This is a genomic window from Streptococcus mitis, assembly GCF_000722765.2.
In the GTDB taxonomy this organism is placed as follows: domain Bacteria; phylum Bacillota; class Bacilli; order Lactobacillales; family Streptococcaceae; genus Streptococcus; species Streptococcus mitis_AQ.
The window spans coordinates 192,501-250,171 of record NZ_CP028415.1; the positions used below are offsets into that span (position 1 = coordinate 192,501).

The window sequence follows — 57,671 nt, forward strand, 5'->3', positions numbered from 1 at the left end:
AAGGCGTATTTATTTGCCAATTCTGAGTTTTCAGGTGAGGATTGGGATACGAAAATTGCAAGGGATATTTTCTGGGAAGAATCGATGCATGGTATCTATCCAGAAAATGTCGGGGTCAATGCTAGACTCTTTAAAGATGAGGATGATTTTTTTGATTATCTAGATCATTCTGCAATTTTTACTGCAGAACGTGATGGACAAACCTATTATTTTTATCCGATTCAGGCTAGGGACTATTTGGCTACATCTGAAATCCAAGCATATGCTCTTAATGGGGATGAGATTCTTATTTACGTTCAAGAGAAGGATTTTGAAACTCATCGTAGTTATCAGTACCAAGACTTAACGACTCGCGGAACAGTTGAGTTTCGTAGTGTGTGTACTCAGCCTCTAGATAGAACCTTCGTTTCAGCAGCTTTTCACTTAGGATTGTTGGTTAATTTAGATAAGTTAGAAGCTTATTTAGAAACAGCACCTTTCTTTAAGGAATTTGGTCGTGATTACAAGTTTTTAAGACGACAATTTTCTAAGAAAAAGCTTACAGATGAGGAAGAAACTACGATTATTGAATTTTCCAAAGACTTACTCCTGCTAGCTGAGGAAGGACTAGTGATGAGAAATAAGCAAGAAATGAGCTATTTACAGCCTTTGAGAGACAAATTGGGGTTATAATTTTTGTTATAAAGCGAGAATTTTCTGAAAAATCATGATATAATGGAAGAGACTATAGATAAAGGATAGAGAGTAATGACATTAGTTTATCAATCAACGCGTGATGCCAACAATACGGTAACTGCCAGCCAAGCTATTTTGCAAGGTTTGGCGACGGACGGTGGTTTGTTTACACCGCTTACTTATCCAAAGATAGATTTGGACTTTGACAAATTGAAAGATGCTTCTTATCAGGAAGTTGCTAAGTTAGTTTTGTCAGCATTTTTAGATGACTTTACAGCTGAAGAGTTGGACTACTGTATCAACAATGCCTACGATAGCAAATTTGATATTCCATCTATTGCGCCTTTGGTGAAATTAGACGGCCAATACAACCTGGAACTGTTCCATGGTTCAACGATTGCTTTTAAGGATATGGCCTTGTCTATCTTGCCATACTTTATGACGACTGCTGCTAAGAAACATGGTTTAGAGAACAAGATTGTCATCTTAACAGCGACATCTGGTGATACTGGGAAAGCTGCTATGGCAGGGTTTGCGGATGTTCCTGGTACTGAGATTATCGTCTTTTATCCAAAGGATGGTGTCAGTAAGGTACAAGAGTTGCAAATGACCACTCAGACTGGCGACAATACTCATGTTATCGCTATTGATGGTAACTTTGATGATGCCCAAACTAATGTGAAGCATATGTTTAACGATGTGGCTCTTCGTGAGAAGTTGGCAGCCAACAAGTTGCAATTTTCATCGGCTAACTCTATGAATATTGGCCGTTTGGTGCCACAAATTGTCTACTATGTTTATGCCTACGCTCAGCTTGTTAAAACTGGTGAGATTGTAGCTGGTGAAAAGGTTAACTTCACGGTACCGACAGGAAACTTTGGAAATATCTTGGCTGCCTTTTATGCCAAACAAATCGGCTTACCAGTTGGTAAATTGATCTGTGCTTCAAATGACAACAATGTTTTGACAGACTTCTTCAAGACACGTGTTTACGACAAGAAGCGTGAGTTTAAGGTAACAACTAGTCCATCTATGGATATTTTGGTATCTTCAAACTTGGAGCGTTTGATTTTCCATCTTTTGGATAATAATGCGGTTAAAACAGCTGAACTCATGAATGCCTTGAACGAGCAAGGACAATATGAGTTGACAGACTTTGATGCAGAGATTCTTAATCTCTTTGCAGCAGAGTATGCGACTGAGGAAGAAACAGCGGCAGAAATCAAGCGTGTTTATGAGTCAGATTCTTATATCGAGGATCCACATACGGCGGTTGCCTCAGCAGTTTATAAGAAATACCAATCTGCTACTGGCGATGCGACTAAGACAGTGATTGCATCGACAGCTAGTCCATACAAGTTCCCAGTAGTTGCAGTAGAAGCTGTAACAGGGAAAGTTGGTTTGTCTGACTTTGAAGCCTTGGCTCAATTACATGATATTTCAGGAGTGGCAGTGCCACCAGCAGTTGATGGGCTTGAAACAGCTCCTGTTCGTCACAAGACAACAGTGGCAGCTGCTGACATGCAAGCAGCGGTTGAGGCTTATCTAGGACTTTAAGACAGGGGGATTAAACTCGGTTGGGAAACCAACTGAGTTTCTTTTCATCAGGAGGAAGGATTGTTTAAGAAAAATAAAGACATTCTTAATATTGCCTTGCCAGCTATGGGCGAAAACTTTTTGCAGATGCTCATGGGGATGGTGGATAGTTACTTGGTAGCCCACTTGGGCTTGATAGCTATTTCAGGTGTATCAGTAGCTGGCAATATTATCACGATTTACCAGGCGATTTTCATCGCTCTGGGAGCTGCTATTTCCAGTGTTATTTCAAAAAGTTTGGGGCAGAAAGACCAGTCGAAGTTAGCCTATCATGTGACTGAAGCCTTGAAGATTACTTTACTATTAAGTTTCCTTTTAGGAGCTTTGTCCATCTTCGCTGGGCAAGAGATAATAGGACTTTTGGGGACGGAGAGAGATGTAGCTGAGAGTGGAGGACTCTACCTATCCTTGGTGGGCGGATCGATTGTTCTCTTAGGTTTAATGACTAGTCTGGGAGCTTTGATTCGTGCAACGCATAATCCACGTTTGCCCCTCTATGTGAGTCTTTTATCCAATGCCTTGAATATTCTTTTTTCAAGTCTAGCTATTTTTGTTCTGGATATGGGGATAGCTGGTGTTGCTTGGGGGACAATTCTGTCTCGCTTGGTAGGTCTTGTGATTTTATGGTCGCAATTAAAGTTGCCTTTTGAGAAACCGACTTTTGGTTTAGATAAGGAACTATTGACCTTAGCTTTGCCAGCAGCTGGAGAGCGGCTTATGATGCGGGCTGGTGATGTCGTGATCATTGCCTTGGTCGTTTCTTTTGGAACGGAGGCAGTTGCTGGGAATGCAGTTGGAGAAGTCTTGACCCAGTTTAACTACATGCCTGCCTTTGGCGTAGCTACGGCAACGGTCATGCTGGTGGCCCGAGCAGTTGGAGAGGATAATTGGGAAAGAGTAGCTAGTTTGAGCAAGCAAACCTTTTGGCTTTCTCTGCTTCTCATGTTGCCCTTGACGCTTAGTGTCTATGCCTTGGGCATACCACTGACTCATCTCTATACGAATGATTCTCTAGCGGTGGAGGCTAGTGTGCTAGTGACACTGTTTTCACTACTTGGTACTCCTATGACGATAGGAACAGTCATCTATACAGCAGTCTGGCAGGGTTTGGGCAATGCTCGGCTTCCCTTTTATGCGACAAGTATAGGAATGTGGTGTATCCGCATTGGAACAGGATATCTGATGGGGATTGTGCTTGGTTGGGGCTTGCCTGGTATTTGGGCCGGAACCCTTTTGGATAATGGTTTTCGTTGGTTATTTCTACGTTACCGTTACCAGCGTTATATGAGCTTGAAAGGATAGGAAATGCAAAAAACAGCTTTTATTTGGGATTTAGATGGGACTTTATTGGACTCTTATGAAGCGATTTTGTCAGGGATTGAGGAAACTTTTGGTCAGTTTTCTATTCCTTATGATAAGGAGCAGGTGAGAGAGTTTATCCTCAAGTTTTCTGTGCAGGATTTACTTATGCAGGTGGCAGAAGAGCGAAAGATAGATGTGGAAGTGCTAAATCAAGTGCGTGCCCAGAGTCTGGCTGAAAAAAATGCCCAGGTAGTTTTGATGCCAGGTGCGCGTGAAGTGTTAGCTTGGGCGAAAGAAACGGGGATTCAGCAATTTGTTTACACTCATAAGGGAGACAATGCTTTTACCATTTTCAGAGACTTGGGTTTGGAATCTCATTTTACAGAGATTTTAACCAGTCAGAGTGGCTTTGCGCGGAAGCCAAGTCCAGAAGCGGCTAACTATCTGATAGACAAGTATCAGTTGAATCATGATAATACTTATTATATAGGGGATCGGACTCTGGATGTGGAATTTGCCCAGAATAGTGGGATTCAAAGTATCAACTTTTTAGAGTCGACTTATGAAGGAAATCACAGGATTCAAGCGTTAGCAGACATTTCCCGTTTTTTTAAGGCTGAGCGATAAAAAGATTGTGTCAGTTTTGTGACAGAGACCTAACAAACTATTTCAAGTAACCGAGTTTGTTACAAGGAATAGACAGTTCTGTTAAATAGGCCCAAGAGGGCTTTTTTTCTGCATTTTTTGTGTTATGATAGACAGGTACTCATTTGAAAGGAATTTGAAAGAATGAAGAAAAGAATATTATTAGCCTCAACAGTAGCCTTGTCTTTTGCCCCAGTATTGGCAACTCAAGCAGAAGAAGTTCTTTGGACTGCACGTAGTGTTGAGCAAATCCAAAACGATTTGACTAAAACGGACAACAAAACAAGTTATACCGTTCAGTATGGTGATACCTTGAGCACTATTGCAGAAGCCTTGGGTGTAGATGTCACAGTTCTTGCGAATTTGAATAAAATCACGAATATGGACTTGATTTTCCCAGAAACTGTTTTGACAACGACCGTCAATGAAGCAGAAGAGGTAACGGAAGTTGAAATCCAAACTCCTCAAGCAGACTCTAGTGAAGAAGTGACAACTGCGACAGCAGATTTGACAACCAATCAAGTGACCGTAGATGATCAAACTGTTCAAGTTGCAGATCTTTCTCAACCAATTGCAGAAGCTCCAAAAGCAGTAGAAACTACAAGTACAAAAGAAGTAGCAACAAGTTCAGAAGTTACAGAGACAGTGACTGCTTCAGAAGAAGTCGCGCCTTCTACAGGAACTTCTGTTTCAGAGGGGCAAACAACCGAAACAAGCAATGCAGTTGCAGAAGCAGCTCCTCAGGCAACGACTCCAGCTGAGAAGCAGGAAACACAAGAAAGCCCTCAAATCGAGTTAGCAGTGGAAGCAACTACAACACCAGTAGAAGAAAAAGCGCCTGAAACAACTGCAACAAGTTCAGAAGAAGCAAAAGAAGCCTCATCAAATGAAGCTACACCAGCAGTTTCTACTTATCAACCAGAAGAGAAGAAAACAGTTTCAACAACTTACGCAGCTCCAGCTGCGCCCGATTATGCTGGACTTGCGGTAGCAAAATCTGAAAATGCAGGCCTTCAACCACAAACAGCTGCCTTTAAAGAAGAAATTGCCAACTTGTTTGGCATCACATCCTTTAGTGGTTACCGTCCAGGAGACAGCGGTGATCACGGAAAAGGTTTGGCTATCGACTTTATGGTACCAGAAGGTTCAGAACTAGGGGATAAGATTGCGGAATACGCTATTCAAAATATGGCCAGCCGTGGAATTAGTTATATTGTCTGGAAACAGCGTTTTTATGCTCCATTCGATAGCAAATATGGACCAGCTAATACTTGGAACCCAATGCCAGACCGTGGTAGCGTGACAGAAAACCACTATGACCACGTTCACGTTTCAATGAATGGATAAACCAGACTTGGTAATATCATTTTGACGAATGAGATCTAGCTTTCGTGATAGGAAGCGAGTCTCGTTCGTTTTTTTCTTTGTCATACTCTTCGAAAATCTCTTCAAACCACGTCAGTTTTATCTGCAACCTCAAAGCTGTGCTTTGAGCAACCTACGGCTAGCTTCCTAGTTTGCTCTTTGATTTTCATTGAGTATCAATATGAATGGAAAATGGGAAGTTTCCATCTTGTAATAATCCAAGCATAATTCTTGTAATCTATTTTACTTTATATCATACTTGATTAGTCAACTATTGATGAATCAAGGGAAAGAAAAAGAGAAAAGAAATGATAGAGATTCAAGATCTGCTCTATCAACTCCGTTTGTCTGAGCAAGCGAGTACGCAATTGTTTGAAAAAAGACTTGGGATTAGTTTGACACGGTATCAGATTTTATTATTTTTGTTGAAGCATTCCCCTTGTAATCAAATAGCAGTTCAGGAGCGTTTGAAGATTGATCAGGCCGCTTTAACCCGACATTTCAAGATTTTAGAAAAGGAAGGTTTGGTGGATCGTCATCGTAATCCTAAAAATCAGCGGGAAGTGTTGGTAGAGGCTACAAAGTATGCCAAGGAGCAGTTAGTGGTGAATCCCCCTCTGCAACATATCAAGGTTGAGGAAGAGATGGAAAGTATCTTAAAAGAGTCTGAAAGAACAGAACTCAGCCGTTTAGTAAACAAATTAGTTTTGGGGATTGAAAATATAGAAATTTAAGGAGAAATAGCTGTCAATTATGACAATCATTTTAGCAACGATTGTTGCTTTGGAACATTTTTACATTTTTTATTTGGAAAGTATTGCAACGCAATCAGATGTGACTAGTCGTGTCTTTAACATGGAAAAGGAAGAACTGGCTCGTCCGTCTGTAAGTTCATTGTTTAAAAATCAAGGGATTTATAATGCTCTGCTAGGAGTCTTTCTCTTGTATGGGATTTATTTCTCACAGAATTTAGAAATTGTGACTATTTTTGTTTTATTTGTGATTGGTGCTGCGGCTTATGGCTCTCTCACAGCAGATAAAAAAATTATTTTAAAGCAAGGCGGACCAGCTATTTTGACCTTGATCAGTATTTTACTCTTTAAATAAACTTTAATGCCAGTCTTATCCTCTCTAGTCCTTTTCACTCCAGAATAAGGGAAATATGTTATACTTGTTTTTAAGAAAAAAGTCTCATTGAATTAGTTTTGAGGAGTTAGAAATGAAAGTATTAGTAACAGGCTTTGAGCCCTTTGGAGGTGAGAAGGTTAATCCAGCTTTGGAGGCTGTTAAAGGTTTACCAGCTAAAATCCATGGTGCTGAGGTCCGTTGGTTAGAAGTGCCAACAGTTTTTCACAAATCGGCCCATGTATTGGAGGAAGAGATGAACCGTTATCAACCTGACTTTGTCCTTTGTATCGGGCAAGCGGGTGGAAGAACTAGCTTGACGCCTGAACGAGTGGCCATTAACCAAGACGATGCACGCATTCCTGATAATGAAGGAAATCAACCGATTGACCTTCCCATTCGAGCAGATGGTGCTTCGGCCTACTTTAGTAGTTTGCCGATTAAAGCGATGGTCCAAGCTATAAAAAAAGAGGGATTGCCGGCCTCTGTTTCCAATACGGCAGGGACTTTTGTCTGCAATCATTTGATGTATCAGGCTCTCTATTTGGTAGAAAAGAAATTTCCACATGTTAGGGCAGGGTTTATGCATATTCCTTATATGATGGAACAGGTGGTGAATAGACCGACTACTCCAGCTATGAGTTTAGTGGATATTAGGCGAGGGATAGAAGCGGCAATCGGCGCCATGATAGAATATGGAGATGAGGACCTCAAGTTGGTAGGCGGAGAAACTCATTGATAGAAAAAAGCTTGAGGGAAAACCTTCAAGCTTTTGGACGTTTTCGAGCCAATACTGCTCGGTAGAAAATTATTTTATTGATTTGAATGTAGGGTAGGAGTGAGAAACTAGCAATTCCAAAGGTAATCCAATTGAGGAAGTACCAAGGAAGGAGTTGTAAGTCTAGGACGAAACGCTGGAACTTGTAGCCTTTCATCAGGAAACGGCTGGTTTTTAGGATTTGTCCGGGTTTGGCTTGTCCCAAGTCTAGGGTGTCACAGAGGAGAAATTCTACCTGCGAATAGGCATAGTATTGTGGGATATAGAGACTATTTCCGACAATCATCAAGAGGATACTTGCTAGAAAGTAAAGACCAAAGGTCATGAGGAAACGCTCAGTTTCAACTGACGAGAGATCCAGATTGGGAAATTCAGGATGAAGGACAACGAATTTCTTTGCTAGAAAGCTACTGTAAAAAAGAAAGTAAATTCCAAGCAAACTAGGAATGCTCCATAAGAAGAGATAGAAACGTTTGAGGAGAAGAGTCAAAAAGGTTTGTGAAAAGTGCTCTTCTTTAAATAGAGTGAGACTATTTTTGACGGATAGTTCTGTATCGGGATTCTTGATGAGTTTCAGCGTTGCATAAATTGAACTGGTTAGAATAATAGCTCCGATAAAGGAGACCAATAGTGGAAAAAGGTAGGCTTGGAATACATGACCAAGAACGCTTAAAAAGGAATGCTCTAAAATAGACTCGTTGATACGCTCTAAGGGATTGAGGAAGCCAGACAAGATGATCAGTATACTAGGTAAGAGATAGACGAGAAAGAGGCGGGGATTTTCAGCTTGAAATTGTCTAGCCTGTAGACGAATGGTTTTTAAATCAATTTTTGGGTATTTCATTCTTTCATTATACCATAGTCCTTATACATAGTTCGTGACAGTTCCTACTTTTTTTGATAAAATCATACAGTATGCCCTTGGGCACAAAGTATGAACTGGGACTGTCTTTCCCAGCTTCGGAGGTAAAAAATGTCAGATTCACCAATCAAATATCGTTTGATTAAGAAAGAAAAACACACAGGAGCTCGTCTGGGAGAAATCATCACACCCCATGGTACCTTCCCAACACCTATGTTTATGCCAGTTGGGACACAAGCCACTGTCAAAACTCAGTCGCCAGAGGAGTTGAAGGAGATGGGTTCGGGAATTATCCTGTCAAACACCTATCATCTCTGGCTTCGTCCTGGAGATGAACTCATCGCACGCGCTGGTGGTCTCCACAAGTTCATGAATTGGGACCAGCCTATCTTGACAGATAGTGGTGGTTTCCAGGTCTATTCTCTAGCAGATAGCCGCAATATCACAGAAGAAGGAGTAACCTTTAAAAACCATCTCAATGGTTCCAAGATGTTCTTATCCCCAGAGAAGGCCATCTCCATTCAGAACAATCTGGGCTCAGACATCATGATGTCTTTTGACGAATGTCCTCAGTTTTACCAACCTTACGACTACGTTAAGAAATCAATCGAGCGTACCAGCCGTTGGGCTGAGCGTGGTTTAAAGGCTCACCGTCGTCCACATGACCAAGGGTTATTTGGGATTGTGCAGGGGGCTGGATTTGAAGACTTGCGTCGCCAATCAGCTCACGACCTTGTCAGCATGGATTTCCCAGGCTACTCTATCGGTGGCTTAGCAGTGGGAGAAACCCACGAAGAGATGAATGCGGTCTTGGACTTCACAACTCAACTGCTGCCTGAAAATAAACCTCGTTATCTGATGGGGGTGGGAGCGCCAGATAGCTTGATTGATGGGGTGATTCGTGGGGTGGATATGTTTGACTGTGTCTTGCCGACTCGAATCGCTCGTAATGGGACTTGTATGACCAGTCAAGGACGTTTGGTTGTCAAGAATGCCCAGTTTGCTGAGGACTTTACGCCACTGGATCCTGAGTGTGATTGCTACACATGTAAGAACTATACACGCGCTTATCTTCGTCACCTGCTCAAGGCCGATGAAACCTTTGGTATCCGCTTGACTAGCTACCACAATCTTTACTTCTTGCTTAACCTGATGAAGCAAGTGCGACAAGCCATCATGGATGACAATCTCTTGGAATTCCGTGAGTATTTTGTTGAAAAATATGGCTATAATAAATCAGGGCGTAATTTCTAAAATGGAATAGATATAAGCTAAAAATCCTAAGTTTTCTCTTAGGATTTTTCTTCTTTTTTTGATAGAATAAAGTGTACAATGAAAGGAAGAATAAACTCGTATGCGCATTAAATGGTTTTCCTTGATTAGGATTACAGGTTTACTACTGGTACTCTTGTATCATTTCTTTCAGACCATCTTTCCTGGAGGATTTTTCGGGGTAGATGTCTTTTTCACATTTTCAGGTTTCCTGATTACGGCTCTACTTATCGAAGAATTTTCTAAAAACCATGAGATTGATTTGATTGGATTTTTTAAGAGACGCTTTTATCGGATTGTGCCACCTGTGGTTTTGATGGTCTTGGTGACCATGCCTTTTACTTTCTTGGTTCGACAAGATTATGTAGCTGGAATTGGGGGTCAGATTGCGGGTGTCTTAGGCTTTATGACCAACTTCTATGAACTTCTAACAGGTGGGAGTTATGAATCTCAGTTCATTCCCCATTTGTTTGTTCATAATTGGAGCTTGGCTGTTGAGGTGCACTACTATATTCTTTGGGGATTGGCAGTTTGGTTCTTATCCAAACAGGCTAAATCAAATGGTCAGTTGAGAGGAATGGTCTTTCTCTTATCTGCTGCTGCCTTCTTGATCAGCTTCTTCTCCATGTTTATTGGTAGTTTTCTAGTAACCTCTTATTCCTCTGTTTACTTCTCCAGTTTAACTCATGTCTATCCATTCTTTTTGGGAAGTGTCCTAGCAACGATTGTAGGTGTTCGTCAGACAACTTCTTTAGTTAAGCAGTTGGATAAAATCTGGGATTTACGAAAGACCCTGTTGATTTTTGCAGGAGGTTTTGCCTTCTTACTCATTTTGACCTTCTTTGTCAAATTTACCTATCTCTTTGCCTATCTTATTGGCTTCTTACTTGCCAGCCTTGCAGCCCTTGCTATGATTCTGGCGGCGCGTGTCTTACATGAAAAGACTCCTAACGTGCAGGAGCCAAAGATGATCAGCTTTTTAGCGGATACTAGCTATGCGGTTTATCTTTTCCATTGGCCTTTCTACATTATTTTCTCACAGTTGACCTCAAATCTTCTTGCTGTGTTACTGACTTTGATTTTTTCTTATGGATTTGCCAGCCTATCATTTTATGTGTTGGAACCTTGGATTGCAGGAAAGGACACACCTATTATACAAACCCTCCGTCCCCTACCTCATATTCATATAATCCTTGCAGCAAGTACTGGAATTTTGGCCTTCATTGTCTTCTTAGTAACTCTGTTGGCACCACAAGTAGGAGCTTTTGAGACAGACTTAACTGTCAATGGCTTGAAGCAAGCTGCAACAAATATTAGCCAGACAAAGGTGATGACAGAACGAGCAGAAGCTGATAGTTTAGGAATTGCTGATGGCACTATGTTAATTGGTGATTCGGTAGCATTAAGAGCTAATACAGCCTTGCAGACAGCCCTTCCAGGGGCACAGATTAATGCACAAGTCAGCAGAACAACCAAGACCGCCAACGAAATCATGCTAAATAATAGCCAGAATAAATTTCTACCAAAGATGGTGGTTATTGCAACTGGGGTAAATAATCCTGAAAATTACAAGGAAGACTGGGATAGTATCGTGAAAAATCTTCCTAAGGGCCACCATATGGTTTTGGTGACTCCTTATGAGGGGGATAAGACAAAAGAGACTTACGCGATCGTTGAGAAGGCTGCTGCCTATATGAGAGAATTGGCAGAGAAGACACCTTATATCACAGTTGCTGATTGGAATCAAGTTGCTAAGGAACACCCAGAGATCTGGACAGGAACAGACCAAGTCCATTTCGGAAGTGACACTAGCAAAATTGAAGCCGGAGCTAAATTGTATGCAGATACCATTGTTACAGCCTTGCAAACAGCTCAAGACAAGCCAGTCAAATCAAAATAACGTGTATTTAAAAGAGAAGAGTTGGAGACATCCAGCTCTTTTAAAATATCTCTAGAAAATAGGTCTATACCATTTACAAATGAATCAGAAAAGTTTATAATGTAATTGACATAATAAATATCAAAAGTAATCTTTTAAGGAGGTCATTATTATGCTTAATTACGTTAAAGCAGATCAGTTTTTCTATCCATTTGGCATTCGTCGCGGTGGGTACTTAGAACTTGTTGATGGCAAATTTGGGAAACATGTGGATCAAATTCCTGAAGGAGCAGAGGTTCTTGACTATACTGGTTATAGCATTGCACCAGGTCTTGTGGATACTCATATTCATGGATATGCAGGTGTAGATGTGATGGACAACAACATTGAAGGTACATTGCATACTATGAGTGAAGGACTTCTTAGTACCGGTGTTACCAGTTTCTTGCCCACAACTTTAACAGCCACTTATGAGCAATTGCTTGCAGTCACTGAAAATCTTGGAAACCATTATAAAGAAGCAACAGGCGCTAAGATTCGTGGGATTTATTATGAAGGTCCATATTTCACAGAAACTTTTAAGGGGGCACAAAATCCAACTTATATGAGAGACCCGGGTGTTGAGGAGTTTCATTCTTGGCAGGATGCTGCAAAAGGGATGCTAAATAAAATCGCTATTGCACCAGAACGTGAAGGTGTAGAAGACTTTGTACGTACTATTACAGGTGAAGGTGTGACAGTTGCACTTGGACACTCAGATGCGACATTTGAACAAGCTAAGAAGGCAGTTGATGCTGGAGCTAGTGTATGGGTACATGCCTATAATGGGATGCGTGGTTTAACACACCGCGAACTGGGGATGGTTGGTGCTATGTATGAGCTCCCACATACTTACGCAGAATTGATTTGTGATGGTTATCACGTAGATCCAAAAGCTTGTGAGATTTTACTTAAGCAAAAGGGGACAGAAAACATCGCTCTTATTACGGACTGTATGACAGCTGGTGGGCTTGAAGACGGTGACTATATGTTGGGAGAATTCCCTGTTGTAGTAGCAAATGGAACTGCACGTCTCAAATCTACTGGTAATTTGGCAGGTTCTATCCTCAAACTCAAAGATGGTTTGAAGAATGTGGTCGAATGGGGCATTGCGAATCCACATGAAGCAGTCATGATGGCCAGCCTTAACCCAGCAAAATCTGTTCACATTGATGATGTTTGTGGCCAAATCCGTGAAGGCTATGATGCGGATTTTATCGTATTAGATAAAGATTTGGAATTGGTAGCAACCTATCTAGACGGTGTGAAACGTTATCAAGCATAAGAGAGAAAGCAGAAGTTAGGGATTAGCTTCTGCTTTTTTATCTATATTGCTTTACCGGTAAATAAAAAAGTTAAAAAAATCACAAAAAAACTTGAACAAACAATTGAAAAGGCTTACAATTATATTATAAATAGTACAAATAAAAAAACGGAGGAGTGCTTTATGAAAGCCTATACTTATGTTAAACCAGGACTTGCTTCTTTTGTTGATGTTGACAAACCAGTTATTCGCAAGCCAACAGACGCTATTGTGCGTATCGTAAAAACTACTATTTGTGGAACAGACCTCCATATTATCAAAGGGGATGTTCCCGCTTGCCAAAGTGGTACCATTCTTGGTCACGAAGGGATTGGGATTGTTGAAGAAGTTGGGGAAGGAGTTTCTAACTTCAAAAAAGGCGACAAGGTCTTGATTTCTTGTGTCTGTGCCTGTGGTAAATGCTACTACTGTAAAAAAGGAATTTATGCCCACTGTGAAGATGAAGGTGGCTGGATTTTCGGTCACCTGATTGATGGTATGCAGGCTGAATATCTACGTGTCCCTCATGCAGATAACACTCTTTACCACACTCCAGAAGATTTATCAGATGAAGCTTTGGTTATGCTATCAGACATTCTACCTACTGGATATGAAATTGGTGTCTTAAAAGGGAAAGTAGAACCTGGTTGTAGCGTAGCCATTATTGGTTCAGGACCAGTAGGATTGGCTGCACTTTTGACAGCTCAGTTCTACTCACCAGCCAAATTGATTATGGTGGACTTAGACGATAACCGCTTGGAAACTGCCCTATCATTTGGTGCGACTCACAAGGTTAATTCTTCAGACCCTGAAAAAGCGATTAAAGAAATTTATGATTTGACAGATGGTCGTGGTGTAGATGTTGCGATCGAAGCTGTTGGTATTCCTGCAACATTTGATTTTTGTCAAAAGATTATCGGTGTAGACGGAACAGTTGCCAACTGTGGTGTGCATGGTAAACCAGTTGAATTCGATTTAGACAAACTTTGGATTCGCAACATCAATGTAACAACTGGTTTGGTATCTACAAATACAACTCCACAATTGTTAAAAGCTCTTGAAAGTCATAAGATTGAACCAGAAAAATTGGTAACTCACTATTTCAAACTCAGTGAAATTGAAAAAGCCTATGAAGTCTTCAGTAAGGCAGCAGACCACCATGCAATCAAAGTCATTATTGAAAACGATATCTCAGAAGTCTAGGTAGTAACAAGATTTTGGAACAGAATAGAAATTCAGTCATCCATCAGATGGCTGGATTTTTTATCAAAAAATTAAGAGATGAGCATATTTCTTTCCTTGTTTATCGGAATTGGTTATAATATACGGTACAAAGGAATGAATGAATATGTATCGTGTTATAGAAATGTATGGAGATTTTGAACCCTGGTGGTTCTTAGAAGGTTGGGAAGAAGATATTATAGCAAGTAGAAAATTTGACCAGTATTATGATGCTCTCAAATACTACAAAACTTGCTGGTTCAGATTGGAACAAGAATCCCCTCTTTATAAAAGTAGAAGTGACTTGATGACCATTTTTTGGGATCCAGAAGACCAACGCTGGTGTGATGAATGTGATGAGTATTTACAACAATACCATTCTTTGGCTCTTTTGCAGGATGAGCAGGTTATTCCAGACGAAAAGCTACGCCCAGGCTATGAAAAACAAACAGGTCAGGAAAGGCACCGTTCTTGTCGTATGAAATTAAAATAGAGAAAAAGTAACTTTTTGGAGTTGCTTTTTTTATTTTTCCAAATCTTTGCGAATAGTATAGGTGAGGAGGTAAGTATGGTTCAAGAAATTGCACAAGAAATCATTCGTTCGGCCCGGAAAAAAGGGGCGCAAGACATTTATTTTGTCCCTAAGTTAGACGCCTATGAACTTCATATGAGGGTAGGAGACAAGCGCTGTAAAATCGGTTGTTATGATTTCGAAAAATTTGCGGCCGTCATCAGTCACTTTAAGTTTGTGGCGGGTATGAATGTTGGAGAAAAGCGACGTAGTCAACTTGGTTCCTGTGATTATGCCTATGACCAGAAGATGGCGTCCCTACGTCTATCTACTGTAGGCGATTATCGAGGGCAGGAGAGTTTGGTGATTCGCTTGTTGCATGATGAGGAGCAGGATTTGCATTTTTGGTTTCAGGATATTGAAGAACTTGGCAAGCAGTATAGGCAACGTGGTCTCTATCTCTTTGCTGGTCCAGTCGGAAGTGGCAAGACAACCCTGATGCATGAATTGGCTAAATCTCTCTTTAAAGGACAGCAAGTCATGTCCATCGAAGATCCTGTCGAAATCAAGCAGGATGACATGCTCCAGTTGCAGTTGAATGAGGCAATCGGACTAACCTATGAAAATCTGATTAAGCTTTCCCTACGGCATCGTCCTGATCTCTTGATTATCGGAGAAATTCGGGACAGCGAGACGGCGCGTGCAGTGGTCAGAGCTAGTTTGACAGGTGCGACAGTCTTTTCAACCATTCATGCCAAGAGTATCCGAGGTGTTTATGAGCGCCTGCTGGAGTTGGGTGTGAGTGAGGAGGAATTAGCAGTTGTTCTGCAAGGAGTTTGCTACCAGAGATTAATCGGGGGAGGAGGAATCGTTGACTTTACAAACAAAGACTATCAAGAACACAAGCCAACTAGCTGGAATGAACAGATTGACCAGCTTCTTAAAGATGGACATATCACAAGTTTTCAGGCTGAAACGGAAAAAATTAGCTACAGCTAAGCAAAAAAATATCATCACCTTGTTTAACAATCTCTTTTCCAGTGGTTTTCATCTGGTGGAGACTATCTCCTTTTTAGATAGGAGTTCCTTGTTGGACAAACAGTGTGTGACCCAGATGCGCACAGGCTTGTCTCAGGGAAAATCATTCTCAGAAATGATGGAAAGTTTGGGATTTTCAAGTACCATTGTCACTCAGTTATCCCTAGCGGAAGTCCATGGAAATCTCCACCTGAGTTTGGGAAAGATAGAAGAATATCTAGACAATCTTGCCAAGGTCAAGAAAAAATTAATTGAAGTAGCGACCTATCCCTTGATTTTACTGGGATTTCTTCTCTTAATCATGCTGGGACTACGGAACTACCTACTACCACAACTGGATAGTAGCAATATTGCCACCCAAATCATTGGCAATCTGCCACAAATCTTTCTAGGCATGATAGTTTTTGTTTCAGTAGGTGTCCTTTTAGCACTCACTTTTTATAAAAGAAGTTCTAAGATGCGCATCTTTTCTATCCTAGCACGCTTTCCCTTTTTTGGAATCTTTGTGCAGACCTATTTGACAGCCTATTACGCGCGTGAATGGGGGAATATGATTTCGCAGGGGATGGAACTGACGCAGATTTTTCAAATGATGCAGGAACAAGGTTCCCAGCTCTTTAAAGAAATCGGTCAAGATTTGGCGCAAGCCCTACAAAATGGCCGCGAATTTTCTCAAACCATAGCAACTTATCCTTTCTTTAAGAAGGAGTTGAGTCTCATCATCGAGTATGGGGAAGTTAAGTCCAAGCTGGGTAGTGAGTTGGAAATCTATGCTGAAAAAACTTGGGAGGCCTTTTTTACCCGAGTCAATCGCACCATGAATCTGGTGCAGCCACTGGTTTTTATCTTTGTGGCTCTGATTATCGTTTTACTTTATGCGGCAATGCTCATGCCCATGTATCAAAATATGGAGGTAAATTTTTAAAATGAAAAAAATGATGACATTCTTGAAAAAAGCGAAAGTGAAGGCTTTCACACTTGTGGAAATGTTGGTGGTCTTGCTCATCATCAGCGTGCTTCTATTACTTTTTGTACCTAATCTGACCAAGCAAAAAGAAGCAGTCAACGACAAAGGAAAAGCTGCTGTTGTTAAGGTGGTGGAAAGCCAGGCAGAACTTTATAGCTTAGATAAAAATGAAGATGCTAGCCTAAGCAAGTTACAAGCAGATGGGCGAATCACAAAAGAACAGGCTAAAGCCTATAATGAATACTATACAAAAAATGGAGGGGCAAATCGTAAAGTCAATGATTAAGGCCTTTACCATGCTTGAAAGTCTCTTGGTTTTGGGTCTTGTGAGTATCCTTGCCTTGGGCTTATCCGGCTCTGTCCAGTCCACTTTTGCGGCGGTGGAGGAGCAGATTTTCTTTATGGAGTTTGAAGAACTCTATCGGGAAACTCAAAAACGCAGTGTAGCCAGTCAGCAAAAGGCTAGTCTGAACTTAGATGGGCAGACCATTAGCAATGGCAGTCAAAAGTTGACAGTTCCTAAAGGAATTCAAGCACCATCGGGACAAAGTATTACATTTGATCGAGCTGGGGGCAATTCGTCCCTGGCTAAGGTTGAATTTCAGACTAGCAAAGGAGCGATTCGTTATCAATTATATCTAGGAAATGGAAAAATTAAACGCATTAAGGAAACAAAAAATTAGGGCAGTGATTTTACTGGAAGCATTAGTCGCTCTAGCTATCTTTGCCAGCATTGCAACCCTCCTTTTGGGACAAATTCAGAAAAATAGGCAAGAAGAAGCAAAAATATTGCAAAAGGAAGAAGTATTGCGGGTAGCTAAGATTGCCTTGCAGACAGGTCAAAATCAGGTAAAGATAAACGGAGTGGAGATTCAGGTGTTTTCTAGTGAAAAAGGATTGGAGGTCTACCATGGTTCAGAACAGTTGTTGGCAATCAAAGAGCCATAAGGTCAAGGCTTTTACCTTGTTAGAATCCCTGATTGCCCTCATTGTCATCAGTGGAAGCTTACTCCTCTTTCAAGCCATGAGTCAGCTCCTCATTTCAGAAGTTCGATACCAGCAGCAAAGTGAGCAAAAAGAGTGGCTCTTGTTTGTGGACCAGTTGGAGGCAGAATTAGATCGTTCGCAGTTCGAAAAAGTGGAGGGCAATCGTCTCTATATGAAGCAGGATGGCAAGGAAATTGCGATAGGTAAGTCAAAATCGGATGATTTTCGAAAAACTGATGTCAGTGGACGAGGTTATCAGCCTATGGTTTATGGCCTCAAATCTGCGCAGATTACAGAGGAGAATCAACTGGTTCGCTTTCGTTTTCAATTCCAAAAAGGCTTAGAAAGGGAGTTCATCTATCGTGTGGAAAAAGCAAAAAGTTAAGGCGGGTGTTCTCATCTATGCAGTCACTATGGCAGCCATCTTTAGTCTTTTGTTACAATTTTACTTGAACAGACAAGCTGCCCACTATCGAGACTATGCTTTAAATAAAGAAAAATTGCTTGCTTTTGCTATGGCCAAGCGAACCAAGGATAAGGTTGAGCAAGAAAGTGGGGAACAGACCTTTAATCTGGGTCAGGTGAGTTATCAAAACAAGAAAACAAGCTTGGTGACAAGAATTCGTACGCCTAAGAGCCAATATGAGTTCATCTTTCCTTCCGTCAAAATAAAAGAAGAGAAAACAGAGAAAAAGGAAAAGGTAGCGACCGATTCAAGCGAAAAAGTGGAGAAAAAATCAGAAGAGAAGCCTGAAAAGAAAGAGAATTCCTAGCCAATCAAGCTACTTTGTGCTAAACTAAAAATATGAAACATGATTTTAACCACAAAGCAGAAACTTTTGATTCACCTAAAAATATCTTCCTTGCAAACTTGGTTTGTCAAGCAGTCGAGGAACAGATTGATCTTCTATCAGACAAAGAAATTTTGGATTTCGGTGGAGGGACGGGTCTATTAACCTTGCCACTAGCCAAACAAGCCAAGTTTGTAACATTGGTAGATATTTCGGAGAAAATGCTGGAGCAAGCTCGTTTGAAAGCGGAGCAGCAAGAAATCAAGAATATCCACTTTCTGGAGCAAGATTTACTGGCAAATCCCTTGGAGCAAGAGATTGATCTCATTGTTGTTTGTCGGGTTCTTCACCATATGCCTGATTTGGATGCGGCTCTCTCACTGTTTTATCAACATTTGAGTGAAGATGGACAACTCCTGCTTGCTGATTTTACCAAGACAGAGGCTAACCATCATGGATTTGAATTGGTTGAACTGGAAAACAAGCTAGCCCAGCATGGTTTTTCATCTGTACATAGTCAGATCCTCTATAGCGCTGAAGACCTGTTTCAAGGAAATTACTCAGAACTCTTTTTAACAGTAGCCCAAAAATCACTCGCCTAGTCAGGGAGTGATTTTTCTATAAGGATGGAAAAAAGAAGGGAAATTTGATAAGATAGGAATATGGATTTTGAAAAAATTGAACAAGCTTATACCTATTTACTAGAGAATGTCCAAGTCATTCAAAGTGATTTGGCGACCAATTTTTATGACGCCTTGGTGGAGCAAAACAGCATCTATCTGGATGGTGAGACTGAGCTAAATCAGATCAAAGAGAACAATCAGGCCCTTAAACGCTTAGCGCTTCGCAAAGAAGAATGGCTCAAGACCTACCAGTTTCTCTTGATGAAGGCCGGGCAAACAGAACCCTTGCAGGCCAATCACCAGTTTACACCAGATGCCATTGCTTTACTTTTGGTGTTTATTGTGGAGGAGTTGTTTAAAGAGGAGGAAATCACTATCCTCGAAATGGGGTCTGGAATGGGGATTCTGGGCGCAACTTTCTTGACCTCGCTTGATAAAAAGGTGGATTATTTGGGAATGGAAGTGGATGATTTGCTGATTGATTTGGCAGCTAGCATGGCAGATGTAATTGGTTTGCAGGCTGGCTTTGTCCAAGGAGATGCCGTTCGTCCACAAATGCTCAAAGAAAGCGATGTGGTCATCAGCGACTTGCCTGTCGGCTATTATCCTGATGATGCCGTTGCGTCGCGCCATCAAGTTGCTTCTAGTCAAGAGCATACTTACGCCCATCACTTGCTCATGGAACAAGGCCTTAAGTATCTCAAGTCAGATGGATACGCTATTTTTCTCGCTCCAAGTGATTTGTTGACCAGTCCTCAAAGTGACTTGTTGAAAGGTTGGTTGAAAGAAGAAGCAAGTCTGGTTTCTATGATTAGTTTACCTGAAAATCTCTTTGCTAATGCCAAACAATCTAAGACTATTTTTATCCTACAGAAGAAAAGTGAAATAGCAGTGGAGCCTTTTATTTATCCACTTGCTAGCTTGCAAGATGCAAGTGTTTTAATGAAATTTAAAGAAAATTTTCAAAAATGGACTCAAGGTACTGAAATATAAAATAGATTTTGTTATAATAGTTGAAAACGCTTAAAAGGGGTATCATGTTATGACAAAAACAATCGCAATAAATGCAGGAAGTTCAAGTTTGAAATGGCAATTATACTTAATGCCAGAAGAAAGAGTATTGGCGAAAGGTTTGATTGAACGTATCGGTTTGAAAGATTCAATTTCAACTGTAAAATTTGATGGCCGTTCTGAACAACAAATTTTGGATATTGAAAATCACACACAAGCTGTTAAAATTTTATTGGATGACTTGATTCGTTTCGATATTATCAAGGCTTATGACGAGATTACAGGTGTTGGACATCGTGTTGTTGCAGGTGGAGAATATTTCAAAGAATCAACAGTTGTTGAAGGAGATGTTTTAGAAAAAGTTGAAGAGTTGAGTTTGTTGGCTCCTCTCCACAATCCAGCCAATGCAGCAGGTGTTCGTGCCTTCAAGGAATTGTTGCCAGACATTACCAGTGTAGTTGTTTTTGATACTTCATTCCACACAACTATGCCAGAGAAAGCTTATCGCTACCCTCTACCAACAAAATATTACACAGAAAACAAGGTTCGTAAATATGGGGCCCACGGTACAAGTCACCAGTTTGTAGCAGGAGAAGCCGCAAAACTCTTGGGCCGTCCATTAGAGGACTTGAAATTGATTACTTGCCACATCGGTAATGGTGCTTCTATTACAGCTGTTAAGGGTGGTCAATCTGTCGATACTTCAATGGGATTCACTCCACTTGGTGGTGTGATGATGGGAACTCGTACAGGAGATATTGACCCAGCTATCATTCCTTACTTAATGCAATATACAGAGGACTTTAATACTCCTGAAGACATTAGTCACGTCCTTAATCGTGAATCGGGACTAATGGGGGTTTCAGGTAAATCTAGTGATATGCGTGATGTGATTGCTGCTATGAAAGAAGGGGATCACGATGCCACTTTGGCTTATGAAATGTATGTTGACCGCATTCAAAAACATATCGGTCAATACCTTGCGGTCCTAAATGGAGCAGATGCTATTATCTTCACAGCAGGTATTGGTGAAAATGCTGCAAATGTACGTGAAGATGTTATCTCAGGTATCTCTTGGTTTGGCTGTGATGTTGATCCAGAAAAGAACGTCTTTGGTGTGACAGGAGACATCTCAACAGAGGCAGCGAAGATTCGTGTCTTGGTTATTCCAACAGATGAAGAGCTAGTTATTGCCCGTGACGTTGAACGCTTGAAAAAATAACTAAAATTAGAAAAAATATTCCGTACAAGGAGTTGGGAAAGTGATTTTTCCAGCTTCTTTTTCTGATGAAATTGTGCAAAACCTTGCTATGATTGGCTTTTTTGAAAAATATGGTATAATAGTAGTAATTTAATAGATGGAGTTGAGTTTTGAAGAAAAACTTTCGTGTAAAAAGAGAGAAAGATTTTAAGGCGATTTTCAAGGAGGGAACAAGTTTTGCTAACCGCAAATTTGTTGTCTACCAACTAGAAAACCAGAAAAACCATTTTCGAGTAGGTCTATCAGTTAGCAAAAAACTTGGGAATGCCGTCACTAGAAATCAAATTAAGCGACGGATTAGACATATTATCCAGAATGCAAAAGGGGGTCTGGTAGAAGATGTCGACTTTGTTGTCATTGCTCGAAAAGGAGTCGAAACCTTGGGATACGCAGAGATGGAGAAAAATCTACTCCACGTATTAAAATTATCAAAGATTTACCAGGAAGGAAATGGGAGTGAAAAAGAAACTACAGTTGACTAGTCTGCTAGGACTGTCCCTATTGATCATGACAGGCTGTGCGACTAATGGGACAACTAGCGATATTACAGCCAATTCGGCTGATTTTTGGAGTAAATTTGTTTACTTCTTTGCGGAAATCATTCGCTTTTTATCATTTGATATCAGTATCGGAGTGGGGATTATTCTCTTTACGGTCTTGATTCGTACACTGCTTTTGCCAGTCTTTCAAGTGCAAATGGTGGCGTCCAGAAAAATGCAGGAAGCTCAACCACGTATTAAGGCGCTTCGAGAACAATATCCAGGTCGAGATATGGAAAGCAGAACCAAGCTAGAGCAAGAAATGCGTAAAGTCTTTAAAGAAATGGGTGTCAGACAGTCAGATTCTCTTTGGCCGATTTTGATTCAGATGCCGGTTATCTTGGCCTTGTTCCAAGCTCTATCAAGAGTTGACTTTTTAAAGACAGGTCATTTCTTATGGATTAACCTTGGTGGTGTGGATACAACCCTTGTTCTTCCGATTTTAGCGGCAGTATTTACCTTTTTAAGTACTTGGTTGTCCAACAAAGCCTTGTCTGAGCGTAATGGCGCTACGACTGCGATGATGTATGGTATTCCGGTCTTGATTTTTATCTTTGGGGTTTATGCTCCGAGCGGAGTTGCTCTCTACTGGGCAGTGTCCAATGCTTATCAAGTCCTGCAAACCTATTTCTTGAACAATCCATTCAAGATTATTGCAGAGCGTGAGGCCGTAGTACAGGCACAAAAAGATTTGGAAAATAGAAAAAGAAAAGCCAAGAAAAAGGCTCAGAAAACGAAATAATAAGGAGGAATCTGGTAATGGTAGTATTTACAGGTTCAACTGTTGAAGAAGCAATCCAGAAAGGATTGAAAGAATTAGATATTCCAAGAATGAAGGCTCATATCAAAGTCATTTCTCGTGAGAAAAAAGGGTTTCTTGGCTTATTTGGTAAAAAACCAGCCCAAGTGGATATCGATGCTATTAGTGAAACGACAGTTGTAAAAGCAAACCAACAAGCTGTAAAGGGAGTTCCAAAGCAAATTAATGATTTGAATGAGCCTGTTAAAACAGTCAGTGAAGCAACTGTTGATTTAGGTCATGTTGTAGAAGCAATTAAAAAGATTGAGGAAGAAGGCCAAGGTATTTCTGATGAAGTCAAGGCTGAAATCTTAAAACATGAAAGACATGCCAGCACTATCTTAGAAGAAACTGGTCACATTGAGATTTTAAATGAGTTACAACTTGAAGAAACTGCTCTCGAAGAAGTAGAAACTCCTATTATTGAAAGCCAAACTGAGCAAACTGAAAGTCAAGAACTAGAAGACTTGGGCTTGAAAGTTGAACCGAGCTTTGATATTGAACAAGTAGCTACGGAAGTAACGACTTATGTTCAAACAATTATTGATGACATGGATGTTGAAGCTACACTTTCAAATGACTATAACCGTCGTAGTATCAATTTGCAAATTGATACTAACGAACCAGGTCGTATTATCGGCTACCATGGTAAAGTCTTGAAGGCCTTGCAATTGTTGGCTCAAAATTATCTTTACAACCGCTATTCAAGAACCTTCTATATCACTATTAATGTCAATGATTATGTTGAACACCGTGCAGAAGTCTTGCAGACCTATGCTCAAAAATTGGCGACTCGTGTTTTAGAAGAAGGACGCAGTCATCAGACAGATCCAATGTCGAATAGCGAACGCAAGATTATCCATCGTATTATTTCACGTATGGATGGCGTGACTAGTTACTCTGAAGGTGACGAGCCAAATCGCTATGTTGTCGTAGATACAGAATAAGTAAAATCAGGGTTCTCCTGGTTTTTTGCTAGTTATACTCAATGAAAATCAAAAAGCAAACTAGGAAGCTAGCCGCAAGCTGTACTTGAGTACGGTAAGGCGACGCTAACGTGGTTTGAATTTGATTTTCGAAGAGTATTAGAGGAGATTAAACTGATGTTGAATAAAATAAGAAACTATCTGGACTTTGCTGGTTTGCAGTACCGTAATCCTGATAAAGCAGGAGAAGAGCGAGAGAAAATGCTGGAATTGCGCCACAAAGGCCAAGAGGCACGGAAGGCTTTTACAGAACTGGCTAAAGCCTTTCAAGCAAGCCATGCAGAATGGCAACTCCATCAGACTAGCCAGTGGATGAATCAGGCTCAGCGTTTGCGACCACATTTCTGGGTCTATCTACAGAGAGATGGACAAGTGACAGAGCCTATGCTAGCCTTACGTTTGTACGGGAATCCTTCTGATTTTGGTGTCTCACTAGAAGTTAGTTTTATCGAGCGCAAGAAAGATGAGAAAACTTTAGGCAAGCAGGCCAAAGTCCTAGAAGTTCCAGTGGTAGAAGGAATTTATTATTTAGTATACTCAGATGGAGAAAGTCAAAGATGGGAGGCGAATGAAGTAAATCGTCGTACTTTGCGTGAGAAGGTAAGCAGTCAAGAAATCCGAAAAGTTTTAGTGAAGGCAGATGTTTCTGTGACTGCAAATTCATCTGAAGAAGAAATCGTAGAAGGTCTATTGAAATCTTATGCTAAAATTCTTCCCTATTATTTAGCTACGAGAAAATTAGATAATCCGTAAAATATCGTAAATCATACAGTCCAAGAGTGAACAGTCCGCTGTGTAATTCTTGGTCTTTTTGTTTCCGTTTTCACATTATATAATATAGGAGAACAATTAAAGACGAAATCCGTCGAATTTGGGGGTAGGCTATGACACGTCCGATTGGAATTTACGAAAAGGCGACGCCCAAGCACTTCACTTGGAAAGAACGCTTGGAGTTTGCCAAGGAGCTGGGCTTTGACTTTGTTGAAATGTCGGTTGATGAAAGCGATGTTCGCTTAGCGCGCTTGGAATGGAGTAAGGAAGAACGCTTTGAAGTGGTCAAGGCTGTTTATGAAACGGGTGTCCGCATTCCGACTATCTGCTTTTCTGGGCACCGCCGCTATCCGCTAGGGTCAAACGATCCAGTCCTAGAAGCCAAGTCGCTGGAAACCATGAAGCAATGTATCGAGTTGGCGCAGGATTTGGGTGTGCGGGTCATTCAGCTGGCGGGCTATGATGTCTACTATGAGGAAAAATCGCCAGAAACACGAGCTCGCTTCCTCAAAAATCTACGTAAGGCTTGTAATTGGGCGGAGCAAGCGCAGGTTATTCTTGCGATTGAGATTATGGATGACCCATTTATCAATAGTATTGAAAAATACCTGGCTGTTGAAAAGGCTATCAACTCGCCTTATCTCTTTGTCTATCCAGACACAGGTAATCTCTCAGCTTGGCACAATGACCTCTATAGTGAGTTTGTTATCGGGCACCAGGCTCTGGCAGCTCTGCATCTCAAGGATACCTATCCTGTGACTGAGCAGTCCAAGGGGCAATTCCGCGATGTGCCTTTTGGTCAAGGTTGTGTCAACTGGGAAGATACTTTCAGAATTTTAAAAGAAACCAATTATCAAGGACCGTTTTTGATTGAAATGTGGTCTGAAAATTGTCCAACAGTAGAGGAAACCAAGGCGGCTATCAAAGAAGCTCAAGATTTCCTTTATCCACTCATTGAGAAAGCGGGGTTAAACTAATGCTGTTACCAGAATTAAGAGAGCGCGTTTACAAGGCTAATTGTGACCTGCCAAAACATGGCTTGGTTAAGTTTACTTGGGGAAATGTCTCTGCGGTGGACCGCGAAGCGGGCTTGATTGTCATCAAACCTAGCGGTGTGGACTACGATAAGCTCAGTCCGGAAAATATGGTTGTGACCGACTTGGACGGCAATATCGTTGAAGGCGACCTCAATCCGTCATCTGACTTGGCTACCCACGTGGAGCTCTACAAGGCTTTCCCAAAAGTCGGTGGCGTTGTTCACACGCACTCAACGGAAGCGGTTGGCTGGGCACAGGCTGGGCGCGATATTCCATTTTACGGAACGACGCATGCGGATTATTTCTACGGCCCCATTCCAGCGGCACGTTCATTGACAGAAAGCGAAATCAACACGGCCTACGAAAAAGAAACAGGCACTGTGATTATTGAAACCTTCCGCGAACGTCAGATTGACCCAATGGCAGTGCCAGGTGTCACTGTGCGCAACCACGGTCCCTTTACTTGGGGCAAGACGCCAGAAGCCGCGGTTTACCACAGCGTTGTCTTGGAAGAAGTTGCTAAAATGGCGCGCTTCACCGAGCAAATCAAACCCGATGTCAAAGAAGCACCAAAATACCTCATGGATAAGCACTACCTCCGCAAACACGGGCCGAACGCTTACTATGGGCAAAAAGGCGCTAGTCATTAAAAAACAAAGAGCAGTCCCAGAGATTGCTTTTTTGTGTTGGTTTTAAGTGGCATCTTGATTTTTAAAGTGATATAATAAATGCAATTTGATGAGTTAGAAAGAACAAAATGACAAAAAAAGTAACAATCAATGATATTGCTAGCTTTGTTGGGGTGTCCAAGGCGACGATTTCTTATTACTTAAATGGAAATATGCGGAAAATGTCTTTGGAGACGAGGGAGAAAATCCGGCTGGCCATTGAAGAAACTGGTTATCAACCTAACAAAATGGCGCAAAGTTTGGTGACCAGAGACACCAAGACGATTGGCGTTGTGATTGCGGATATCACCAATCCCTTCATTTCCTCAGTTATCAAAGGAATTCATGATACTTGCAAGAAATACGACTACACGGTTAACTTTACCAATTCAGACAATGACCAGCTGATTGAGCAGGAAAATATCGAGCGGCTTCAGCAGCAGAATGTATCAGGGATTATTCTCGATACAGTGGATGCCAATTCGCCCCTGATTCACAAGCTGAGTAAGAAGCGGACAGTTCTAGTGGACAGGCAATCGAGAGAAGTGACGCTGGACACGGTTGTATCTAATAATCGTGACTCGACCAAGGCTTTTCTGGCAGAAATGAAGAAGGCAGGCTATGAAGACATTTACTTTGTCACCTTTCCGATTGAGGGGATTTCGACGCGGGAAATGCGTTATCAGGGCTTTAAAGAAGAGGTTTCGGCTGCCCCAGAGAAACTTTTGGTTTTGGGACAAGACGGGACAGCTCAGAAAATTCTTCAGTTGATTGAGCAAAGGAAAGAAAAAATCGCTTTTTTCACTATGAACGGCCCAGCCCTGCTTGATTTTATGAAAATCTTGAACAAGACCGATTACAGCTATCCCCGTGATTTTGGTCTGGGTTCCTACGAGGATTTGGAATGGATGGAGGTTTTAAATCCGAATGTGTCCTGTATTCGCCAAGATTCTTATAAAATTGGTCAAGTGGCAGCAGAGCATCTAATCAAAAAATTAAGAGGAGATCTAGCGGCGGAACCTACTCAACTCCTTGTCGTTCCTAGCTTTACAGTTCTTAGAAGCTCTTTTTAGAAATGAAGTATTCGCGCGAGTGGATACTTTTTTTAAAATATTTTTTGAAATCGCTTGCAATTTCAAAAAGAATAGTGTATACTGTAATAGTAAAAAGTGAAACGGTTAACCTTAAAATTGAAGCATTATTTTATAAGGGAAATGTAGTTCACTTTTATTTTTCGAAAATAAGTTAACCGCTTCACTCAGAGTTTGAAAATAATTTCGCAGTGAAAGGTTGACTGCTCGTCTAGAAAGGAGACCTAGTGAATAGTAAAACAATATTAAGCGACCCCTTGGATGCCTGCTATGCCGTTGCAAGGTTGACCGATAGCGCTAACGACTATCTTTTGGTGGCTTCGGAGACCGAAAATGCCTGCTTGGCCTATGATGTCAATCGCGATTTCGCAAGGACGGTACTTTGGAGCGAGGTTGGTGGCACCATGTCCATTATCCAAGTGCCAGGGACGCTGGATTTCTTGGCAACCCAGCGCTTTTATCCCGGTTTTGATGCCAAGGATTGCCGGATTGTTCACGGACAGTTCGAGGGCGAGGGCAAGTGGACAATCACGGAAGTGGGGGCTTTTCCTTATCTGCATCGCTTTGATTTAGTTGACAATGAGCGTGGAGCTATTCTTTTTATCGGTTGTACGATTGCCAATTCCAAGCAGTTTGTCGAGGATTGGTCGGATGACGGGAAAATTTTTGTCGGTCATTTTGATAAACAGATAAGGCAGCTGACAAATGTAGAAGAATTGCCACTTCGTCTCAAGAAAAATCACGGTTACTATCCTGTTCACGCGGAGCATTACTCGCTTATCACAGCGGTGGAAGGGATTTATCGTTTGGACTATCCGCAAGATGCGTCTGACTGGACTTTGACCCAGCTCTTTGATGAAGAAACGAGCGATATTGTACAGTTGGACATGGACGGTGATGGTAGTCTGGAAAATATGATTATCCAGGCTTTCCATGGCGATAGCTTGCGAATTTTGTCAGAAGATTTTAAGGAGGAATTATTTGCCTATCCAGAAGCGACACCTTTTGGGCACGCTATCTGGTCGGGGACTTTACTTGGTCAGCCAACCTTTGTCTTTGGCTGGCGCTCAGGGAAGAAGCACTTGATTGCTTTTACCTATGAGAATGGACGTTTTCTGGAACACATGATTGCTCCAGAAGTTGCTTCTAGCAACTGTTTGGCTTTTGAAAAAGCTGGGAAATCCTATATCTTTTCGGCGAATAATGGGAAAAATACAGTTGCTCTTTACGAACTACAAAAGGAGGAAAAGAATGCCTAAGAAGAAAGTTCTTGTGACGGGAATTGTGCCTAAGGAAGGCTTGGACAAGCTAATGGAAAAGTACGATGTGACCTACTCAGATGGGGAGCCGTTTTCACGCGACTATGTGCTGGAACACTTGCCTGAGTACGACGCTTGGCTCTTAATGGGGCAAAAAGGGGACAAGGAAATGATCGATGCGGGGAAAAACTTGCAAATCATCTCTCTTAATGCGGTTGGTTTTGACCATGTGGACATCGAATACGCCAAACAAAAAGGGATTGTGGTCTCCAATTCGCCGCAAGCCGTGCGGGTACCGACAGCTGAAATGACTTTTGCCCTTCTCTTAGCCGCTACCAAACGTTTAGCCTTCTATGACAAGATTGTCCGTACAGGAAACTGGATTGACCCGAGCGAAAGACGCTATCAAGGGCTGACACTTGAGGGCGCAACGCTTGGTATCTACGGTATGGGGCGTATTGGTTCAACTGTGGCTGGCTTCGCCAAGGCTTTTGGGATGAAAGTGCTCTATCACGACCTCTATCGATTGCCAGAGGAGAGGGAAAAAGAATTGGGCGTTAGCTATGTGGAATTTGATGATTTGGTTGAGAAGGCTGATGTCATTACCATTCATGCTCCCTCTTTACCGTCAACTCACCACAAATTTAACAAAGAAGTGTTCAAGAAAATGAAGAACAGAAGCTATCTAATCAATGCAGCGCGTGGTCCGATTGTGTCTGAAGAAGACTTGATTGAAGCGCTTAAAACTGGAGAGATAGCGGGAGCTGGTTTGGATGTCTTTGAGTTTGAGCCAGAAGTTTCTGAAGAGCTTCGCGCTTTGGACAATGTTATCATGGCGCCGCATGCAGGAACGGGAACGATTGAAGGTCGCCGTACCTTGGCAGCAGAAGCTGCAGCGAATATTCTTTCCTTCTTCGAAGGGAACCCTGTTAATGTCGTAAACAAATAAAATAAAGGAAAAAGGGTAAAACTATGCTAGAAGCCTTACAAAAATTTTTCGATGTTTTTGGTGCAGCAATCGTTGTGCCAGTAATGATTTTTATTGTTAGTCTGTTCTTGAAAGTCAGTCCCAAGCGCGCTTTTTTCAGTGCCCTGCGCGCGGGGGTTGGTTTGACAGGATTTGGCTGGGTCATCTCTGCTTTTACTCCGCTGGTAACCAAGTACATCCAGCAAATGGTTGACACGGCAGGGCTCAATTTGCCTATCGTTGACATCGGTTGGCAAACGGGTTCTCTGACTGCCTTCTCTTCTTCAATCGGTCTGTCCTTCTTCGTTTTTGGTCTACTGATTGAGTTGCTTCTTTTCCTTTTTGGGATTACGCGGGTCTTTGTACCGTCCAATCTCTGGAATAACTTCGGCTACATGATTTGGGGAACCATGGCTTATGCGGCAACAGGAAACTTTACCCTCTCCTTTGCTTTCATGGTCTTTGTCCTTCTTTACTCACTGATTATGTCAGAAGTGGTAGCAGAGCGCTGGTCAGAATACTACAGAGTCAAAAATGCAACAATCAACTCTATTCACAATATCGAAACCTTGATTCCAGCCTTAGTATTGGATCCGCTGTGGAATCTTATTGGTATCAACAAGGTCAAACTCAATCCAGAATCGCTGAAAACCAAGCTGGGAATTTTCGGAGAACCTATGACTCTCGGTTTCTTGCTGGGGATGATTATCGGGATTCTAGGTAGCTTGAAAAATCTGGCGAGTTTGGAAGCCTGGGGTGGAATTCTAGGTTTTGCGATGTCACTTGCAGCCGTTATGACCATTTTCCCCTTGATTACAGGCGTATTTGCAAGCGCTTTCGGACCTCTGGCTGAAGCGGTCGAAAAGAACAAGAAAAAAGAAAGCGAAGAAGAAGACGGACTGGCAGACAAGAAACGCTGGTTTATCGCAGTGGATGACGGAGTTGGTTTTGGTGAACCTGCCACTATCATTGCAGGGCTCATTCTGGTACCAATCATGGTCTTGATTTCCTTGATTTTGCCGGGCAACCGCGCGCTTCCGGTCGTTGACTTGATTGCTATTCCCTTTATGATTGAAGCCATGATTGCCGTATCAAAAGGAAATATCCTCAAGGCGATTCTAAACGGAATCGTTTGGTTTTCACTAGGACTTTATGCGGCCAGCGCCCTCGGTCCAATTTATACGGAAGCTGTGCAGCAATATGGATCGGTCTTGCCAGCAGGAGTGGTCTTGATTATGAGTTTCAATCTTTTGGCCCACCCTTTGACGGCTCTCGTCTTCTTTGCTTGGATTTCGGGCAATCCGCTTTGGATTGGCGTGACGATTGCTGTTTACCTAGTATCTCTTTTCTTCCTACGGACAAAACGCGAGTCTATCTATGCTTATTTGCGGAAAATGGCAGATAAAAATAGTGGCTTTGAAGGAAGTAAAGAAAAGATTATAATTAGCGAAGACTAATGAATGACAGATTTGAATTTGGAGGACTGTATCATGAAGAAAATTGACGGACATGCACATATTTTAAATACTATTGCTGGTTTTAATGGCAAGGGCAGACTGAATGCTCTGGGCGATGGCTATGCCATTTGGGACGACGGCGAATTGATTAAGCTCATTCCAGATGGCTATGGCGACAAGGACTTTACAGCAGAGGCTTTCTTGAAGTACATGGATGCCAATGATATTGAGAAAGCGGTGATTTTGCAAGGCCACTTGAATGGCTATCAAAACTACTATACTCATCTGGCGATTAAGCGCTACCCAGACCGCTTTACAGGCGCATTTTCGGTGGATCCATTTGCTGAAAATGCCATGCAGATTGTTCGCCGTCATGTAGAAGAGCTGGGCTTTAGAGCACTCAAATTTGAAATCAGCCAAGGTGGTGGTATTCACGGCTATCGTGGACAAAAGACGCCTTTCCGCTTGGACAGTGACCCGCATGTCAGCTTGATTTTGAGCTACTTGCTGGATTATCCAGGCTTCGTTATCACTGTGGACTATGGCAACTTTGACCAAATCAGCCACCAGCCGGATGCTATTGCCAATCTTGCTCGTTTGCATCCAAGCCTTGACTTTGTTGTTTGCCATTTGTCATTCCCGCATGCGGATACACCAAATCGTCTGCGGGCGGAACTCAGCATGTGGAAAGATTTACCAAATATCTACACAGATATTTCTGCTATCCAAGATATTGACCGTCCAGATACTTTCCCATTCCCTAAATCTGAAAAGAATGTTCGGATTGCTAAGGAAGTGCTGGGAGCGAAGCGCATCATCTGGGGCACAGATTCGCCTTGGTCAGCTACTTTTAACACTTATGAAGAGTTGGCAACTTGGCTGGAGCACGTGGATATTTTCACGCTAGAAGAGCTAGAAGATGTCCTCTACAATAATGCAGAGCGCGTTTACTTTAAGCCGTCGGCTGTTCAAGCAAACCGTGAAGCGGTTGATGCAGCGACTAAGGAATTAGGCTTGTATTAAAGCCGCATGTGCTTGTTCATAAAGAAGCTGTGAGGCAATCTCAGCTTCTTTTATACTTGAAATCGGAGGAGAAAAATGAAATATTTTTTAAGTATCGATTATGGGGGCACTAATACCAAGGCAATCGTATTTGATGAAGAAGGGCGACAATTAGGGCAGTCTGCTTTTAGTACCAAGAAGATTGAGGAAAAAGCAGGCTATCGCGAAGTGGATTTGAAAGAGACCTGGCAGGGGATTTGTCAGGCTATGAGGCAAGCTGTCAAAAATGCCCAGCTTAAGGCAGAAGACATCAGCGCTCTTGCCTGTATTGGTCATGGGAAAGGCCTCTATCTGCTGGATAAAAACGGTCAGGAATTTACGCGCGGTATCTTGTCTACAGATGAGCGAGCGGTCGAGCTGGCTCAAGAATTTGAGGAGCGGCTAGACGAAATCTGGGACTTGACGCACCAGCATGTTGTTGCCGTGCAAAATCCCGTTTTGCTTCGCTGGCTCAAAGAATATGAACCAGAGATTTACCAGAATATTGGGGCAATTCTGTCGGCCAAGGACTATGTCCGTTTCAAGCTGACTGGGCGTATTCAGCAAGAGATGGGAGATGCTTCAGGAAATCACTGGATTAACTTCCAGACGGGCACTTACGACAAAAGAATTACGGCTTTCTTTGGTATTGAAGAAATATACGAGCTTTTGGCGCCTCAAGTGGACTATGCAGAGCTTGTTGGTGGCTTGAGCCAAGAAGCTGCCGCAGCAACGGGACTTCTTGCAGGAACGCCTGTGATTGGTGGGCTCTTTGATATTGATGCTTGCGCAATCGGCTCTGGCGTCTTAGACGCCAGCACTTTTAGCGTGATTTCAGGCACTTGGAATATCAATACTTATCCCAGCAAGACGGCAGTCAGCCAAGATAGCGGCTTGATGCACTCTTATTTTCCCAATCGCGATTTTTTGATAGAGGCAGGCAGCCCAACTTCAGCGGGCAATTTGGATGCTATGATAAAAATGCTGATGATGGAGGAAATCCAAAATCTCAAGGATTCGAATTCCTCTATTTACGATGTACTGGAAGTGTTTTTGCAGGAGACGGACGCTTCTTACAGCAAGATTCTCTTTTTCCCTTTTCTTTATGGCAGCAATATCAGCAGAGCTGCTGAGGCTTGTTTCTTTGGTCTGACAACCCAGTCCAGCAAGTCAGAGATGATTCGGGCGGTTTATGAGGGGATTGTCTATGCGCACAAGCAGCATATCGATGATTTGCTAGCGACGATTGAGCAAAGACCGCGCGCTTTGCGCTTGTCAGGCGGTGCGACAAATTCGCCATCTTGGATGCAGATGTTCGCTGATATTTTAAATATCCCAGTAGAGACGGTTGAAGCGTCAGAATTGGGTGGTCTGGGTGGCGCCATTGCTTGCTTGCAAGCGGTGGAAGATTTGAGCCTAGAAGAAGCTGTCGAAAAAATGGTTCGGGTCAAGGAGCGCTTTGAGCCTCAGGCTAAGGAACATGAGATTTATCAAAGGAAATATCGCGTTTACCAAAGTTTGCTTGCAGCCATGGAGCCTGCTTGGGCAGAGCTTTGTCAGCTACGGACGACATTAGAATAGAGGATTGGGATGAAAATAAAGCGAGAAGAATTGATTATCAACACGATTGCTTTTAAGGAAGAATTAGACAGGGGAGTCAAGCAAGAAGATTTGCTAGAAAGCGTCAAAAATCTAGGGCTTTCAAGGGTTGAAATTCGGCGAGAGTTTTTAAGGGATATTGATATAGAGTTAAAAAACATCAGAAAAAAAGCTGATCTGCTAGGGCTGTCGCTCTTTTACAGTGTCAATGAGGATTTTGTCATAGGAGATAGGGTCAATCCGAAACTTAAGACTTTGCGGCAGGAAGCAGAGCTCTTGGGCGCTCCCTTTATCAAATTAAACACGGGTGATGCCAGTCAGATTTCAGTAGCTTCTTTGGCAGAGTTGGCGCCTAGTTTTCAATCATCTGTCGGACTTAAGCTGGAAAATAACCAAGACCCTCTTTATGCCAGTATCAAGAATTGCCGTTTGATGATGAACAAGGTCATCGCAGCAGACCTGCCTATTGCTTTCGTTTTTGACCTTGGCAACTGGGCTTGGCTTGGAGAAGATATAGAGCAGGCTTTTGCTAGCTTGGCAGAAGTTACCGATTACCTCCATTGCAAAAATTACCGTCATGTAAATGGTCAAGTGGAGATTGCTAGTTTATTTGAAGGTGAGTTAGATGCTCCTAGCCTCATGAAGCGCTTTAGCCATGTGCGCTATCTTGCCCTAGAATATCCGACTTCCTTGGAAAACTTAGAAGCAGACATCGCGCGGCTGCTGGAAAAATAAAACTGAGGTAGGGAACTTACTTCAGTTGACACTATTGTCTCCAATCGTCACACCTTGATTGACATGAACTCCAGCACCTAGCCAGACATTGTCGCCAATCTTAATCGGCTTGGCATAGCAGGCCCCTGACTACGCTCCCAAGCATCCAGAGCATAATTGGACGTGTAGAGTCCGACGCGCGGTCCAAAAAGGACATTGTCACCAATCTCAATACCGCCACCGTCCAGCATAACACAGTCAAAATTTGCATAAAAATTGTCCCCGATGCTGATATTGTAGCCGAACTCACAACGAAAATTCGGCTCAAAATGGGCATTTTTTCCGACGGATTTAAGCACTTCTTTTAAAATAGCATGCCGCTCGCTAGCAGGCTGTCCAAAACTGGCATTGTAGCAGTTGGTCAGAAAGACCGTTTTTTCGCGTGCTTCGACCAACTCGGGAGTCAAGTCATTGTACATGGCACCCGAAAGAATATGCTGCTGTTGTTCTTTAAGATTCATGGGGAGCACATTTTTTCTTTTATTATAACATGCAAGGGAGTGGGAAATAAGACTTTCCAAGTAGCTGAAAAATCCTTCATCTTTCAATTTTATAAGCGGTTGCGATATCCTAGAAAGGAAGTTTAAAGGAAAGAAAAGCAAATGATTTATTTAAATAAAAGCAGCTCTGTCTTGCTCAACTATCTTTTGCAGTTGACAGAACCTGAAACAATTATGGCGATTTCTCGTGCCACAGGGCAATCGCGCCGCAAAATTTATTATCATTTAGAAAAAATAAACGACGCTTTGCCTCAAGGAGTTGACAAGATTGTCAGCCAGCCGCGGGTCGGACTGGTTTTGACAGCGGAACAACGAGAGGCTTGTGAAGCCTTGCTTGAAAGCGTGGATGCTCACAGCTATGTCATGAGTATGGAAGAGCGCATGCAGCTGATGATTCTCTTTATCTGCGTCTTGAAAGAGCGCGTGACGATTGAAAAGCTCATGGATTTGACCAAGGTGTCGCGTAATACAGTGCTCAACGACCTTAACACCATTCGTAGCCAGCTGACGGTCGAGCAGTATCAGATTAGTCTCATTACAACCAAGTCGCAGGGCTATGTTCTCAAATGCCACCCGCTCAATAAAGTCCAGTACGTTCATGCTCTGTTGACCACGATTTTTTCTGAGGGCAATAGCGGTTTTATGCGGATTTTGGGAAGTAAAATCAAGCAGTTTGTGCAGGAAGATGTGCTGCTGTCCGAGGAATTACAAATTTTTCTCAACCAGCAGGTGCATTTTATCGAGCAGGACTTGGGCAAGAAAATCAATCGCTATGAAATCGAGTTTATGCTCAAGGTTCTGCCTTATCTGCTGCTGTCCTACCGTAATATGACCTTGAGCGAGCAGGAGAGGGACGATTTGTACCGCGAGTTTTCTCTTATTCGTAAGCGCGTGGAATACAGCACGGCTAAGAAACTTCAGACTTTGCTGGACGAAAAATTGGGCTTGCGTTTGGATGAGATTGAGCTGTCTTGGATTGCGGTTTTATTGCTTTCTCATCGAAAAGACCAGGATTTACATGCAACTAGTGAAGATTTCGCGGATTTGCAACTGGCCATTGACAATTTCATCTGGGATTTTGAAGCGCATTCTCCCTATGAGCTGGAAAATCGTGACGATCTGATTCGCAATCTCATGACCCACTGTAAGGCGCTTTTGTTCCGCAAGACTTATGGCATTTTGTCCAAAAATCCGCTGACGCAGCACATTTTGCAAAAGTATCCTGAGCTTTATCACTATACCGAGCAGAGCGTGGGGATTTTAGAGGAGGCTTGGCTCATTTCGCTGACGCGAGGCGAGATTGCCTACTTGGCTATGCACCTAGGTGGTGCTTTGAAGCCGCAGGCGACGGAGCCCAAGGAGGTCAAGCAGATTTATATTGTCTGCGATGAGGGGGTGGCAGTCCAGCGCCTCTTGCTCAAGCAGTGCCAGTATTATTTTCCGCATGACTATATCCGCGCGGTCTTTACCAGTGAGCAATTTAAGAGCGTGGAAGACCTGCTGGAAGTGGATTTGCTGATTGTGACCAGCGACGGGCTTAGCAGTAGATTTCCGCTGGTGCAGGTCAATCCTATTTTTGACTATGAAGACGTGGTCAAGCTCAACAGCTTTATCAAGTATCGCCTGATAGCCAGTCAGCACAGCAATTTCAGAAGTGAGCTAGAGTGGCTCTTGGGGCATTATCTTACCAATAGCGAAGAAGCCAAGGAACTCCAGTACCAAATCGAAAACCTGATCGAAAAGCAGATTTTGACTGGAAATTAGCCTGATTTTACCAGTTCACTACGATATTTGGTCTAACTTTATGGCTTCAACCGACGAAATCCTTGCCCTTTGGAAAATGCGTAAGGAATGCTTACAATATCAATTCCACCCATTTATCTGGGAAGTTGGTGGCAAGTACACTTATCCGCAAGATAAGGACAGAATTGAGTACCACCACCCACGTGGCTTTGATGATTGCTTTGAACAAGACTCTAATATTCAATTTAAATTCTTGCTCTAATATAAAAATATTCTTTGGATGTTATCCGTATGTTGCATGATACGGATAATTTTCATATAATAGTAAAATAGAATGTGTGATTCAATAATCACCTCAAATAGAAAGGAAATTCTATGTCAAATCTATCTGTTAATGCAATTCGTTTCCTAGGTATTGACGCCATCAATAAAGCCAACTCAGGTCACCCAGGTGTGGTTATGGGAGCAGCTCCGATGGCTTACAGCCTCTTTACAAAACAACTTCGTATCAATCCAGCTCAACCAAACTGGATTAACCGCGACCGCTTTATTCTTTCAGCTGGCCATGGTTCAATGCTTCTTTATGCCCTTCTTCACCTTTCTGGTTTTGAAGATGTCAGCATGGATGAGATTAAGAACTTCCGTCAATGGGGTTCAAAAACACCTGGTCACCCAGAATTTGGCCATACAGCAGGAATTGATGCTACAACAGGTCCTCTAGGGCAAGGGATTTCAACTGCTACTGGTTTTGCCCAAGCAGAACGTTTTTTGGCAGCTAAATATAACCGCGAAGGCTACAATATCTTTGACCACTATACTTACGTTATTTGTGGAGACGGAGATTTGATGGAAGGTGTTTCAAGTGAGGCGGCTTCATACGCAGGCTTGCAAAAACTAGACAAGTTGGTTGTTCTTTATGATTCAAATGACATCAACCTGGATGGTGAGACAAAGGATTCCTTTACAGAAAGTGTTCGTGACCGTTACAATGCCTATGGTTGGCATACAGCCTTGGTTGAAGATGGAACAGACTTGGAAGCTATTCATGCTGCTATCGAAACAGCTAAAGCTTCAGGTAAGCCATCTTTGATTGAAGTGAAGACTGTTATTGGATACGGTTCTCCAAACAAACAAGGAACCAATGCCGTACACGGTGCTCCTCTTGGAGCAGATGAAACTGCAGCAACTCGTCAAGCGCTTGGTTGGGACTACGAACCATTTGAAATTCCAGAACAAGTTTATGCTGATTTCAAAGAACATGTTGCAGACCGTGGCGCATCAGCTTATCAAGCTTGGACAAAATTAGTTGCTGACTATAAAGAAGCGCATCCAGAATTGGCTGCAGAAGTAGAAGCCATTATTGATGGACGTGATACAGTTGAAGTGACTCCAGCAGACTTCCCAGCTTTAGAAAATGGTTTCTCTCAAGCAACTCGTAATTCAAGCCAAGATGCCTTAAATGTTGTGGCGGCTAAGTTACCAACCTTCCTAGGTGGATCAGCTGACCTTGCTCACTCAAACATGACTTATATCAAGACTGACGGACTTCAAGACGATTCCAACCGCTTGAACCGCAACATTCAGTTTGGTGTTCGTGAATTTGCAATGGGAACTATCTTGAACGGGATGGCCCTTCACGGTGGACTTCGTGTATACGGTGGAACTTTCTTCGTCTTCTCTGACTATGTGAAGGCAGCTGTCCGCTTGTCAGCTTTGCAAGGTCTTCCTGTGACTTATGTCTTTACCCACGATTCTATTGCGGTAGGGGAAGATGGCCCAACGCACGAACCAGTTGAGCACTTAGCAGGTCTTCGTGCTATGCCAAATCTAAATGTTTTCCGTCCAGCAGATGCGCGTGAAACGCAAGCAGCTTGGTACCTTGCAGTGACAAGTAAGAAAACACCAACTGCCCTTGTCTTGACACGTCAAAACTTGACTGTTGAAGAAGGAACAGACTTTGATAAAGTTGCAAAAGGTGCCTATGTTGTCTATGAAAATGCAGCAGACTTTGATACCATCTTGATTGCGACAGGTTCAGAGGTTAATCTTGCTGTCTCAGCTGCCAAAGAATTGGCTAGTCAAGGTGCAAAAGTCCGCGTAGTCAGCATGCCATCTACAGATGTCTTTGATAAACAAGATGCAGCATACAAGGAAGAAATTCTTCCAAATGCAGTTCGTCGTCGTGTCGCAGTCGAAATGGGTGCAACTCAAAACTGGTACAAATATGTTGGACTAGATGGTGCCGTTCTAGGTATTGATACCTTCGGAGCCTCTGCTCCAGCACCAAAAGTATTGGCAGAATATGGCTTTACTGTTGAAAATCTTGTAAAAGTCGTTCAAAACTTGAAATAATCCTAAAAATCAGGGCGCAAGCTCTGGTTTTTCTTACTAGAAAAGCAAGGTACAATCTTGTAAAAGTAGCTGAAATTTGATATAGTAGTCCTATGTAAAAGACAAAGGAGAAGAAAATGAATCCAAATTATACATTTTTAATTATGCTTGTAGCGATGTTAGGCTTGATGTTCTTTATGCAACGCTCTCAAAAGAAACAAGCACAAAAACGTATGGAAAGCTTAAATAAACTACAAAAAGGCTATGAAGTGATTACAATCGGTGGACTTTACGGAACAGTCGATGAAGTAGATACGGAGAAGAGAACGATTGTTCTTGATGTAGATGGAGTTTACTTGACTTTTGAACTAGCTGCTATCAAGACAGTATTACCGCTGAAAGAAACAGCTTCACTAGAAGGCGCAATTGAAAAATAAGACGGGATCACGAACTCCCGTTTTTCTATAAAAGAAAGGAAATGGGATGAAAAAACTGGTCTTTGTCTGTCTGGGAAATATTTGCCGTAGTCCTATGGCTGAGTTTGTTATGAAATCAATGACAGATAATTATGAAATCCAAAGTCGAGCGACCTCTTCTTGGGAACATGGCAATCCGATTCATAAGGGAACTCAAGGGATTTTTCAACAGTATGAGATTCCTTATGAAAAAGGCAAGACATCGCTTCAGATTAGTAAGGAAGATTTTGAAGCCTTTGATTATATTATCGGAATGGACGCATCAAATGTTTCTGACTTACGTCAGATGTGTCCAGCAGGCTTTCAAGATAAGATTTACTCATTTGCATCTGAAAGTGTTCCGGATCCTTGGTATACAGGAGATTTTGAGGAAACCTATCAGCGTGTTCAAGAGGGTTGCCAAGCTTGGTTAGAACGTTTAGAAAAGGAGAGTGAAGGTGGAAAATCTTAAGAATTTTTACGAAAAGTATCGAGTGTATCTGACTCGTCCACGTTTAGAGCTTTTAGCAGTAGTTGCCATTATTTTCTGTGCTGTACTCGTCTTTTTTCTAAATATTCCCGGAAAAGGTGTTCTAAAGCTTGATAATGGAACGATTGTTTACGACGGCAGTCTTGTACGTGGTAAAATGAATGGCCAAGGAACCATTACCTTCCAAAATGGAGACCAATATACAGGTGGCTTCAACAATGGAGCCTTCAACGGAAAAGGTACCTTTCAATCCAAAGAAGGCTGGACCTACGAAGGTGATTTTGTAAATGGTCAGGCTGAAGGAAAAGGAAAACTAACAACAGAACAAGAAGTTGTTTATGAAGGGACTTTTAAACAAGGCGTTTTTCAACAAAAATAAAGCCTCCTTATCAAAGGAGGTATTGCTAGCATCTAAAAGTAAGCGCTTACTAGAAAATCTATCTCCTTCCAAGCTCCTCTTCCAATCAAGCTTGTGAAATAAAAAATATTTGAAATAATTTTCACAAACTTTGAAGAAAAAAACTGATAATAAAGGAAAATGAGAAAAATTTCACAAGGGTTTAAAAATTCTTTGTGAAATGTTTATGAAACTGTTTACAAAGTTGAAATAATGCGTTATAATAAACTTGTGAAAAAATTAACAAAGGATATCGATCCTTGAAAGCTATGGAGGAAAATATGGCTGATAAAAAAACTGTGACACCAGAGGAAAAGAAACTCGCTGCTGAAAAGCATGTCGACGGCTTGGTGCAAAAAGCTCTAGTTGCTCTTGAGGAAATGCGTAAGTTGGACCAAGAGCAGGTTGACTATATCGTTGCCAAAGCATCAGTAGCAGCTTTGGATGCCCACGGGGAATTAGCTCTACATGCCTATGAAGAAACAGGACGTGGTGTATTTGAAGACAAAGCAACTAAGAACTTGTTTGCTTGTGAACACGTAGTAAACAACATGCGTCACACTAAAACAGTTGGCGTTATTGAAGAAGACGATGTAACAGGTTTGACTCTTATAGCTGAACCGGTTGGTGTTGTCTGTGGTATTACTCCTACAACAAACCCAACATCAACAGCAATCTTCAAATCATTGATTTCATTGAAGACGCGTAATCCAATCGTTTTTGCCTTCCACCCATCAGCTCAAGAATCATCAGCTCACGCAGCTCAAATCGTTCGTGATGCTGCGATTAAAGCAGGAGCTCCTGAAAACTGCGTACAGTGGATCACTGAACCATCTATGGAAGCAACTAGTGCTCTTATGAACCACGAAGGTGTTGCGACAATCCTTGCAACAGGTGGTAATGCCATGGTTAAGGCGGCTTACTCATGTGGTAAACCAGCTCTTGGGGTAGGTGCCGGAAACGTTCCAGCTTATGTTGAAAAATCAGCAAATATCCGTCAAGCAGCACACGATATCGTTATGTCTAAATCATTTGACAACGGTATGGTCTGTGCATCTGAACAAGCAGTTATCATTGATAAAGAAATTTACGATGAATTTGTAGCAGAGTTCAAATCTTACCACACTTACTTTGTAAACAAAAAAGAAAAAGCACTTCTTGAAGAATTCTGCTTCGGCGTGAAAGCAAACAGCAAAAACTGTGCTGGTGCAAAATTGAACGCTGACATCGTTGGTAAACCAGCAACTTGGATTGCAGAACAAGCAGGATTTACAGTTCCAGAAGGAACAAACATTCTTGCTGCAGAATGTAAAGAAGTTGGTGAAAATGAGCCATTGACCCGTGAAAAATTGTCACCAGTTATCGCAGTTTTGAAATCTGAAAGCCGTGAAGATGGTATTACTAAGGCTCGTCAAATGGTTGAATTTAACGGTCTTGGACACTCAGCAGCTATCCACACAGCTGACGAAGAATTGACTAAAGAATTTGGTAAAGCTGTTAAAGCTATTCGTGTTATCTGTAACTCACCTTCTACTTTCGGTGGTATCGGGGACGTTTACAATGCCTTCTTGCCATCATTGACACTCGGATGTGGTTCTTACGGACGCAACTCAGTTGGGGATAACGTTAGTGCCATTAACCTTTTGAATATCAAAAAAGTTGGAAGACGGAGAAATAACATGCAATGGATGAAACTTCCTTCAAAAACATACTTTGAACGTGATTCAATTCAATACCTTCAAAAATGTCGTGACGTTGAACGTGTCATGATCGTTACTGACCATGCCATGGTAGAGCTTGGCTTCCTTGATCGTATCATCGAACAACTTGATCTTCGTCGCAATAAGGTGGTTTACCAAATCTTTGCTGATGTAGAACCAGATCCAGATATCACAACTGTAAACCGTGGTACTGAGATTATGCGTGCCTTCAAACCAGATACAATCATCGCTCTTGGTGGTGGATCTCCAATGGATGCTGCTAAAGTAATGTGGCTCTTCTACGAACAACCAGAAGTGGACTTCCGTGACCTTGTTCAAAAATTCATGGATATCCGTAAACGTGCCTTCAAATTCCCATTGCTTGGTAAGAAGACTAAATTCATCGCGATTCCAACTACATCTGGTACAGGATCTGAAGTAACACCATTTGCCGTTATCTCTGATAAAGCAAACAACCGTAAATACCCAATCGCTGACTACTCATTGACACCAACTGTAGCAATCGTAGACCCTGCTTTGGTATTGACAGTTCCTGGATTTGTTGCTGCGGACACTGGTATGGACGTATTGACTCACGCGACTGAAGCTTACGTATCACAAATGGCTAGCGACTACACTGACGGTCTTGCACTTCAAGCCATCAAACTTGTATTTGAAAACCTTGAAAGCTCAGTTAAGAACGCAGACTTCCATTCACGTGAGAAAATGCACAACGCTTCAACAATCGCTGGTATGGCCTTTGCCAATGCCTTCCTAGGTATTTCTCACTCAATGGCCCATAAGATTGGTGCGCAATTCCACACAATTCACGGTCGTACAAATGCAATCTTGCTCCCATACGTTATCCGCTACAACGGTACACGTCCAGCTAAGACAGCAACATGGCCTAAGTACAACTACTACCGTGCAGATGAAAAATACCAAGATATCGCACGCATGCTTGGACTTCCAGCTTCTACTCCAGAAGAAGGTGTGGAATCTTACGCAAAAGCTGTCTACGAACTTGGTGAGCGCGTAGGTATCCAAATGAACTTCAAAGCACAAGGAATCGATGAAAAAGAATGGAAAGAACATTCACGTGAATTGGCCTTCCTTGCTTACGAAGATCAATGTTCACCAGCTAACCCACGCCTTCCAATGGTTGACCATATGCAAGAAATCATCGAAGATTCTTACTATGGTTACAAAGAAAGACCAGGACGCCGTAAATAATTGTTATCAGCCTAGAGGCAGGAATTTCCTGTCTCTTTTTTGTAAAATTGGAAGATTGAAAATAATTTTTATCTTTTCTATTTTCACTTTTCATCTGAAAAGGAAAGTGGGAAATGACTAGGTAGACAAAGAAAGACAGCAGTATAGGCTTTCAAAGGAGAAAGAAAAATAAGTGGGGTATAGACAAAAAACAACGCCCGTACTTGCAATTAAACTTAAATAGTTATATAATAGGTTTGTTGAAAGGTGATTTGTAGTGATTCAAGTTACTCTTTTCACAATAAAAATTTCATGATTTTCATAAGGAGGAAATCACTAATGGTAGTTAAAGTTGGTATTAACGGTTTCGGACGTATCGGTCGTCTTGCTTTCCGTCGTATCCAAAACGTAGAAGGTGTTGAAGTTACACGCATCAACGACCTTACAGATCCAGTTATGCTTGCACACTTGTTGAAATACGACACAACTCAAGGTCGTTTCGACGGTACTGTTGAAGTTAAAGAAGGTGGATTCGAAGTTAACGGTAAATTCGTTAAAGTTTCTGCTGAACGTGATCCAGAACAAATCGACTGGGCTAACGACGGTGTAGACATCGTTCTTGAAGCAACTGGTTTCTTTGCTACTAAAGCAGCTGCTGAAAAACACTTGCACGCTGGTGGTGCTAAGAAAGTTGTTATCACTGCTCCTGGTGGATCAGATGTTAAAACAGTTGTATTTAACACTAACCATGACGTTCTTGATGGTACTGAAACAGTTATCTCAGGTGCTTCATGTACTACAAACTGCTTGGCTCCAATGGCTAAAGCTCTTCATGATAACTTTGGTGTTGTAGAAGGATTGATGACTACTATCCACGGTTACACTGGTGACCAAATGCTTCTTGATGGACCACACCGTAAAGGTGACCTTCGCCGTGCTCGTGCAGCTGCAGCTAACATCGTTCCTAACTCAACTGGTGCTGCCAAAGCAATCGGTCTTGTAATCCCAGAATTGAACGGTAAATTGGACGGAGCTGCTCAACGTGTTCCTGTTCCAACAGGTTCTGTAACTGAATTGGTAGCAGTTCTTGAAAAGAACGTTACTGTTGATGAAGTGAACGCAGCTATGAAAGCAGCTTCAAACGAATCATACGGTTACACAGAAGATCCAATCGTATCTTCAGATATCGTAGGTATGTCTTACGGTTCATTGTTTGACGCAACTCAAACTAAAGTTCTTGACGTTGACGGTAAACAGTTGGTTAAAGTTGTATCATGGTACGACAACGAAATGTCATACACTGCACAACTTGTTCGTACTCTTGAATACTTCGCAAAAATCGCTAAATAATTCATGAGTCGATAAAAGCAAGGCCTATTGGTCTTGCTTTTCTTATATGGAAAAATGGATGACACAATCATCCATTCTTTTTTAATTCTTTTTCAAAAGTATCTGATAGGGTAGTGAAGCTTAATTTCTCTAATGTAAGTGGATGGGTAAAGGAAAGTCGAAAGGCGTGGAGCATAAGCCGACTTGTTTTTGATTTACTATTATAGAGAGGGTCGCCTGAAATAGGGAAGTTATGATGCGAAAGGTGCACACGAATCTGATGGGTTCGCCCTGTCTTTAGCTTGCAACGAACCAAGGAAGTTTTGTTTGGGAATTGTTTTAATCTACTTACATGCGTTTCAGCATATTGTCCATTTTTTGTATCAACTATTCGTTTTCTGCGGTCATGGCGATCACGCCCAATTTTGTCTTTGAAAACAAGTTCTGTGCTGTTGATATGTCCGTCGACCTGTGCCCAATATTCCCTAGAAATCTCTTTTTTCTCCAGTAAGCGATTGAGAATAGGCAGGATAAAAGGATTTTTGGCAAAGAGAACCAAACCACTGGTTTCCATGTCCAGACGATGAACGACATAGCAGGTTTGGCCAACATAGGCACTGACATGGTTAAGAAGGGCGATTTCGTTTGGCTGATTACCATGCGTTTTCATCCCCTCTGGTTTGTTCACAATAACTAAGTGTTGATCTTGATAAACTTCCTGAATGAGGTTTGGGTTGCCCCAAGGAATTTCTTTTTCGGGATAATCTTCCTCATCGAAAGTTAACAGGCAAATATCTCCAGGATTTACCATCTCGTTCCAGTGAACTTCTTCTTGATTTATCAAAATATGTTTCTTGGTTCTCAAAAAATGACGGATTTTTCTAGGGATGAGGAGTTGCTCCTCTAGTAATTGCTTAACCGTCATTTGAGGTAGAGAGTCTGGTAATGTAAATGTGAATTGCATACAGATATTGTAACAAAAAAAGCCCTATTTGAATAGGAAATAGCTAAATTCTTGTCTTCCTATGATGAAGATGATAAAATAAACGCATGAAATTAGATAAATTATTTGAGAAATTTCTTTCTCTTTTTAAAAAAGAAACAAGTGAACTAGAGGACTCTGATTCTACTAGCTTACGTCGCTCTCGCAGTGATCGAAAAAAAATAGCCCAAGTGGGTCCGATTCGAAAATTCTGGCGTCGCTATCATCTAACAAAGATTGTCCTTATACTAGGTTTGAGTGCAAGCTTGCTAGTTGGAACCTATTTGTTTGCTGTAGCCAAGTCAACCAATGTCAATGATTTGCAAAACGCCTTGAAAACTCGAACTCTCATTTTTGACCGTGAAGAAAAGGAGGCTGGTGCCTTGTCTGGTCAAAAAGGAACTTATGTTGAATTGACTGATATCAGTAAAAATTTGCAGAATGCCGTTATTGCGACAGAAGACCGTTCTTTCTATAAAAATGATGGGATTAACTATGGTCGTTTCTTCTTGGCTATTGTAACTGCTGGTCGTTCAGGTGGTGGTTCTACTATTACCCAACAGCTGGCTAAAAATGCCTATCTGTCGCAGGATCAAACTGTTGAGAGAAAAGCAAAAGAATTTTTCCTTGCTTTAGAATTAACCAAAAAATATAGTAAGGATCAAATTCTAACCATGTACCTTAACAACGCTTATTTTGGAAATGGTGTGTGGGGTGTAGAAGATGCGAGTAAGAAATATTTTGGAGTTTCTGCATCAGAAGTGAGTCTGGATCAAGCTGCGACTCTGGCAGGAATGCTAAAGGGTCCGGAGCTGTATAACCCCTTGAAATCTGTAGAAGATTCTACTAATCGTCGTGATACTGTCTTGCAAAATATGCTTGCAGCGGGTTACATTGATAAAAACCAAGAAACCGAAGCTGCAGAAGTTGATATGACTTCGCAATTGCATGATAAGTATGAAGGAAAAATCTCAGATTATCGCTATCCTTCTTACTTTGATGCGGTGGTTAACGAAGCCGTTTCCAAGTATAATCTAACAGAGGAAGAAATTGTCAATAATGGCTACCGCATTTATACAGAGCTGGACCAAAACTACCAAGCAAATATGCAGGTTGTCTATGAAAATACAGCTCTATTTCCGAGGGCAGAGGATGGAACATTTGCTCAATCAGGAAGTGTCGCTCTCGAACCGAAAACAGGTGGAGTTCGTGGAGTTGTCGGTCAGGTTGCTGACAATGATAAAACTGGATTTCGAAATTTCAACTATGCAACTCAATCAAAACGTAGTCCTGGTTCTACAATTAAGCCTTTAGTTGTTTATACGCCGGCAGTTGAAGCAGGTTGGGCTTTGAATAAGCAGTTGGATAACCATACCATGCAGTACGACAGCTATAAGGTTGATAACTATGCAGGAATCAAAACGAGTCGAGAAGTTCCTATGTATCAAGCCTTGGCAGAATCGCTTAATCTGCCTGCTGTTGCCACTGTTAATGATTTGGGCGTTGATAAGGCTTTTGAGGCGGGCGAGAAATTCGGACTCAACATGGAAAAGGTCGATCGTGTTCTTGGTGTCGCCTTGGGAAGCGGTGTTGAAACCAACCCTCTTCAAATGGCTCAAGCATATGCTGCCTTTGCAAATGAAGGTTTAATGCCGGAAGCTCATTTTATTAGTAGAATTGAAAATGCTAGTGGTCAGGTCATTGCGAGCCATAAAAATTCACAAAAACGGGTGATTGATAAGTCTGTAGCTGACAAGATGACCAGTATGATGTTGGGAACATTTACAAACGGAACAGGTATTAGTTCATCTCCTGCAGATTATGTTATGGCAGGGAAAACTGGTACAACTGAAGCGGTTTTCAATCCTGAATACACAAGTGACCAGTGGGTAATTGGCTATACCCCGGATGTAGTGATTAGTCACTGGCTTGGTTTTCCGACCACTGATGAAAACCACTATCTAGCAGGCTCTACTTCAAACGGTGCAGCCCATGTCTTTAGAAATATTGCAAATACCATTTTACCTTATACACCAGGAAGTACCTTTACAGTTGAAAATGCTTATAAGCAAAATGGAATTGCACCAGCCAATACAAGAAATCAAGTACAGAGAAATGAAGAAAATCAGGCGGATAATAGCCTTTCTGATATTAGAAGTCGTGCACAAAATCTGGTAGATGAGGCCAGTCGTGCTATCTCGGATGCGAAGATTAAGGAAAAGGCTCAAACGATATGGGATTCGGTAGTCAATCTATTTCGCTAAGATGCTTGTCAAAGCCTAGCTTTCTTGTTATAATAGATAAGATGGAGGCGTTATGGCACTAAAAAAAGCAAGCCTAGCTTGTGCGGTTTGTGGTTCAAGAAACTATTCAATCAAGATCAGCGGAAACCCCAAGCCAACACGACTAGAAGTAAATAAATTTTGTAAACATTGTGGTAAGTACATTACACATAGAGAAACGAGATAGGAGAGAGCGATGCGTTTTATTGGAGATATTTTTAGACTTCTTAAAGACACAACATGGCCAACTCGCAAGGAAAGCTGGAGAGATTTTCGTTCTATCATGGAATACACTGCTTTCTTTGTTGTGATTATTTATATTTTTGACAAGTTGATTGTTTCAGGTTTGATTCGATTTATTAACATTTTTTAGAAGATTTGTGGAGTTATTCACGCTAAAAATCTTCTATTATGAAAGGAAGTATCATGGATAGTTTTGATAAAGGATGGTTTGTCTTACAAACCTATTCTGGTTATGAAAATAAGGTAAAAGAAAATCTATTACAACGTGCACAAACCTACAATATGTTGGATAATATTTTACGTGTTGAAATTCCGACACAAACAGTGCAAGTTGAAAAAAATGGAAAGAGAAAAGAAGTAGAAGAAAATCGCTTTCCGGGTTATGTTCTTGTGGAAATGGTCATGACAGATGAAGCTTGGTTTGTTGTTCGAAACACACCAAACGTTACAGGATTCGTCGGATCTCACGGAAATAGATCAAAACCAACTCCATTATTGGAACAAGAGATCCGTGATATCTTGGTTTCTATGGGACAAACTGTACAAGAGTTTGATATCGATGTTGAAGTTGGACAAACTGTACGTATCATTGATGGAGCTTTTGCAGACTATACTGGTAAGATTACAGAAATTGATAATAATAAAGTGAAGATGATTATCTCTATGTTTGGTAATGACACAGTTGCAGAAGTAAATCTAAACCAAATTGCAGAATTATAACCCTGAGAGAGGCATGTCCTCTCTTTTTTGTGCAGTTTAGACGGAGTAGGGAACAGAATGGGGGAAATGGGACAAAAGTGTTTCTGAATCTGTTAGACTGTATCTAGAAAGGGGGACGTTATGTTTAAAGAATTGTATAAAGAAGTCCAGGGAATTGTATATAAGAGTAGAAAGGAATATTACTTGCATTTATGGGAGCTATCGGATTGGGACCAAGAGGGGATGATTTGCTTGCATGAATTGATTAGTAGAGAAGAAGAGCTAGTAGAAGATCTTCCACGCTTACGTAAATATTTCAAAACTAAATTCCGTAATCGCATTTTAGACCATATCCGTAAACAAGAAAGCCAGAAGCGTAGATATGATAAAGAACCTTATGAAGAAGTAGGTGAGATTAGTCATCGTATCAGTGAGGGAGGTCTCTGGATAGATGATTATTATCTCTTTCATGAGACACTAAGAGATTATAGAAACAAACAAAGTAAAGAGAAACAAGAAGAGTTAGAACGCGTCTTAAGACATGAACGCTTCCGAGGGCGTCAAAGAGTATTAAGAGACTTACGTATTGTGTTTAAGGAGTTTGATATCCGTACTCGGTAAGAAGCTATGCAAAAAAAATGAAAAAAGATAAAAAAAGGTGTTGACAAAGTATGAAAAGTCGGTATAATAGTAAGAGTTGAAAATAACAGCTCCGGTCCGTTGGTCAAGGGGTTAAGACACCGCCTTTTCACGGCGGTAACACGGGTTCGAATCCCGTACGGACTATGGTATGTTGCGGATGGAACACTTGATGAAAAAAGTTCAAAAAAGTTTCAAAAAAGTGTTGACAAGAAAAAGCAGCTGTGATATACTAATATAGTTGTCACTTGAGAGAAGCAAGTGACAAAGACCTTTGAAAACTGAACAAGACGAACCAATGTGCAGGGCGCTATAACTAAGGTTATAGTACTGAACAATGAAAAAACAATAAATCTGTCAGTGACAGAAATGAGTGAGAACTCAAACTTTTAATGAGAGTTTGATCCTGGCTCAGGACGAACGCTGGCGGCGTGCCTAATACATGCAAGTAGAACGCTGAAGGAGGAGCTTGCTTCTCTGGATGAGTTGCGAACGGGTGAGTAACGCGTAGGTAACCTGCCTGGTAGCGGGGGATAACTATTGGAAACGATAGCTAATACCGCATAAGAGTAGATGTTGCATGACATTTACTTAAAAGGTGCAATTGCATCACTACCAGATGGACCTGCGTTGTATTAGCTAGTTGGTGGGGTAACGGCTCACCAAGGCAACGATACATAGCCGACCTGAGAGGGTGATCGGCCACACTGGGACTGAGACACGGCCCAGACTCCTACGGGAGGCAGCAGTAGGGAATCTTCGGCAATGGACGGAAGTCTGACCGAGCAACGCCGCGTGAGTGAAGAAGGTTTTCGGATCGTAAAGCTCTGTTGTAAGAGAAGAACGAGTGTGAGAGTGGAAAGTTCACACTGTGACGGTATCTTACCAGAAAGGGACGGCTAACTACGTGCCAGCAGCCGCGGTAATACGTAGGTCCCGAGCGTTGTCCGGATTTATTGGGCGTAAAGCGAGCGCAGGCGGTTAGATAAGTCTGAAGTTAAAGGCTGTGGCTTAACCATAGTACGCTTTGGAAACTGTTTAACTTGAGTGCAAGAGGGGAGAGTGGAATTCCATGTGTAGCGGTGAAATGCGTAGATATATGGAGGAACACCGGTGGCGAAAGCGGCTCTCTGGCTTGTAACTGACGCTGAGGCTCGAAAGCGTGGGGAGCAAACAGGATTAGATACCCTGGTAGTCCACGCCGTAAACGATGAGTGCTAGGTGTTAGACCCTTTCCGGGGTTTAGTGCCGTAGCTAACGCATTAAGCACTCCGCCTGGGGAGTACGACCGCAAGGTTGAAACTCAAAGGAATTGACGGGGGCCCGCACAAGCGGTGGAGCATGTGGTTTAATTCGAAGCAACGCGAAGAACCTTACCAGGTCTTGACATCCCTCTGACCGCTCTAGAGATAGAGCTTTCCTTCGGGACAGAGGTGACAGGTGGTGCATGGTTGTCGTCAGCTCGTGTCGTGAGATGTTGGGTTAAGTCCCGCAACGAGCGCAACCCCTATTGTTAGTTGCCATCATTCAGTTGGGCACTCTAGCGAGACTGCCGGTAATAAACCGGAGGAAGGTGGGGATGACGTCAAATCATCATGCCCCTTATGACCTGGGCTACACACGTGCTACAATGGCTGGTACAACGAGTCGCAAGCCGGTGACGGCAAGCTAATCTCTTAAAGCCAGTCTCAGTTCGGATTGTAGGCTGCAACTCGCCTACATGAAGTCGGAATCGCTAGTAATCGCGGATCAGCACGCCGCGGTGAATACGTTCCCGGGCCTTGTACACACCGCCCGTCACACCACGAGAGTTTGTAACACCCGAAGTCGGTGAGGTAACCGTAAGGAGCCAGCCGCCTAAGGTGGGATAGATGATTGGGGTGAAGTCGTAACAAGGTAGCCGTATCGGAAGGTGCGGCTGGATCACCTCCTTTCTAAGGATAAGGAACTGCGCATTGGTCTTGTTTAGTCTTGAGAGGTCTTGTGGGGCCTTAGCTCAGCTGGGAGAGCGCCTGCTTTGCACGCAGGAGGTCAGCGGTTCGATCCCGCTAGGCTCCATTGGTGAGAGATCACCAAGTAATGCACATTGAAAATTGAATATCTATATCAAATAGTAACAAGAAAATAAACCGAAAACGCTGTAGTATTAATAAGAGTTTATGACTGAAAGGTCAGAAAAATAAGGTTAAGTTAATAAGGGCGCACGGTGGATGCCTTGGCACTAGGAGCCGAAGAAGGACGTGACAAACGACGATATGCCTTGGGTAGCTGTAAGTAAGCGATGATCCAGGGATTTCCGAATGGGGGAACCCAACAGGTACTACCTGTTACCCGCATCTGTTAAGGATGTGAGGAGGAAGACGCAGTGAACTGAAACATCTAAGTAGCTGCAGGAAGAGAAAGCAAAAGCGATTGCCTTAGTAGCGGCGAGCGAAACGGCAGGAGGGCAAACCGAAGAGTTTACTCTTCGGGGTTGTAGGACTGCAATGTGGACTCAAAGATTATAGAAGAATGATTTGGGAAGATCAGCCAAAGAGAGGTAATAGCCTCGTATTTAAAATAGTCTTTGTACCTAGCAGTATCCTGAGTACGGCGGGACACGTGAAATCCCGTCGGAATCTGGGAGGACCATCTCCCAACCCTAAATACTCCCTAGTGACCGATAGTGAACCAGTACCGTGAGGGAAAGGTGAAAAGCACCCCGGGAGGGGAGTGAAATAGAACCTGAAACCGTGTGCCTACAACAAGTTCGAGCCCGTTAATGGGTGAGAGCGTGCCTTTTGTAGAATGAACCGGCGAGTTACGTTATGATGCGAGGTTAAGTTGAAGAGACGGAGCCGTAGGGAAACCGAGTCTGAATAGGGCGCCTTAGTATCATGACGTAGACCCGAAACCATGTGACCTACCCATGAGCAGGTTGAAGGTGCGGTAAGACGCACTGGAGGACCGAACCAGGGCACGTTGAAAAGTGCTTGGATGACTTGTGGGTAGCGGAGAAATTCCAAACGAACTTGGAGATAGCTGGTTCTCTCCGAAATAGCTTTAGGGCTAGCGTCGACATTAGAGATTCTTGGAGGTAGAGCACTGTTTGGGTGAGGGGTCCATCCCGGATTACCAATCTCAGATAAACTCCGAATGCCAATGAATTATGGTCGGCAGTCAGACTGCGAGTGCTAAGATCCGTAGTCGAAAGGGAAACAGCCCAGACCACCAGCTAAGGTCCCAAAATAATTGTTAAGTGGAAAAGGATGTGGGGTTGCACAGACAACTAGGATGTTAGCTTAGAAGCAGCTATTCATTCAAAGAGTGCGTAATAGCTCACTAGTCGAGTGACCCTGCGCCGAAAATGTACCGGGGCTAAAACAATTTACCGAAGCTGTGGATACCTTTATAGGTATGGTAGGAGAGCGTTCTATGTGTGATGAAGGTATACCGTGAGGAGTGCTGGAACGCATAGAAGTGAGAATGCCGGTATGAGTAGCGAAAGACAGGTGAGAATCCTGTCCACCGTAAGACTAAGGTTTCCAGGGGAAGGCTCGTCCGCCCTGGGTTAGTCGGGACCTAAGGAGAGACCGAAAGGTGTATCCGATGGACAACAGGTTGATATTCCTGTACTAGAGTATGTAGTGATGGAGGGACGCAGTAGGCTAACTAAAGCAGACGATTGGAAGTGTCTGTCTAAGCAGTGAGGTGTGAACTGAGTCAAATGCTTAGTTCTATAACATTGAGCTGTGATGGGGAGCGAAGTTTAGTAGCGAAGTTAGTGATGTCACACTGCCAAGAAAAGCTTCTAGCGTTTAAACATACTCTACCCGTACCGCAAACCGACACAGGTAGTCGAGGCGAGTAGCCTCAGGTGAGCGAGAGAACTCTCGTTAAGGAACTCGGCAAAATGACCCCGTAACTTCGGGAGAAGGGGTGCTGACTTTAAGTCAGCCGCAGTGAATAGGCCCAAGCAACTGTTTATCAAAAACACAGCTCTCTGCTAAATCGTAAGATGATGTATAGGGGGTGACGCCTGCCCGGTGCTGGAAGGTTAAGAGGAGTGCTTAGCGTAAGCGAAGGTATGAATTGAAGCCCCAGTAAACGGCGGCCGTAACTATAACGGTCCTAAGGTAGCGAAATTCCTTGTCGGGTAAGTTCCGACCCGCACGAAAGGCGTAATGATTTGGGCACTGTCTCAACGAGAGACTCGGTGAAATTTTAGTACCTGTGAAGATGCAGGTTACCCGCGACAGGACGGAAAGACCCCATGGAGCTTTACTGCAGTTTGATATTGAGTGTCTGTACCACATGTACAGGATAGGTAGGAGTCTAAGAGATCGGGACGCCAGTTTCGAAGGAGACGTTGTTGGGATACTACCCTTGTGTTATGGCCACTCTAACCCGGATAGGTGATCCCTATCGGAGACAGTGTCTGACGGGCAGTTTGACTGGGGCGGTCGCCTCCTAAAAGGTAACGGAGGCGCCCAAAGGTTCCCTCAGAATGGTTGGAAATCATTCGCAGAGTGTAAAGGTATAAGGGAGCTTGACTGCGAGAGCTACAACTCGAGCAGGGACGAAAGTCGGGCTTAGTGATCCGGTGGTTCCGTATGGAAGGGCCATCGCTCAACGGATAAAAGCTACCCTGGGGATAACAGGCTTATCTCCCCCAAGAGTTCACATCGACGGGGAGGTTTGGCACCTCGATGTCGGCTCGTCGCATCCTGGGGCTGTAGTCGGTCCCAAGGGTTGGGCTGTTCGCCCATTAAAGCGGCACGCGAGCTGGGTTCAGAACGTCGTGAGACAGTTCGGTCCCTATCCGTCGCGGGCGTAGGAAATTTGAGAGGATCTGCTCCTAGTACGAGAGGACCAGAGTGGACTTACCGCTGGTGTACCAGTTGTCTTGCCAAAGGCATCGCTGGGTAGCTATGTAGGGAAGGGATAAACGCTGAAAGCATCTAAGTGTGAAACCCACCTCAAGATGAGATTTCCCATGATTTTATATCAGTAAGAGCCCTGAGAGATGATCAGGTAGATAGGTTAGAAGTGGAAGTGTGGCGACACATGTAGCGGACTAATACTAATAGCTCGAGGACTTATCCAAAGTAACTGAGAATATGAAAGCGAACGGTTTTCTTGGTTTGAATAGATATTCAATTTTGAGTAGGTATTACTCAGAGTTAAGTGACGATAGCCTAGGAGATACACCTGTACCCATGCCGAACACAGAAGTTAAGCCCTAGAACGCCGGAAGTAGTTGGGGGTTGCCCCCTGTGAGATATGGAAGTCGCTTAGCTCTAGGGAGTTTAGCTCAGCTGGGAGAGCATCTGCCTTACAAGCAGAGGGTCAGCGGTTCGATCCCGTTAACTCCCATAGGTCCCGTAGTGTAGCGGTTATCACGTCGCCCTGTCACGGCGAAGATCGCGGGTTCGATTCCCGTCGGGACCGTTTAAGATAACGGAAGTTATTTTAGACTCGTTAGCTCAGTTGGTAGAGCAATTGACTTTTAATCAATGGGTCACTGGTTCGAGCCCAGTACGGGTCATATATGCGGGTTTGGCGGAATTGGCAGACGCACCAGATTTAGGATCTGGCGCTTAACGGCGTGGGGGTTCAAGTCCCTTAACCCGCATTGAGATATAATAAATGAGCCGGCTTAGCTCAGTTGGTAGAGCATCTGATTTGTAATCAGAGGGTCGCGTGTTCAAGTCATGTAGCCGGCATTTTTAGATAGAAGAAAACAGTGCGAACGTAGTTCAGTGGTAGAACACCACCTTGCCAAGGTGGGGGTCGCGGGTTCGAATCCCGTCGTTCGCTTAGAGAGGCCGGGGTGGCGGAACTGGCAGACGCACAGGACTTAAAATCCTGCGATTGGTAACGATCGTACCGGTTCGATTCCGGTCCTCGGCATAAACTAATGAGCACCCTTAGCTCAACTGGATAGAGTACCTGACTACGAATCAGGCGGTTAGAGGTTCGACTCCTCTAGGGTGCATTTTTCTATTTAACTCGGGAAGTAGCTCAGCTTGGTAGAGTACTTGGTTTGGGACCAAGGTGTCGCAGGTTCGAATCCTGTCTTCCCGATTCATTACAGAGATACGTAAGCGTATCTTTTTTGTTTTAACTTGAGATTATATACATTAAGAGAGAATCAGTTTGCTTCTCTCTTTTTTTTATGTGACTGTTAGTCCGTCTCGATCCGTTAGGTGCGAGACAAAAAAACCACCCGCTATGCGGGTGCGCGTCGAAGGTTATACCCAAAAAACTCCAAACGCGATACAATAAAGGTGTTCAAGCCAATTGTAAAGCGAAAGGAGAAAAATATGGCACAAAAGGCACATAGTTTATCACACACAAAGTGGATGTGTAAATATCACATTGTGTTCACCCCTAAGTATAGACGAAAAGTCATTTATAATCAATATCGAAGTAGTTTAGGAGAAATATTTCATCGCTTGTGTAGTTATAAAGGAGTTGAAATTATCGAGGGTCACTTAATGCCAGACCATGTACATATGTTAGTCAGTATTCCACCAAGGATAAGTGTTTCAAGTTTCATGGGGTATTTAAAAGGTAAAAGTGCACTCATGATGTTTGACAAACACGCCAATCTCAAGTATAAGTTTGGGAATCGGCATTTTTGGGCGGAAGGTTATTATGTGAGTACGGTTGGACTCAATGAAGCCACAATTAAGAAATATATTCAAGAACAGGAAAAGCATGATATAGCACTAGATAAATTAAGTGTAAAAGAATATGAGGATCCCTTTAGGGATAGTGGTAAGTAATACTAAAGCCTCTTTGAGAGGCAAGTGACGAGTCAAGAGCAATGAGGCTTGAACAATGTGAAAGCCAGCGTCTTTAGGCGCTGGCTGGTAATTTGGGCTTATAGCCCTGGTTCAAACCACCCGTTAGACGGGTGGTCATGATTATTGGCTACCAGTAATTCATTTTATAAGATAATATTCTATTAAAATTATAGTATAGTTTTTGTTCCTAGACTTTTTATTAAATACTGTCGTGTAGGTATACACATTGAATTCAAGGGATTTTATAAATCTTACTAATTTTTAAGGAAGCAATAAAAATTTTTTGGTGCAATGTATAATATATGTGCTTATGGGATGAAAATTTCTGATCTTTTGATTTTAAATGCGTATTAGTTTACGTTATAGTCTAAATTTGATATCACTTTGACGGAGGTACTATAGATTCTTTTCTACTCTGTGTTTTGTTATGTAATGTTTCTTGATTCTTTTAAATCGAACCTTTTATGACATTTGTCATATTTTCTAGTGACAGAAGCATCTAGCTCCGCCAACTCCAAAAGTCTATAATTGAAGTATGAAATGGAGGAAGAAAAAATGAAACATAAAGTAATTGTCGCAATGAGTTTAGTAGTAGCAGGAGTCATGACTTATCTCATATTCTCAGGATTGGATGAAGGTTTCTATCATTTTCCTTGGGAGCTATTTGCAGGATTTGGAATGATGTCCTGGCTTATCCGAGAAGGTTTGAAATTAGTCTCAGATGTGAAAAAGGAGTTTGAAAAATGAAAAAAGCGTTTCTCTATCTTTTTATTGGACTATCACTAGTGGTATGGTTGGTAGAAATGTTTACAGGTTGGTTTGATCAAGCCTTCCTTCACCAATTCATCCGTGGTGCCTGGGGACTAGGATTTATGATTTTTATCGCCTTTCCTATGGGAATGGAGTGGTTGAAAGGAGAATATTATGAACATGATTAAGGTACAAGGCTTACATAAAAACATCAAGGGCAAGGCTATTTTGAAGGATATTTCCTTTGAGGTAGCTGAAGGTGAATGCGTCGCCTTGATTGGGCCCAATGGTGCTGGGAAGACCACACTCTTGGACTGTTTGCTTGGAGATAAACGGATCACAAGCGGTCAAGTATCCATTCAAGGCTTGCCAGTGACGAGTTCTCAGTTAGACTACACAAGATCCTACCTGCCTCAAGAAAATGTCATCGTTCAGAAATTAAAGGTCAAAGAGTTGGTTGCTTTCTTTCAAAGCATTTATCCAAATCCCTTGAGCAACCAGGAAATCGATCAACTGTTGCAGTTTGACAAGAAACAAAAAGAGCATTTGGCAGAAAAATTGTCAGGTGGGCAAAAGCGTCTCTTCTCTTTTGTCTTGACCTTGATTGGCCGACCAAAACTTGTCTTTTTAGATGAGCCAACTGCGGCCATGGATACCTCAACCCGCCAACGTTTTTGGGAAATTGTTCAGGATCTAAAAGCGCAGGGAGTTACCATTCTCTATTCGTCCCATTACATCGAAGAGGTAGAGCATACAGCGGACCGAATCTTGGTCTTGAATAAGGGAGAGTTGATTCGCGATACAACACCTCTAGCCATGCGCAGTGAGGAGATTGAAAAGCACTTTATCCTTCCTCTAGCATACAAGGAAGTCATTGAGCAGTCTAACT

The 57,671-nt window shown here is 42.4% G+C and carries 56 protein-coding genes, 11 tRNA genes, 3 rRNA genes and 1 pseudogene (2 of these 71 cut by a window edge); 67 read left to right on the forward strand and 4 right to left on the reverse strand.

The genetic code is table 11. The features are described from left to right. From SK637_RS00940 to pcp, 8 genes are all read left to right on the forward strand, one after another. Positions 1-672 carry the 3' portion of a glutamate-cysteine ligase family protein gene (locus SK637_RS00940; protein WP_033688019.1) on the forward strand. 606 nt of this gene lie to the left of the window's left edge, so 672 of the gene's 1,278 nt are visible here — the last part of the coding sequence; the start codon falls outside the window, past its left edge; its stop codon occupies positions 670-672. A 75-nt stretch (positions 673-747) separates the two neighbouring features. Beyond that, the gene (gene thrC, locus SK637_RS00945; protein WP_033688020.1) at positions 748-2,232 is read left to right on the forward strand and encodes a threonine synthase; all 1,485 of its coding nucleotides are present in this window, start codon (positions 748-750) and stop codon (positions 2,230-2,232) included. 60 nt (positions 2,233-2,292) lie between these two features. Next, positions 2,293-3,573 (forward strand): MATE family efflux transporter, encoded by a 1,281-nt coding sequence (locus SK637_RS00950; protein ID WP_033688021.1) that lies wholly within the window; start codon positions 2,293-2,295, stop codon positions 3,571-3,573. Positions 3,574-3,576: 3 nt separating this feature from the next. Further along, positions 3,577-4,200 carry an HAD family hydrolase gene (locus SK637_RS00955; RefSeq protein ID WP_033688022.1) on the forward strand — a complete coding sequence of 208 codons (624 nt, stop codon included), beginning with the start codon at positions 3,577-3,579 and terminating at the stop codon, positions 4,198-4,200. 162 nt (positions 4,201-4,362) lie between these two features. Beyond that, positions 4,363-5,565: a LysM peptidoglycan-binding domain-containing protein gene (locus SK637_RS00960; RefSeq protein WP_033688023.1), complete on the forward strand. Its 1,203-nt coding sequence runs from the start codon at positions 4,363-4,365 to the stop codon at positions 5,563-5,565. A gap of 326 nt (positions 5,566-5,891) precedes the next feature. Beyond that, positions 5,892-6,317, forward strand: coding sequence for a MarR family winged helix-turn-helix transcriptional regulator (locus SK637_RS00965; RefSeq protein ID WP_033688024.1), 426 nt, complete (start codon positions 5,892-5,894; stop codon positions 6,315-6,317). 10 nt (positions 6,318-6,327) lie between these two features. After that, a complete protein-coding gene (locus SK637_RS00970) occupies positions 6,328-6,690 on the forward strand; it encodes a DUF1304 domain-containing protein (RefSeq protein ID WP_078352959.1) in 363 nt (120 codons plus the stop codon). A gap of 112 nt (positions 6,691-6,802) precedes the next feature. Further along, a complete protein-coding gene (gene pcp, locus SK637_RS00975; protein WP_033688027.1) occupies positions 6,803-7,447 on the forward strand; it encodes a pyroglutamyl-peptidase I in 645 nt (214 codons plus the stop codon). 25 nt (positions 7,448-7,472) lie between these two features. Here the strand turns inward: pcp and SK637_RS00980 are convergent, their stop codons facing one another. After that, a complete protein-coding gene (locus tag SK637_RS00980) occupies positions 7,473-8,330 on the reverse strand; it encodes a DUF975 family protein (RefSeq protein ID WP_033688028.1) in 858 nt (285 codons plus the stop codon). Positions 8,331-8,459: 129 nt separating this feature from the next. On the opposite strand from SK637_RS00980, the gene tgt reads away from it, so the two are divergent. From tgt to SK637_RS01125, 28 genes are all read left to right on the forward strand, one after another. Continuing rightward, entirely contained in the window at positions 8,460-9,602 is a 1,143-nt protein-coding gene (gene tgt / locus SK637_RS00985) for a tRNA guanosine(34) transglycosylase Tgt (RefSeq protein WP_001285237.1), read from the forward strand. A 100-nt stretch (positions 9,603-9,702) separates the two neighbouring features. Beyond that, entirely contained in the window at positions 9,703-11,520 is a 1,818-nt protein-coding gene (locus SK637_RS00990; protein ID WP_033688029.1) for an acyltransferase family protein, read from the forward strand. A gap of 151 nt (positions 11,521-11,671) precedes the next feature. After that, a complete protein-coding gene (nagA, locus tag SK637_RS00995; protein ID WP_033688030.1) occupies positions 11,672-12,823 on the forward strand; it encodes an N-acetylglucosamine-6-phosphate deacetylase in 1,152 nt (383 codons plus the stop codon). A 162-nt stretch (positions 12,824-12,985) separates the two neighbouring features. Beyond that, positions 12,986-14,044, forward strand: a complete 1,059-nt coding sequence (locus SK637_RS01000; protein WP_033688031.1) for a zinc-dependent alcohol dehydrogenase family protein — start codon at positions 12,986-12,988, stop codon at positions 14,042-14,044. A gap of 145 nt (positions 14,045-14,189) precedes the next feature. Continuing rightward, on the forward strand, positions 14,190-14,555 hold the full coding sequence (locus SK637_RS01005) for a DUF1033 family protein (RefSeq protein WP_033688032.1): 366 nt from the start codon (positions 14,190-14,192) through the stop codon (positions 14,553-14,555). A 75-nt stretch (positions 14,556-14,630) separates the two neighbouring features. After that, positions 14,631-15,572 (forward strand): competence type IV pilus ATPase ComGA, encoded by a 942-nt coding sequence (comGA, locus tag SK637_RS01010; RefSeq protein ID WP_033688033.1) that lies wholly within the window; start codon positions 14,631-14,633, stop codon positions 15,570-15,572. Next, a complete protein-coding gene (gene comGB, locus SK637_RS01015) occupies positions 15,520-16,536 on the forward strand; it encodes a competence type IV pilus assembly protein ComGB (protein ID WP_080710441.1) in 1,017 nt (338 codons plus the stop codon). Before comGA ends, comGB begins: the two co-directional genes overlap by 53 nt. A gap of 1 nt (position 16,537) precedes the next feature. Beyond that, on the forward strand, positions 16,538-16,864 hold the full coding sequence (gene comGC, locus SK637_RS01020) for a competence type IV pilus major pilin ComGC (protein ID WP_033688035.1): 327 nt from the start codon (positions 16,538-16,540) through the stop codon (positions 16,862-16,864). Next, entirely contained in the window at positions 16,857-17,261 is a 405-nt protein-coding gene (gene comGD / locus SK637_RS01025; RefSeq protein ID WP_000588010.1) for a competence type IV pilus minor pilin ComGD, read from the forward strand. The genes comGC and comGD overlap by 8 nt, the downstream gene beginning before the upstream one ends. Next, positions 17,224-17,526, forward strand: coding sequence for a competence type IV pilus minor pilin ComGE (gene comGE, locus SK637_RS01030; protein WP_272898261.1), 303 nt, complete (start codon positions 17,224-17,226; stop codon positions 17,524-17,526). The genes comGD and comGE overlap by 38 nt, the downstream gene beginning before the upstream one ends. Further along, positions 17,489-17,950: a competence type IV pilus minor pilin ComGF gene (gene comGF, locus SK637_RS01035; protein ID WP_033688037.1), complete on the forward strand. Its 462-nt coding sequence runs from the start codon at positions 17,489-17,491 to the stop codon at positions 17,948-17,950. Before comGE ends, comGF begins: the two co-directional genes overlap by 38 nt. Continuing rightward, on the forward strand, positions 17,928-18,338 hold the full coding sequence (comGG, locus tag SK637_RS01040) for a competence type IV pilus minor pilin ComGG (RefSeq protein WP_033688038.1): 411 nt from the start codon (positions 17,928-17,930) through the stop codon (positions 18,336-18,338). Before comGF ends, comGG begins: the two co-directional genes overlap by 23 nt. Before the next feature lie 32 nt (positions 18,339-18,370). Then, the gene (locus tag SK637_RS01045; protein WP_033688039.1) at positions 18,371-18,958 is read left to right on the forward strand and encodes a class I SAM-dependent methyltransferase; all 588 of its coding nucleotides are present in this window, start codon (positions 18,371-18,373) and stop codon (positions 18,956-18,958) included. A 60-nt stretch (positions 18,959-19,018) separates the two neighbouring features. Then, positions 19,019-19,972: a class I SAM-dependent methyltransferase gene (locus SK637_RS01050; protein WP_033688040.1), complete on the forward strand. Its 954-nt coding sequence runs from the start codon at positions 19,019-19,021 to the stop codon at positions 19,970-19,972. Positions 19,973-20,021: 49 nt separating this feature from the next. Next, positions 20,022-21,212 carry an acetate kinase gene (locus tag SK637_RS01055; protein ID WP_033688041.1) on the forward strand — a complete coding sequence of 397 codons (1,191 nt, stop codon included), beginning with the start codon at positions 20,022-20,024 and terminating at the stop codon, positions 21,210-21,212. A 149-nt stretch (positions 21,213-21,361) separates the two neighbouring features. Further along, positions 21,362-21,733 (forward strand): ribonuclease P protein component, encoded by a 372-nt coding sequence (rnpA, locus tag SK637_RS01060; RefSeq protein WP_033688042.1) that lies wholly within the window; start codon positions 21,362-21,364, stop codon positions 21,731-21,733. Further along, a complete protein-coding gene (locus tag SK637_RS01065; RefSeq protein WP_201798902.1) occupies positions 21,708-22,532 on the forward strand; it encodes a membrane protein insertase YidC in 825 nt (274 codons plus the stop codon). The genes rnpA and SK637_RS01065 overlap by 26 nt, the downstream gene beginning before the upstream one ends. A gap of 17 nt (positions 22,533-22,549) precedes the next feature. Next, a complete protein-coding gene (gene jag, locus SK637_RS01070; RefSeq protein ID WP_000260006.1) occupies positions 22,550-23,536 on the forward strand; it encodes an RNA-binding cell elongation regulator Jag/EloR in 987 nt (328 codons plus the stop codon). A 156-nt stretch (positions 23,537-23,692) separates the two neighbouring features. Then, a complete protein-coding gene (locus tag SK637_RS01080; protein ID WP_033688044.1) occupies positions 23,693-24,328 on the forward strand; it encodes a hypothetical protein in 636 nt (211 codons plus the stop codon). Between the two features lie 131 nt (positions 24,329-24,459). Continuing rightward, positions 24,460-25,323, forward strand: coding sequence for an L-ribulose-5-phosphate 3-epimerase (locus tag SK637_RS01085; protein ID WP_033688045.1), 864 nt, complete (start codon positions 24,460-24,462; stop codon positions 25,321-25,323). After that, the gene (locus tag SK637_RS01090; protein ID WP_033688047.1) at positions 25,323-26,033 is read left to right on the forward strand and encodes an L-ribulose-5-phosphate 4-epimerase; all 711 of its coding nucleotides are present in this window, start codon (positions 25,323-25,325) and stop codon (positions 26,031-26,033) included. The genes SK637_RS01085 and SK637_RS01090 overlap by 1 nt, the downstream gene beginning before the upstream one ends. 107 nt (positions 26,034-26,140) lie before the next feature. Then, positions 26,141-27,124: a LacI family DNA-binding transcriptional regulator gene (locus tag SK637_RS01095; protein WP_033688048.1), complete on the forward strand. Its 984-nt coding sequence runs from the start codon at positions 26,141-26,143 to the stop codon at positions 27,122-27,124. A gap of 245 nt (positions 27,125-27,369) precedes the next feature. Further along, complete coding sequence (locus tag SK637_RS01100) at positions 27,370-28,401, forward strand: hypothetical protein (protein WP_033688049.1); 1,032 nt, start codon at positions 27,370-27,372, stop codon at positions 28,399-28,401. After that, on the forward strand, positions 28,394-29,350 hold the full coding sequence (locus SK637_RS01105; protein WP_033688050.1) for a 2-hydroxyacid dehydrogenase family protein: 957 nt from the start codon (positions 28,394-28,396) through the stop codon (positions 29,348-29,350). The genes SK637_RS01100 and SK637_RS01105 overlap by 8 nt, the downstream gene beginning before the upstream one ends. A gap of 23 nt (positions 29,351-29,373) precedes the next feature. Continuing rightward, positions 29,374-30,825, forward strand: a complete 1,452-nt coding sequence (locus SK637_RS01110) for a PTS galactitol transporter subunit IIC (RefSeq protein WP_033688051.1) — start codon at positions 29,374-29,376, stop codon at positions 30,823-30,825. A 33-nt stretch (positions 30,826-30,858) separates the two neighbouring features. After that, positions 30,859-31,848, forward strand: a complete 990-nt coding sequence (locus SK637_RS01115; RefSeq protein WP_033688068.1) for an amidohydrolase family protein — start codon at positions 30,859-30,861, stop codon at positions 31,846-31,848. A 75-nt stretch (positions 31,849-31,923) separates the two neighbouring features. Further along, on the forward strand, positions 31,924-33,447 hold the full coding sequence (locus tag SK637_RS01120; RefSeq protein WP_033688052.1) for an FGGY-family carbohydrate kinase: 1,524 nt from the start codon (positions 31,924-31,926) through the stop codon (positions 33,445-33,447). A gap of 9 nt (positions 33,448-33,456) precedes the next feature. After that, positions 33,457-34,200: a sugar phosphate isomerase/epimerase family protein gene (locus tag SK637_RS01125; RefSeq protein WP_033688053.1), complete on the forward strand. Its 744-nt coding sequence runs from the start codon at positions 33,457-33,459 to the stop codon at positions 34,198-34,200. Positions 34,201-34,221: 21 nt separating this feature from the next. Here the strand turns inward: SK637_RS01125 and SK637_RS10025 are convergent, their stop codons facing one another. After that, complete coding sequence (locus SK637_RS10025) at positions 34,222-34,305, reverse strand: DapH/DapD/GlmU-related protein (RefSeq protein ID WP_314725764.1); 84 nt, start codon at positions 34,303-34,305, stop codon at positions 34,222-34,224. Then, on the reverse strand, positions 34,278-34,634 hold the full coding sequence (locus SK637_RS01130) for an LbetaH domain-containing protein (RefSeq protein ID WP_237397636.1): 357 nt from the start codon (positions 34,632-34,634) through the stop codon (positions 34,278-34,280). Before SK637_RS01130 ends, SK637_RS10025 begins: the two co-directional genes overlap by 28 nt. A gap of 207 nt (positions 34,635-34,841) precedes the next feature. On the opposite strand from SK637_RS01130, the gene SK637_RS01135 reads away from it, so the two are divergent. The 8 genes and pseudogenes from SK637_RS01135 to gap all read left to right on the forward strand — a co-directional run bounded on the left by SK637_RS01135 (position 34,842) and on the right by gap (position 44,417). Beyond that, positions 34,842-36,503 carry a BglG family transcription antiterminator gene (locus SK637_RS01135; protein WP_033688054.1) on the forward strand — a complete coding sequence of 554 codons (1,662 nt, stop codon included), beginning with the start codon at positions 34,842-34,844 and terminating at the stop codon, positions 36,501-36,503. A gap of 4 nt (positions 36,504-36,507) precedes the next feature. Then, a pseudogene (locus tag SK637_RS01140) lies at positions 36,508-36,744 on the forward strand (L-ascorbate 6-phosphate lactonase); the annotation flags it as partial. 113 nt (positions 36,745-36,857) lie between these two features. Next, the gene (gene tkt / locus SK637_RS01145) at positions 36,858-38,834 is read left to right on the forward strand and encodes a transketolase (protein WP_033688056.1); all 1,977 of its coding nucleotides are present in this window, start codon (positions 36,858-36,860) and stop codon (positions 38,832-38,834) included. 116 nt (positions 38,835-38,950) lie between these two features. Then, entirely contained in the window at positions 38,951-39,250 is a 300-nt protein-coding gene (gene yajC, locus SK637_RS01150; RefSeq protein WP_001069289.1) for a preprotein translocase subunit YajC, read from the forward strand. Between the two features lie 46 nt (positions 39,251-39,296). Continuing rightward, positions 39,297-39,740 (forward strand): low molecular weight protein-tyrosine-phosphatase, encoded by a 444-nt coding sequence (locus tag SK637_RS01155; protein ID WP_033688057.1) that lies wholly within the window; start codon positions 39,297-39,299, stop codon positions 39,738-39,740. Further along, positions 39,727-40,137 carry an MORN repeat-containing protein gene (locus tag SK637_RS01160; protein ID WP_033688058.1) on the forward strand — a complete coding sequence of 137 codons (411 nt, stop codon included), beginning with the start codon at positions 39,727-39,729 and terminating at the stop codon, positions 40,135-40,137. Before SK637_RS01155 ends, SK637_RS01160 begins: the two co-directional genes overlap by 14 nt. A 299-nt stretch (positions 40,138-40,436) precedes the next feature. Then, positions 40,437-43,088 (forward strand): bifunctional acetaldehyde-CoA/alcohol dehydrogenase, encoded by a 2,652-nt coding sequence (gene adhE, locus SK637_RS01165; protein WP_033688059.1) that lies wholly within the window; start codon positions 40,437-40,439, stop codon positions 43,086-43,088. 318 nt (positions 43,089-43,406) lie between these two features. Then, positions 43,407-44,417, forward strand: coding sequence for a type I glyceraldehyde-3-phosphate dehydrogenase (gene gap / locus SK637_RS01170; RefSeq protein WP_020903608.1), 1,011 nt, complete (start codon positions 43,407-43,409; stop codon positions 44,415-44,417). A 67-nt stretch (positions 44,418-44,484) separates the two neighbouring features. Here gap and SK637_RS01175 read toward each other — a convergent pair whose 3' ends face one another. Continuing rightward, a complete protein-coding gene (locus tag SK637_RS01175) occupies positions 44,485-45,360 on the reverse strand; it encodes an RluA family pseudouridine synthase (protein WP_080710443.1) in 876 nt (291 codons plus the stop codon). Positions 45,361-45,446: 86 nt separating this feature from the next. Here SK637_RS01175 and pbp2a point away from each other — a divergent pair, with 86 nt between their 5' ends. The 23 genes from pbp2a to SK637_RS01290 form a co-directional block, all read left to right on the forward strand. Further along, positions 45,447-47,642 (forward strand): penicillin-binding protein PBP2A, encoded by a 2,196-nt coding sequence (gene pbp2a, locus SK637_RS01180; protein ID WP_033688060.1) that lies wholly within the window; start codon positions 45,447-45,449, stop codon positions 47,640-47,642. Between the two features lie 52 nt (positions 47,643-47,694). Continuing rightward, positions 47,695-47,847 carry a 50S ribosomal protein L33 gene (rpmG, locus tag SK637_RS01185; protein ID WP_033688062.1) on the forward strand — a complete coding sequence of 51 codons (153 nt, stop codon included), beginning with the start codon at positions 47,695-47,697 and terminating at the stop codon, positions 47,845-47,847. Positions 47,848-47,856: 9 nt separating this feature from the next. Beyond that, the gene (secE, locus tag SK637_RS01190; RefSeq protein ID WP_001210990.1) at positions 47,857-48,033 is read left to right on the forward strand and encodes a preprotein translocase subunit SecE; all 177 of its coding nucleotides are present in this window, start codon (positions 47,857-47,859) and stop codon (positions 48,031-48,033) included. A gap of 53 nt (positions 48,034-48,086) precedes the next feature. After that, positions 48,087-48,623, forward strand: a complete 537-nt coding sequence (gene nusG / locus SK637_RS01195) for a transcription termination/antitermination protein NusG (protein ID WP_000376740.1) — start codon at positions 48,087-48,089, stop codon at positions 48,621-48,623. A 120-nt stretch (positions 48,624-48,743) separates the two neighbouring features. Continuing rightward, positions 48,744-49,223, forward strand: coding sequence for a hypothetical protein (locus SK637_RS01200; protein ID WP_033688066.1), 480 nt, complete (start codon positions 48,744-48,746; stop codon positions 49,221-49,223). Positions 49,224-49,316: 93 nt separating this feature from the next. Beyond that, a tRNA-Glu gene (locus SK637_RS01205) sits at positions 49,317-49,388 on the forward strand. Positions 49,389-49,629: 241 nt separating this feature from the next. Further along, positions 49,630-51,175: ribosomal RNA gene (locus SK637_RS01210) — 16S ribosomal RNA — on the forward strand. A 51-nt stretch (positions 51,176-51,226) separates the two neighbouring features. Next, positions 51,227-51,299 (forward strand) — tRNA-Ala (locus tag SK637_RS01215). A 125-nt stretch (positions 51,300-51,424) separates the two neighbouring features. After that, positions 51,425-54,327: ribosomal RNA gene (locus tag SK637_RS01220) — 23S ribosomal RNA — on the forward strand. 76 nt (positions 54,328-54,403) lie between these two features. Then, positions 54,404-54,519: ribosomal RNA gene (rrf, locus tag SK637_RS01225) — 5S ribosomal RNA — on the forward strand. The 16S, 23S and 5S rRNA genes sit together here with 11 tRNA genes alongside, the layout of an rRNA operon. Positions 54,520-54,523: 4 nt before the next feature. Continuing rightward, positions 54,524-54,596: transfer RNA gene (locus SK637_RS01230), tRNA-Val, on the forward strand. 2 nt (positions 54,597-54,598) lie between these two features. Continuing rightward, positions 54,599-54,671 (forward strand) — tRNA-Asp (locus SK637_RS01235). A 24-nt stretch (positions 54,672-54,695) separates the two neighbouring features. Next, positions 54,696-54,768, forward strand: a tRNA-Lys gene (locus SK637_RS01240). A gap of 5 nt (positions 54,769-54,773) precedes the next feature. After that, a tRNA-Leu gene (locus tag SK637_RS01245) sits at positions 54,774-54,855 on the forward strand. A gap of 18 nt (positions 54,856-54,873) precedes the next feature. Further along, positions 54,874-54,946 (forward strand) — tRNA-Thr (locus SK637_RS01250). Between the two features lie 22 nt (positions 54,947-54,968). Continuing rightward, positions 54,969-55,040 (forward strand) — tRNA-Gly (locus tag SK637_RS01255). 7 nt (positions 55,041-55,047) lie between these two features. Then, positions 55,048-55,133: transfer RNA gene (locus SK637_RS01260), tRNA-Leu, on the forward strand. 11 nt (positions 55,134-55,144) lie between these two features. Further along, positions 55,145-55,218: transfer RNA gene (locus SK637_RS01265), tRNA-Arg, on the forward strand. Between the two features lie 15 nt (positions 55,219-55,233). Continuing rightward, positions 55,234-55,307 (forward strand) — tRNA-Pro (locus tag SK637_RS01270). Between the two features lie 239 nt (positions 55,308-55,546). Then, positions 55,547-56,011: an IS200/IS605 family transposase gene (gene tnpA / locus SK637_RS01275; protein WP_000057440.1), complete on the forward strand. Its 465-nt coding sequence runs from the start codon at positions 55,547-55,549 to the stop codon at positions 56,009-56,011. A gap of 561 nt (positions 56,012-56,572) precedes the next feature. Next, on the forward strand, positions 56,573-56,779 hold the full coding sequence (locus SK637_RS01280) for a hypothetical protein (RefSeq protein WP_033688071.1): 207 nt from the start codon (positions 56,573-56,575) through the stop codon (positions 56,777-56,779). After that, a complete protein-coding gene (locus SK637_RS01285) occupies positions 56,776-56,970 on the forward strand; it encodes a hypothetical protein (RefSeq protein WP_033688073.1) in 195 nt (64 codons plus the stop codon). Before SK637_RS01280 ends, SK637_RS01285 begins: the two co-directional genes overlap by 4 nt. Further along, on the forward strand, positions 56,957-57,671 hold the 5' portion of the coding sequence (locus SK637_RS01290; RefSeq protein WP_033688074.1) for an ABC transporter ATP-binding protein. It continues 170 nt past the right edge of the window; 715 of the gene's 885 nt are visible here — the first part of the coding sequence; its start codon is at positions 56,957-56,959; the stop codon falls past the right edge of the window. The genes SK637_RS01285 and SK637_RS01290 overlap by 14 nt, the downstream gene beginning before the upstream one ends.

Coding starts and splice junctions, on each gene's coding strand:
- thrC (WP_033688020.1), top strand. CDS start 748: ATGACATTAGTTTATCAATCAACGCGTGATGCCAACAATACGGTAACT.
- SK637_RS00955 (WP_033688022.1), top strand. CDS start 3,577: ATGCAAAAAACAGCTTTTATTTGGGATTTAGATGGGACTTTATTGGAC.
- SK637_RS00960 (WP_033688023.1), top strand. CDS start 4,363: ATGAAGAAAAGAATATTATTAGCCTCAACAGTAGCCTTGTCTTTTGCC.
- SK637_RS00965 (WP_033688024.1), top strand. CDS start 5,892: ATGATAGAGATTCAAGATCTGCTCTATCAACTCCGTTTGTCTGAGCAA.
- pcp (WP_033688027.1), top strand. CDS start 6,803: ATGAAAGTATTAGTAACAGGCTTTGAGCCCTTTGGAGGTGAGAAGGTT.
- SK637_RS00980 (WP_033688028.1), bottom strand. CDS start 8,330: ATGAAATACCCAAAAATTGATTTAAAAACCATTCGTCTACAGGCTAGA.
- tgt (WP_001285237.1), top strand. CDS start 8,460: ATGTCAGATTCACCAATCAAATATCGTTTGATTAAGAAAGAAAAACAC.
- SK637_RS00990 (WP_033688029.1), top strand. CDS start 9,703: ATGCGCATTAAATGGTTTTCCTTGATTAGGATTACAGGTTTACTACTG.
- nagA (WP_033688030.1), top strand. CDS start 11,672: ATGCTTAATTACGTTAAAGCAGATCAGTTTTTCTATCCATTTGGCATT.
- SK637_RS01000 (WP_033688031.1), top strand. CDS start 12,986: ATGAAAGCCTATACTTATGTTAAACCAGGACTTGCTTCTTTTGTTGAT.
- SK637_RS01005 (WP_033688032.1), top strand. CDS start 14,190: ATGTATCGTGTTATAGAAATGTATGGAGATTTTGAACCCTGGTGGTTC.
- comGA (WP_033688033.1), top strand. CDS start 14,631: ATGGTTCAAGAAATTGCACAAGAAATCATTCGTTCGGCCCGGAAAAAA.
- comGB (WP_080710441.1), top strand. CDS start 15,520: ATGGACATATCACAAGTTTTCAGGCTGAAACGGAAAAAATTAGCTACA.
- comGC (WP_033688035.1), top strand. CDS start 16,538: ATGAAAAAAATGATGACATTCTTGAAAAAAGCGAAAGTGAAGGCTTTC.
- comGD (WP_000588010.1), top strand. CDS start 16,857: ATGATTAAGGCCTTTACCATGCTTGAAAGTCTCTTGGTTTTGGGTCTT.
- comGE (WP_272898261.1), top strand. CDS start 17,224: ATGGAAAAATTAAACGCATTAAGGAAACAAAAAATTAGGGCAGTGATT.
- comGF (WP_033688037.1), top strand. CDS start 17,489: ATGGTTCAGAACAGTTGTTGGCAATCAAAGAGCCATAAGGTCAAGGCT.
- SK637_RS01045 (WP_033688039.1), top strand. CDS start 18,371: ATGAAACATGATTTTAACCACAAAGCAGAAACTTTTGATTCACCTAAA.
- SK637_RS01050 (WP_033688040.1), top strand. CDS start 19,019: ATGGATTTTGAAAAAATTGAACAAGCTTATACCTATTTACTAGAGAAT.
- SK637_RS01055 (WP_033688041.1), top strand. CDS start 20,022: ATGACAAAAACAATCGCAATAAATGCAGGAAGTTCAAGTTTGAAATGG.
- jag (WP_000260006.1), top strand. CDS start 22,550: ATGGTAGTATTTACAGGTTCAACTGTTGAAGAAGCAATCCAGAAAGGA.
- SK637_RS01080 (WP_033688044.1), top strand. CDS start 23,693: ATGTTGAATAAAATAAGAAACTATCTGGACTTTGCTGGTTTGCAGTAC.
- SK637_RS01085 (WP_033688045.1), top strand. CDS start 24,460: ATGACACGTCCGATTGGAATTTACGAAAAGGCGACGCCCAAGCACTTC.
- SK637_RS01090 (WP_033688047.1), top strand. CDS start 25,323: ATGCTGTTACCAGAATTAAGAGAGCGCGTTTACAAGGCTAATTGTGAC.
- SK637_RS01095 (WP_033688048.1), top strand. CDS start 26,141: ATGACAAAAAAAGTAACAATCAATGATATTGCTAGCTTTGTTGGGGTG.
- SK637_RS01105 (WP_033688050.1), top strand. CDS start 28,394: ATGCCTAAGAAGAAAGTTCTTGTGACGGGAATTGTGCCTAAGGAAGGC.
- SK637_RS01110 (WP_033688051.1), top strand. CDS start 29,374: ATGCTAGAAGCCTTACAAAAATTTTTCGATGTTTTTGGTGCAGCAATC.
- SK637_RS01115 (WP_033688068.1), top strand. CDS start 30,859: ATGAAGAAAATTGACGGACATGCACATATTTTAAATACTATTGCTGGT.
- SK637_RS01120 (WP_033688052.1), top strand. CDS start 31,924: ATGAAATATTTTTTAAGTATCGATTATGGGGGCACTAATACCAAGGCA.
- SK637_RS01125 (WP_033688053.1), top strand. CDS start 33,457: ATGAAAATAAAGCGAGAAGAATTGATTATCAACACGATTGCTTTTAAG.
- SK637_RS01135 (WP_033688054.1), top strand. CDS start 34,842: ATGATTTATTTAAATAAAAGCAGCTCTGTCTTGCTCAACTATCTTTTG.
- tkt (WP_033688056.1), top strand. CDS start 36,858: ATGTCAAATCTATCTGTTAATGCAATTCGTTTCCTAGGTATTGACGCC.
- yajC (WP_001069289.1), top strand. CDS start 38,951: ATGAATCCAAATTATACATTTTTAATTATGCTTGTAGCGATGTTAGGC.
- SK637_RS01155 (WP_033688057.1), top strand. CDS start 39,297: ATGAAAAAACTGGTCTTTGTCTGTCTGGGAAATATTTGCCGTAGTCCT.
- adhE (WP_033688059.1), top strand. CDS start 40,437: ATGGCTGATAAAAAAACTGTGACACCAGAGGAAAAGAAACTCGCTGCT.
- gap (WP_020903608.1), top strand. CDS start 43,407: ATGGTAGTTAAAGTTGGTATTAACGGTTTCGGACGTATCGGTCGTCTT.
- SK637_RS01175 (WP_080710443.1), bottom strand. CDS start 45,360: ATGCAATTCACATTTACATTACCAGACTCTCTACCTCAAATGACGGTT.
- pbp2a (WP_033688060.1), top strand. CDS start 45,447: ATGAAATTAGATAAATTATTTGAGAAATTTCTTTCTCTTTTTAAAAAA.
- rpmG (WP_033688062.1), top strand. CDS start 47,695: ATGGCACTAAAAAAAGCAAGCCTAGCTTGTGCGGTTTGTGGTTCAAGA.
- secE (WP_001210990.1), top strand. CDS start 47,857: ATGCGTTTTATTGGAGATATTTTTAGACTTCTTAAAGACACAACATGG.
- nusG (WP_000376740.1), top strand. CDS start 48,087: ATGGATAGTTTTGATAAAGGATGGTTTGTCTTACAAACCTATTCTGGT.
- SK637_RS01200 (WP_033688066.1), top strand. CDS start 48,744: ATGTTTAAAGAATTGTATAAAGAAGTCCAGGGAATTGTATATAAGAGT.
- tnpA (WP_000057440.1), top strand. CDS start 55,547: ATGGCACAAAAGGCACATAGTTTATCACACACAAAGTGGATGTGTAAA.
- SK637_RS01280 (WP_033688071.1), top strand. CDS start 56,573: ATGGAGGAAGAAAAAATGAAACATAAAGTAATTGTCGCAATGAGTTTA.
- SK637_RS01285 (WP_033688073.1), top strand. CDS start 56,776: ATGAAAAAAGCGTTTCTCTATCTTTTTATTGGACTATCACTAGTGGTA.